Genomic DNA, 57671 nt, shown 5'->3' on the forward strand with positions numbered 1-57671 from the left:
TTTTCCCGAATATAAAATTTATAAATCCGGTTGGTACGCTTCATGAAATTCAGAAAAGAATAGGGACTTGTTGGATCGGCCATCGTCACCAAATCGGCCATAAAAGGGACTTGCAAAGTGGCCTCATCTAGCATTAAACCCAAATGCCAGTTAAATTCTTCCCGTTTATCCAAGAAGATCGCATTACAATCTTCAATAGGTTGGCTCAACGCCGCAAGGCCTAAGTTAAATGGCCCAATGCCTATACCAATAAAATCATATACCTTACTATTTTCCATTTTCTATTTTTTCATTTTTTATAATTGTTCTATTTATCATAGAGCTGTACATCAGTAGGTATTTGCTCCCTTTCATGAGCAATTAACCTATTCTGCGGAAACTTTTCCCAGTACCATTCACGGTAGCAAAAATTTAAGTGCGCCTTTTTATGGGGCATCACTATTACTCCTTGTAATCTAAAACCAACATGAATCTTATTCATGAGTGCTGCCATAGATTCCACTGCTCCCTCTCCTACCAACCTGCCCACCTTTGATTGCGCAAACAGCCAGTCGACAATACTTTGTGTGGTAATAGAAGGATACTTCTTTTGCTTATCTGTGGGTGCGATAAAAAGATGTGTACCATAGTCGGTAGGTAATACCTCAAAATAATCACCCACAATGTCCCGGGTAGCCCAATACACTTCGAAGTTGAACGTAGGTGTACCATTTATTTCGCCAATGTAGGCATGTGCCCATTTTTCCGGTAACAAGGTGCGATAAAAATGCTCCAGCTCCCGCAAAGGCCAATCCATCTTCCAAATAGTTTTCGCATGCTCGCTATTAAACCATTGATGAACCATTTCAAGATCACGATCAATATCAAAAGGTCTGATAGCTACGGTAACCTGCTCGTTGTCAAACACTTTAAAATAGACCGGACCAGGCCAGCGAGGGTTAAGCAAAACATCTTCACGAAATACCTCATGTAATACATTGGGTACAGATCTGTAGTATGTTATTGTATCACCTAATAACTTCCCCTTTATGTTGAACCGCCTACAATGGATAATTCCTTTCGCTAATAGGTTGTTTTCCACTTCGGCTACATTTTTATAATGTGAATGAATAAGGGCTATTAGTGTTTTTTCTGCCATTAGTCCGGCTTTTCCAATCTGCGCCACCAGTGGTAATAAATGATTTACCAGTGTCTCCTCCATCCATTCGTCAATATACTTTTCTGGTAGATGTTCAGCCTGCCCAGCATCCTTCCTTTCTGATAGTGTACTAGTAGTAAAAGGCTTATAGAAGACATCGATGGCCAGCAGCCTGTCAAGGTCATTACAGCCAAGAAGTTCCAGGTATTTACGAAACCATTCAAGGGTTGCCCATCCATCGTTCATGCCTTTGGCAGCAGCAAAAGATTTAATACAATATACTACCAATGAGGTTGCATGAACGTCATCCACACTGTTCACGATGTGGCGGAAACTGCCAATATTAGCCGATGCTTTAATGGCGAATAGCCTTTTTGGTACGGCAAAGGCAGGCATTAATTCATCCGATGTAGCCAACAACCGTTTATCAATTGATTCGTTCTCATCTATGAGCGACTGTTTTGCCAATTGTAAAAAGCGGTCGAACGTTAATGTTTTTATTTCTTGTTTTTGCAAGCATCGTTCAAATGCCGGAAAATGAAACCTATGCTCCCCCGCATCGGAAAAATAATCAAGTGGAATAAAAATCTCCACGTCATAGTTCGAGAAATCAAATCTTAAATGGCAAGTGCAGGAAGTTTTCGCCAATTGATCGGCCAGTGGCTGATCATATTTTGGGACCCCCATATACCTACTCCAACTGTAAAATTCGCGACAGTAGGTATTGATCAAGGCCGTAAACGAACGGTTGTTATTGAAGGTATCCAGCTCCATATGTTTTAATAGCATTAAGCATAAACCGGATATCGTTCATCGTAGTAAGCGGGTTAAAAATGGTAAACTTTAAGTAGAACTTTCCGTTTACCTTAGTGCTTGCTACCAATACCTCACCCGCATGGAATAGCTGTTTTTTAATATATTGATTCAAGTCACAAAGTGTGTCATGAGAGAAATGCGTTGGCGCATAGCGGAATACAAGAATACTAATATCCGAATCGCCCAACAGCTCAAAGTCGGGATCACTGTCAATGAGGCCGGCCGTTTGTTTACTCGTTTCAATAATAGCGTCCATATAGCCACCCAGCTTATGACGCCCCATCAATCTTAACGTAAACCATAACTTCAAAGCATCGAAGCGCCGTGTACTCTGCGTGATAGATTTATTGATCTGTGCAGGATATTCCTCATAATCCTGCTCTTCAGGATTAAGGTAATCGGCGTGATGTTTTATTATCTCCAGTAGGCTTTTATGCCGAACGATAAAAGCACTGCTACTGATGGGTTGAAAAAAGGATTTATGGTAGTCGATTGTAACAGAGTGTGCTCTTTCCAATCCGTTGAGCAGATGTTTATGTTTATCAGTCAACAGCAGGCCGCAACCATAAGCGGCATCTATATGCAACCACAAGCCAAACCGCTCTGCAATCTCTGCGATGTTCTCAATAGGGTCAATATTACCGAAATCAGTAGTACCAGCTGTAGCAACAATCGCTATAGGTATGTTACCCAGTTCTAACTCTGCCTGAATAGCATCTTTAAGTGCATCCACACTCATCCTAAATCGCTCATCAGTAGCTACTTTAATCACTCCTTGCTCGCCCAGCCCCAACAAAGAAGCATTTTTTTGATTACTAAAATGTGCCTTGTCAGACACGAATACCCTAAATCTGTGGGCTACTAGTGGGTTTCCATCGTATTTGATGTTATGTCCATACTTATGGAGCGCAAAATGATCCCGCGCCAATAGAAGTCCCATTAAATTACTTTGCGAACCTCCCCCTGTGAATACACCATCAGCCTCTTCGCTGAAACCAATCTGTTTAGCCGTCCAATTGATTAACTGTCTTTCCATTAATGTGCCACCAGCACTTTGATCGTAGGTATCCTGAGAGGAGTTAATAGCGCTTACCAATACTTCAGCGGCCAGCGCAGGAATCACGATCGGACAATTTAAATGGGCTATATACTGAGGTAAATGGAAAGCCGTGGCATGCTGTACATACAACTCATCTACCTCCTTAAATAATGCTTCATATTCCTTTAGCGGGTTATCAAAGTCTATTTTTTTAAATTGTTCTGCTAACTTGTTCGGTGTGATACCACTGAACGGCTTCTTTTGGCTATTTAAAAACTTCAGGACCATTTGCTTTGCCTGATCCATTGCAGCATCATAGGTGTGGATACTTCCCTGATTAAAAATGTCGGGGTATAAATGAGCAGGATTGCTCCCTTGCAGTGCGTCTCCCACTTCAGCGGTTTGAAACGATATATTTTCCATTTATTTTATGATTTGTTAGATGTGTTTTAGGCCAATAACCTTTTCGGCGATGGCCGTCCTTCTCTTTGTTACAGGTTTTTGGGAAAGATCATAATAGCCCATAAAAAAGAGCCCAAACGATTGTTCACGATCCGTTAACCCTAATGTTTTCACATAATCAACGGCTGCTCCACCCGATGCCCAGTAAGACCCGATATTTAATGCCGTACAAGTCAATGCCATATTTTGCACCGCACAGGAAATGGCGGCAATTTCTTCCCACTCTGGAAGCAGCTGACTATTTTTTTGAAATACAACAGCCACTATACAGGCTGCATTAAGGGGATAATTCTTTAAATACTCGAATTTGACTGTTCTTTTTACTTCGGGCAGGTCATAATAGCGATCTTTGTGATAATTAAACATATAATTACCATAATCTACCTGCTGTTCATCAGATAAAATTATAAATCGCCAAGGTTCCGTCATTTTATGAGTTGGTGCCCAAGTAGCGTTTGTTAGTATTTCTTCTAACTCATGTGCAGGAATCTCTTTCTTGTAATAACGATCGGCATAAATACTTCTTCTATTACGAATAACGGCTGTTATCGGGGAATAAAAATGCGGACAGTCCTCTTTTTCTTTTATTAAATTTTCATTAAAAAACTCCATTTTGTACGTATTTTTAAATAATAGTCAAAAAAAATAAAAAAATCCTTGTTATTTATATTCATTACAAATAGATTTGTGACGAGAAATTATTTAGACTTATTAAAAATAGTACAAAAGCAAAGATAGAAGCAAGAAGCAGTAAAACAAGAAAAAAATTAAAAATTTTTAAAATTAACGAAATTTAATAATTGATTAATTCAGTATGGAATCGGTAAACTCATCGTAAAAATTATCGCTATAATTAAATCCAACTAACTACAACTATACAGGTACGTAATAAGCTAATTCATGTTAAAAAATCAAAACTTATGGAGCGCACGTTAGAGCCATTTTCGTTATTGCCAAATACAGAGCAAAATCATCAAGTTGTAGTAAACACCGCCCCAAAGGCACCACCAATTTTTGAAGTTAAGCCAGAAGAAAGAGCCTCACTCATGTCAACAGCCAAGCAATTGATGGATGAGTTTGGACACTATGAAAACCCAGATTATATATCGACCTTACATCTGTATGCATATCAGTTATTACCCTCACGGATCGCAAAAAAACTGAGTCAGTTCGGAACGGATTTCTCCGCAGCACAGTATGGTGCAATTATTTTTAAAGGGCTAGTGACTGTTAACCAGGAAGCTTTGGGTCCTACACCTCCCTCTTGGAAGGAGGCAGACAATAACAAACTCATCATATATGGTTTTATTTGTTCTTTATTGCATGGCGCCGTGCCTTCTAAACCAGTACAATATTATGTACAACGAAAGGGTGGCGGGCTAATGCATGCGATTATTCCAGATGATACGATGTGTTTTTCGCAAACTGGTTCAGGCTCTCGCACGGATTTATTTGTCCATACAGAAGATGCCTTTCTATTTAATCCGGCAGATTTTCTAAGCTTTTTATACCTACGAAACGAAGAACAAGTAAATTCAACACTCTATTCTATTCGATCACATGCAGCAATAACGCCCGATATGGAGCAGTTATTCCAGCCTATATTTAAGTGCCCCAAAGATGCCAATTTCGATCAGGAAGAAGCAATAGGCGAGCACTTGAGCACTCCTGTTTTATATGGCGATCGAAAAACTCCTTTTATACGCTTTGACGCAGCGGAACAACTATACAATGAAGCGGCGCATCAGAGCCCGGAAGCGCTTGCTATCCTGACCAAGTTCTGGACAGCGGCCAAACAATTTGTCTATGAAAAATACATACCGCAATCTGGCGACCTAGTCTTTGTTAATAATCATTTGTGCGCCCATGGTCGTACTGCATTTCAAGCAGGTTTCAAAATGGTGGACGGCAAATTAATAAAATGTGAAAGAAGACAGATGCTACGAATGATGAGCAAAACAAGCTTAATTCATATCCGTGAGGTTACACATCCTGATGATCCATATTTTATTATGGAAGACCACTACGGAAAAGTAGCACCATTTACAAACCTTTCCCCCAATCATAAATAACCATAACCATGCAAGTAAGTACAAGTCTTTATAATCCAACTATTGCGATCGATCATTTATCCAGCTCCGTATGGCAAAAGGTAAATCGGCTGCAGCTGCAAAAAATGCTTTCTGAATTCTCTCATGAATTGCTTCTCTCACCTATACTTCGTCATCAAACAGATCCTTGGGGGCACTATGAGGTAATTAGCAGCGACAAACGAATCATTTATAGCTTTTTAGCAAGGGTACTAAGTCTAGATCATTGGGATATTGAACTGAAATCGATTACAAAAACCGTGGAAGATAGGGTTGTTTCACTGGATGCAACAGCTTTTATCATTGAATTTAGTGATCAATTAGGCCTTGAGCAGGAAAATATCGCAACTTACCTAGAAGAAGTGATCAGTTGCTTATATGGAAGTGCCTATATGCATAGCCATAACCAGCAAGCAGTTGACGAACTGATCCATGCCGACTATCAAGACATTGAACATGCTATGATGGCCGGACATCCCTGTTTCGTAGCAAATAGTGCCCGTATTGGTTACGATGCCATTGACTATCAAAACTATGCACCAGAGGCCGCAGAACCATTATCTCTTATATGGCTTGCTGGCCATCACAGCCATACAGAATTCACGAGCATATCGCCACTCTCCTACCGCCAAGTATTGGAACAGGAGCTGGATGCCGAGACCTATTTCTCGTTTGACAAAATGCTCCACGATAAAAGTTTAGATCCGACGGATTACATTTATTTCCCCGTACACCCTTGGCAATGGTTTAATAAATTGACGCATATCTTTGCACCCGACATTGCCAACAACAAGTTAATCTGTTTAGGTTATACCGCTGACAAATATTTACCACAGCAATCCGTGCGCACCCTGTTTAATATTAGCAAACCGACTCGTTTTTATGTGAAATCGGCCTTATCCATACTAAACATGGGCTTCATGCGTGGTCTATCGCCCTATTTTATGCGCACCACCCCTGCCATCAATAAATGGGTGCATGATATCGTGGTTAATGACACGTACTTACAACAGAAAAAATTTACTATTTTAAGAGAAGTTGCCACTGTAGGTTATACACATCAATATTTCGAAGATGCTTTTACAGTAGATACCCCCTACAAAAAGATGCTGTCATCTCTATGGCGGGAAAGTCCTTTTCAGTTTATAGCACCAGGACAGCAATTGATGACCATGGCTGCGCTTTTACACATAGATACCCATGGAAATGCATTCTTACCGGCACTCGTCAAAGCCTCTGGATTAACCATTAACACTTGGCTAAGACATTACTTAGACTGCTATCTAAGTCCTTTGCTGCATTGTTATTACTATCATGATATGCGCTTTATGCCTCATGGCGAGAACCTCATTCTTGTATTGGAAAATCATATTCCTGTAAAGGCCATTATGAAGGATATTGGCGAAGAAGTCGCAGTAATTTCTCCTCACAAAATATTACCTGACCAGGTGGAGCGGATTCGTATACCTGTACCTGAGGAGCTGAAAATTCTTTCAATTTTCACACAGGCCTTCGACTGTTTTTTCCGTTTTATCAACCATATTTTAGTGGTACATGCTAACTATCCCGAAGAACAATTTTGGGAAGCCGTGGCAGACTGTATATTGACCTATCAACGTGAGCATCCTGAATTGGAAGAGAAATATCAGCAATATGACCTCTTCATGTCGGAGATACCGAAAACTTGCTTAAATCGTTTGCAGCTAAAAAATAATAAGAAAATGATCGACGGCAGCAATCCCTTTAAACATCAGCAGTTCGCAGGCATGTTACGCAATCCGCTAGCAGCCTATAAAGCTACACTCATCTAATTATTTATCTGTTCAACGCCAAAAACATGAAAATATCTTATCCAATCAGTCCACAGGATGCCGCATCACATCTGTCGCCAACACTATGGGAAAAGGTTAATCGACAGCATCTTCGTAAAATTTTAGCAGAATTTGCACACGAGCGCATTATAAATCCGACCTTACAGACGGAAACAAATGGTTGGGGCCAATATCAGCTGACGGTGCCCTCCAACAGGCAGCTGACTTACCTTTTCAACGCAAAAATACTTGCGCTAAATCATTGGTACATAGCAGCTGAGTCCATCCAGAAAGTTGATCAACATGGTCCTCTCCCCCTAGATAGCCTGCGCTTTATTGTGGAATTTAACCAGGAAATGGGTATATCGCAGGAAATGCTGCCCGTATACATGGAAGAAGTATGCAGTACCCTAAGCGGCAGTGCTTATACCAATCACTACGGCAAAGCCTCCTCTCCTGATCTTGTTAATGCAACCTACCAGCAAATTGAGGGGACAATGACAGGTCATCCCCGTTTTATAGCCAATAATGGACGAGTAGGCTTCGACACAGCCGATTATAAACAATTCGCACCGGAAGCAGCAACCCCTTTTGCTTTATTATGGCTTGCAGGCAGCAAGCAGCATGCAGTTTACACAGGCATTTCTAATCTGAGCTATCAACAGGTAATGAGCCAAGAACTGGGGAAAGACCTTATAGAACAGTTCAATAAGATCCTGACAGACCGCGATTTGTCGCCTCATAACTATTTTTACTTCCCAGTACATCCCTGGCAATGGTTCAATAAACTCGCCAATATTTTTGCACCCGATATTGCCACAGGCAAGCTCGTATGTTTGGGTTATAGTAGTGACCAATATTTGCCACAACAATCAATCCGTACCTTTTACAATATAAGCAAACCGGAAAAATTTTATGCAAAAACCGCACTTTCTATTTTGAACATGGGGTATATACGTGGCTTATCCCCTTATTTTATGCGGACCAATCCCGGTATTAATGAATGGATATACGACCTTATAGCTACTGATGAATATTTACAAAAGACAGGCTTTTGCATACTACGCGAAGTGGCCAGTGTAAGTTATGCGCATCACTATTTTGAAACTGCCCTCACAGTAGATAGTCCATATAAAAAGATGCTCGCTTGCTTATGGAGAGAGAGTCCTGCCTCCAAGATAAAAGAAGGACAAACGCTTATGACCATGGCCGCCTTACTGCATGTTGATAATAACGGTGAGGCTTACCTCCCTCAACTCATTAACGCATCCGGTTTAACTGCCCACGAATGGTTGAAGCGCTATTTACACTGTTACTTGAGTCCCTTACTACATTGTTTCTATACCTGGGATATGGTATTTATGCCGCACGGTGAAAACCTTATACTTGTACTGGAAAACCATATTCCTGTACGTGCGATCATGAAAGATATAGGCGAAGAAGTCTCTCTTTTGAATACCGAATTGCCAATACCGGAAGTAGCCCAAAGGCTTAAGGTGCAGGTAACAGAAGAAAACAAGACACTGCCTCTATTCACGCAGTTGTTCGACTCAATTTTTCGCTTTGTTGCAGCCATTTTAATAGAACATGCTGATTTTCAGGAAGATGATTTTTGGCAAGCGGTAGCACAATGTATTTTGGACTATCAGACCGCCCATCCGGCATATGCGACAGCTTATGAAAAGTATGATTTATTTGCCGATTCCTTTCACTCAGATGCCCTAAATCGTATGCAACTTCACAATAACAAACAATTGCGTAACCGCAACGATCCCTACAATGGACGCACCAATGTAGGAATTCTTATAAACCCAATTTCAAAATTCAAAAATCGATAAAATAAGCTGTTCAACAATTAATCAACCGTACTAATGTTTACAAATTTAAAAGCCACCCTCAAATTCTATTTGCTAATTATTGTATTATTTTCCATTACTATTAACGTTTATGGGCAATCAGATCCAGGCGGAACCATTAATGGGGTCGTACAAACAAACGATGGTAAACCGGCCGAATTTAGCACTGTTAATCTCAATGGAAAGGAAAGTATAAAAGTAGATAAAGAAGGCCGTTATTCCTTTAAAAACCTGGCAAGTGGTCAGTACACCTTAACCGTAAGTTTTGTTGGATTACAACCGCAGACAAAAACGGTAACCCTCGCTGCAGGTGAAACTTTCACCGTAGATTTCACATTATCTGCTGATGCACAAGCACTCAGCGAAGTGCTCATTGTTGGTGAAAAATATACCATTACTTCTAAAAAGGAAAGTGAAGATGTTGCCCGCTTACCACTTAAAAATCTAGAGAATCCGCAGGTCTACAGCGTGGTAGACAAAGAGCTTATAAAAGAGCAAATGGCCCTTACGCTGGAAGAATCTTTCAGGAATGTTCCCGGAGCAGCACCCGCAAAAACAGGTGCAGGTATGCCCTCCTTTTTTTCACGTGGTTTTCAGACAAGCGAAAACTTTCGCAACGGCATGGCCACCTATCTCCGAACTGGCATCGACTTAGCTTCTGTTGAGCGCGTAGAAACCATTAAAGGCCCTACATCTACCTTGTTCGGTGCACAGATGACTTCTTTTGGAGGTATCGTAAACTACATCACCAAAAAACCATATGATACCTTTGGCGGTGAAGTAAGTTACACCATGGGAAGCTGGGATCTGAACCGTATAACAGCCGATATTAATGCGCCAATAAAAGCGGAAGACGGGCTTCTTTTTAGGGTAAATGTAGCACGCCAAAACGAAAATACTTTTCAAGATCAAGGCAATAATGCTACTATGCTTGTAGCACCGAGTATATCTTACCAGGTAAATGATCGCCTCAAGTTGTTGTTAGATGCAGACTTCCTATCTGTTAAGGGCATTACCCCTGCAGGCTGGTTTGTTTCCCCCACCCTACAAAGCAAAAGTTTCGATGAACTTAATTTAGATTACAAAGAATCCTTGAACGACAATTCGCTGGTAAGTAAGCAAACGTCCAGCAATGTTTTATTTCAAGCTGAATACAAGCTTTCCGACAAATGGCTATCACAAACGAAATATGCCTGGGGAGGAGGAGCCTATGATGACTTATATATCTTTGATTTCATTTGGCAGGAGGAATCGTCCGTAAACCGAATATTACGTGCCTTTACTGACGAAAAAACAGCAAGAAAAAATTTTCAACAGAACTTTATCGGAGATTTTACTATTGGATCTCTTAGAAACAGGTTGGTTGTTGGCCTGGATTACTTAACAAATTATCGAAAAACACGTTACGATGGCCTAGGGTATGGAGGGGCAGTTTTTGCACCGGCCAATTTAAATGATTTGCCCAGTACACCTGTAATACGTATGGAAGAGGTGCAAACCATTCTCGCCGAGCGCAATACCGGACAGAACATTACCAAGGAAAGCAGCTATAGTGCCTACGCTTCCGATGTATTGAATCTAACAGACCAGCTAACCGTAATGGCCAGCTTACGTGTAGATCGTTTTATCAGCGATGGAACAACCAATACCTTATCCCGTGTGAAAACAGGTGATTATACGCAAACTGCTTTCTCTCCTAAATTTGGCCTTGTTTATCAAATAGTGAAAGAGAAGGTATCGCTGTTCGCAAATTATTTAAATGGATTCAAAAATCTAGGCAACCGCATTCAGCCGAATGGGGATATCTCCGTCTTCAAACCACAACAGGCCGGCCAATGGGAAGGCGGTTTAAAAGTTGACCTATCCGACAAATTTAATGCTACCGTTAGCTATTACAACATTGATGTGACTAATAGCACGCGTACGGAAGTACGTGATAGCATGAATTTTACCGTGCAAGATGGAACACAAAACAGTAAAGGCATAGAAGTAGAAATCATAGGGAAGCCATTTGCTGGATTTAACTATGTAGCAAGTTATGGTTATAATGATAATAAGTTCACAAAAGCAAATGACAATGTGGTAGGTAAAAGAGCTTTAGGAACGCCAGAACATGTATTGAACGTTTGGGTAAGTTATGCATTAATCCATGGAAAAGCACGCGGATTGGGTGTTGGCGTAGGCAATTCATACGTTTCTGATGCATACCTAGATAACACCAATACGTTTACATTATCTTCCTATAATCTGCTGGATGCTACGCTATTTTATAATCAGCCAAAGTATAGCATCCGATTAAAAGCGAATAATATCTTGGATGAGCAGTACTGGGTAAGTGATGGGTATTATGCACGACCACAGAAGCCTGCCAATTTTATGGCAAGTATAGCTTATAAATTCTAGTAAATGAGCTTTCATTATATCTTCAGGCTAAAATAGGCCTGAAGATATATTATATAAGAACTTTCCTATGTTGTCGACAGAAATATCTGAAAGCAAGTATGTACGCACCTTATTGTTAGGAGTGGTCATGACGTTTGCTATATTAGATCATACCCGTATGTTCTTTCATTATTGGAACACGAATCCCACAGATCTGGAACACACAACAGCCTTCTTATTTTTCACTCGTTTTATTTCACATTACTTCGCCCCCGCCCTATTTTTTTTAGTCGGCATCCAACTATACCTAAGTGGGCTTTCATACACAAAAAAGCAATATGCTTTCCGTTTGCTGCGACAAGGGATTGTATTGTTATTCATTGAACTTTTTATTAATAATTTCCTATATACCTTTGACCCTTATTATCGAACGATAGGTCTTTTTATCTTAGGTTTACTGGGTATCAGCTTTATCTGCCTAGCAGGTCTACACTATCTAAAAAGAGATATCCTGTTAGTTGTTAGTCTATCCATCATTGGTTTACACAACCTACTAGATACCGTTCTTTTAGAAGATCATTCACTCTTATCCTTTGTATGGTATATACTGCACCAGCAAAAATTTATACCTGTGGATAATCAGGTGTACATTATTAACTATACCCTTCTTCCATGGCTCGCTGTGCTATTATTGGGCTATTTTTTCGGCCACTATTATGGGCCGAAAAGTGCGCGTATACACCGTAAAAAGATTTTAATCTATGCAGGCTGGTTCAGCCTTTGCTTGTTTTTTGTTGTAAGAAGCATAAACATATATGCCGACCCTAAACCATGGACGATACAGGAAAATGATTTATTTACTGTATTATCCTTTTTTGATCTCACCAAGTATCCGGCCTCCCTTGCTTATTTAGGTGTAACAATGGGACCAATTTTCTTATTTTTAGCCTATGCAGAAGACCTACAGAACAAATACACTTCTTTCTTTTATACCTTCGGAAAAAAACCACTGTTTATCTATTTGGTCAGTACGTTTCTAATTCATGCAGTTGCCATGTTGGTTCTTTGGCTCAACGGAACTTCTCCTCTAAGCATGGTTATCACGCCTACTTCCTATAATAGTAACAGTGAATTGCATAGCTACGGCTATTCACTTCCTATCGTTTATGGAATTTGGTTGGCTTTTATTTTGTTATTTTGGATGATATTGAACATTTATTTAACCATCTGCCGGAGGAGTAGGTTAAAAATCTTTAAATAAAACAGTATATTTAAGATATCGATATTGCATATGCGTTGCGCAAGACATTGAGTAAAGGTATTGCGATCAGGAAAACAAGTTATTGGAGCAAAAAGGAAGTAGAGATGATTTTAAAAGAAAGTAATACTCCCGTATTGAATGGATTAGTACTTGCAGGTGGTAAAAGTAAACGCATGGGCACGAATAAGGACCTTATAAAATGGCATGGCAAAGCGCAACGTTACCATGTTGCTGATATGCTGAAAAAATTTTGCAAAGAAGTTTTTATTTCCTGCCGTCAGGAACAGGTCAAAGAATTTAATCCAGCTTACAAATCCTTACCCGATACCTTTCTAAACATGGGTCCCTTTGGCGGTATCCTTTCTGCTTTACAAGCAGAAAAAGACAAGGCTTGGCTTGTTATTGCATGCGATTTACCGCTATTAAATGAAGAAACAATCCAATTTTTAGTTGATAACAGGGATCCACAAAAATCAGCTACTACCTATGAAAGCCCCTTTGACGGATTGCCGGAGCCATTGATGACTATATGGGAGCCACGCTGTTATTCTACTCTATTGGATTTTCTTGAGAAGGGAATTACCAGTCCAAGAAAAGTCTTATTAAGTAGTGATGAGACCCTTATTTTAAAATCTTCTAATCCAGAAGCATTAATAAATGTAAATACACCGGAAGACCTAGCGCAAGTAAAAAAAATATTAAGTGCCGGAATTTATGGTTCTTCTTCTATTTCGAATAATCACAGTTGATCCATTCGTTCATATATTTTAGGGTCGTGTTTCTTGATTTTAATTTTAACATATTTTGAAGCAGGCATGTTACTTTCCCGAACAACATTATTTACCGAAACTAAAACGTTCGTTTCGGGAAAATAGGTAATGGTATTCTTCTCTGGTATTGGATAAGAAACTATAATGAATAAGGGAGCAATGCGCTCGATACCATCGTCATAGTTAAATAGATCCACCCTGTCACCAGCTTTAAAGCCGGCTTTATCAATATCTATTTGATTCATAAAAACTACTCTGCGCCCATTCTTTATACCACGATATCGATCGTCAAGGCCATAAATAGTCGTATTAAATTGATCATGTGTACGGGTCGTAGCCATCATATATTCGTCAGGGGCAAGTCCATCATCCGGTATAGTTGTTAATGTAAATGGTGCGCGGTCGCCAAATCCCTTGGTGATAAATTGCCCATCCCGAGCAGCATTGGGCAGGTAAAATCCTTCCTTTTGCCTCACCCTGGCATTGTAGTTTTCAAAACCAGGGATACATTTTTCGATATCATCTCTCACAGCATCATAGCTATCATGGTAACGCTGCCAGTTAATAACCGATCTGGTACCTAAAGTTGCCATTGCCATACGGCATACAATTTGTGTTTCGTTCATGAGTTTATCAGATACTGGTTTTAGCATACCCTTCGATGATTGTACTACTCCCATTGAATTTTCCGTGCTGATAAACTGTTGTTCTCCGTTAACCATATCGATGTCACTTCGTGATAAAGTTGGGAGGATGAGTGCTTCTTGCCCGTGCACAAGGTGTCCGCGATTAAGCTTAGTAGATACACATACCGTTAGATTAAGTTTTCTTAGTGCCCTAGCGGTATAAGTTGTATCAGGTGTTGCAGATAAAAAATTACCTCCCATACAAAAAAGAACTTTAACTTTATCTTCCTGCATGGCCTTGATTGCTCGAACAACATTGTATCCGTGTTTACGAGGGGGCTTGAAGCCAAAGACCTCCTGTATACGATCAAGCTGCACATCGCTAGGCCGTTCATTAATCATCATTGTTCTGTTTCCCTGAACATTGCTATGTCCTCGAACAGGACAAACACCCGCACCGGGCTTGCCTATACTTCCTTTAAGCAACAGTAAATTAACGATCTCTCTGATCATATCCACTCCGTTAGGTTGCTGAGTAAGTCCCATCCCCCAGCAAACGATGATTCGCTTTTTAAATGCCAGCATTTGAGCTGCATTATAAATGGCAGACAGTGGTACACCGGAAGCTTCCGCAAGATCTTCCAGTTTATAATCTTCAAATTGTTTGATAAAGGCATTGTATCCAACTGTCTTTTCTTTAATGAATGCATGATTGAATACTTCGTTTGGTGATTTTTTCTCAAAGTCGAGTAGCAGGAGCTCAATAGCTTTTAGAAGTGCCATATCACCGTTTATCTTTACGGGCAGATAAAGATCTGCAAGCTTAACACCACTGCCAATAACACCACTTATTTGCTGTGGGTTGTGAAAGCCCATCAGTCCTGCCTCGGGCAAAGGATTAATAGCAATAATCTTGGCTCCATTTTTTTTCCCTTTTTCCAGCGCGCTCATCATCCGGGGAGCATTGGTTCCAGGGTTCTGCCCAATGATTACAATCACATCTGTATCGTAAAAATCATTCAATTTGACTGTCCCCTTTCCAATTCCAATTGTTGGCAACAAAGCAGTGCCTGAGGTTTCGTGGCACATATTGGAACAGTCTGGCATATTGTTGGTACCAAATTCCTTTGCAAAGAGTTGGTATAAAAAGGATGCTTCGTTACTCGTCCTACCTGAGGTATAAAAAGCGGCTTCATCAGGTATTTCCAAGGCGTTCAAACATGCTGCTATTTTTTTAAACGCATCACTCCAGCTGATTGGTTGATAGTGGGTACCATTTTTAGGCATATACATAGGTTCGGTTAACCTTCCTATTCGTCCAATTTTAAAATCGTCTAATTGAGCAAGGTCGTAAACTGAATTGTTTTTAAAGAACTCAGCTGTAACTTTTTTGGTAGTTGCCTCTTCTGCAAGAGCCTTCGCCCCATTTTCACAATATTCACCCAAAGGTGATCGCTCATCATCTGGATCTGGCCAAGCACAGCTTGGACAATCAAATCCCCCGGCCTGGTTCATCTTAAACAGTGCTCTCGTTCCTCGGACAGGCACCTTCTCTTCCAAGAGATCACTAAATGCTGCCATAACCGCGGGCACCCCTGCCGCCCATTTTTCTACCTTAGTTACCTTTAGGTCTAGCAATTCGTAGGGATTTTCTGCAGCCGGTTCTATTTTACCTTTTTTCATGGTCCCGGTATTTATTAGCCCATTCGTGGATTGGGAAAATTATCACTTTGATCCTCTTCAATATTATCAAGGCAAGTAAAGTCTTTTTCTACAAGTAAACTTACGGGACCGGTTCGATCTTCAAAACCTACCCTGTCGGTATCGTTAAGCTCCTTAATCATTACCGCCGGCATTCTGAGTTCGATACGGTCAATTATATAATCCGCTGAGAGTGTATCACCTTGTGTTGTGACGATTGCATATACTAATGTTTTACCCGCAAACTCCGAGCGTTCTTCCAAAAAACCCGCAGCCCCCAGTCGCGTCACGTCTGATTTCGTCAATCTATATCGCAAGGAGTTGCCTTTGATTCTAAGTTTCATATGCTGTTTGTATTAAAGTTCGATCACTTAAATTGTAAATATTAAATCTATTTTCTTTGAGAAAACCCAAAAGCGTAATATCAAATTCCATAGCAAGTTCTACTGCAAGGCTTGACGGTGCGCCTATAGCTGCTACAATGGAAACACCCGCCATTGCGGCTTTTTGAATTAATTCAAAACTTGCCCTTCCGCTGAGGAGTAAAATATGCTGATCCAACGGCAATAAATTACTAATCAATGCATTGCCTATTAATTTATCTAATGCATTGTGTCGCCCAACATCTTCTCTTAGATCAATTAAATCACCATAAATAGTAAATAGACCAGATGCATGGATACCTCCCGTAGCTTCAAAATCACTTTGAAACTCTTTTAACTTCGCTACTAATTGATATAAAACATCTATGCCTACATTTAAGGTAGCTTTATCCAGGTCGCAGAAAGGACTAACCGTTCTTATAGATTGGATAGAGCCTTTTCCACAAACACCGCAACTGGATGTTGTATAAAAATTTCTGTCAGCCTGCACCAGATAAGGTGTGAAATTCTCCCTGAGTTCTACCTGGATAATGTTCTTTTTATTGGATGAACATTCCATGTCAGTGTGATAAACGTCGACCACATCTTTATAGGAGGATATGATCCCTTCGGCAAATAAAAAGCCAACGGCAAGCTCTAAATCATTGCCCGGTGTACGCATCGTCACCGAAATATTCTTTTGCATGCGCTGTTTTTCTGGGCCATAGCCAATTCTTATTTCAAGTGGCTCTTCTACCGAAAGCATATCCGATAACTGTGAGCTTGTAAAGCCCTTCACTTTTTTTACAGGCATGTGCTTAACGGAAATCAACTCCAAACGCTCCATCCTTACAAAATTATATTGAAAATTTCATAAGTAAACTTAATAAAAAAATTCGATCAAAGAAGATCTTTACTTTTGGCTTCCTGAAAGAATGATCAATTCTTTTGCCTATCAGTAATTTCTGATAAATTTTTCAGATTTATTTTAGCTACTGATTCACTTTTCAGTTCACATGCCAGCCTACTAACATTTACGCATTCGGTCACACATTAATTTATATCTTTTCTATAAGAAGACGCTGAATTATTTCTTCAATGAGCTCATAACAGTTAGCCAACAAAACTTTCATGGGCATACGTTGTTATTCCCTCATGTCAGAATGGTTAGAAGCCGGTTTTTGGGGACTTTTATCAGGCTCGGCGCTTATAGTTGGTGCTCTGATGGGTTATTTTTTCAGCATTCCGCAAAAAACTATTGCTCTCATCATGGGCTTCGGCGCGGGAGTGCTTATTTCCGCCTTGGCTTTCGATTTAATGGATGAGGCATTTAGCCAAGGTGGCTTTTTGGCTTCTGCATCCGGTTTCCTTGCGGGAGGAGGGATTTATTCTATCGCCAATTACTTTTTAGATAAAAAAGGTGCAAAGCATCGTAAACGTTCGCTAAATCAGCAACCCTCAGAAAGCGACCAAAAAGGCAGTGGGTTAGCCATAGCGCTAGGAGCTTTGCTGGATGGTATTCCAGAAGCTATTGCTATTGGTGTTAGTATGATAGAAGGCGGAGCAGTAAGCATTGCAACTGTTTTAGCAATATTCATTTCAAATATACCGGAAGGACTATCCAGCTCTTCTGGTATGAAAAATGCCGGGAGATCGCGTGTCTTTGTGTTTTCCATTTGGATCGGTATTGCGCTTATAACTGGTATTGCCTCCCTAGTTGGTTATACCGTTTTTAGCCACCTAAGCCCAGAAGTTATTGCAGTTACCCTAGGGATAGCAGCTGGCGCAATATTAGCTATGCTGGCTGATACCATGATGCCCGAAGCATTTGAAAAAGGCCATAATTTAGCAGGTATCATTACAGTACTTGGTTTTCTTACTTCTTTTCTACTGTCTAAGTTAGGTTAGATCGATACTGGCCTACTGTACAATTTATCAGGTCCAGGTTAATATTTACTGAAAATTCCTTCCCTTATGGAAAACACCACTAGCATGATCTTCACCATCTGTAAGACCTTTTAACAGGTCAGACATGTCAAAACAGCGTTGGGCGATTACATGGATAACCTCACCTTCGATTTGCACTTTACCAGCTACCATGAACAATTTTGACCGAAGGATCTCTTTCCTATATTTTTCAAAAACCTTAGCCCAAATCACTAGATTGGCAAAGCCTGTTTCATCTTCGATGGTGACGAAAAGTATGCCTTTGGCTGTACCGGGACGTTGACGCACCGTAATCAGGCCGCAAACCTTTACGGGCATGTCATTTTTAAGCAAACTTAATTTTGCTGTTGGCACCACATGTAGCAAATCTAGCTTTCCACGCAGGAAGGAAACGGGATGCGCTTTGATAGACAGTGATGTGCTTGCATAATCATGGATAACGTGTTCCCCTGGAAGTATCAATGGCAACTGGATCTGCCCCTCTTTGGTGGTCTCCGAGGGTTGTCCCTCGAATAGGGCAACAGGCCTATCCGCCAAAGCGGATATTTCCCAGAGTGCCTGTCTACGGTCGACGCAAAGCGAACGGAAAGCGTCCGCACCAGCGAGTCGCTCTATTGCTGAAAGTGACACGCCTGCATCGATCAAGGCGGTAATGGACCTATAGCCGTTGCGCCTTCCCGCTGTTAACATTTTGATATCACCTTCATCCAGCCCTTTGATCTGCCGGAAACCGAGCCTGAGTGCATGCGGTTTGTTCATCTCACCCTCCAGCGTGTTGTCCCACTCCGAATGGTTGATGTCTATCGGTAACACTGTCACGCCATGCTTTCGTGCATCAATAATGATTTGTGCAGGTTGATAGAAGCCCATGGGTTGACTATTCAGCAATGCCACAGCAAAAATATCGGGATAAAAGCACTTCAACCAACAGGAGATATAGACGAGGAGAGCGAAGGAGACGGCGTGACTTTCCGGAAAACCGTAACTACCGAAACCTTCCAACTGTTTGAATACACGGTTGGCAAAATCCTCAGAGTAGCCTTTGATTACCATACCATCCACCATTTTCTTCCGGAACGCCGAAACCTGTCCCTTCGCCTTAAATGTGGCCATGCTCCGACGGAGTTCATCGGCTTCCGCAGGTGTGAAACCAGCAGCAACGATGGCGATCTCCATCGCCTGTTCCTGAAACAAAGGTACACCGAGCGTTTTTTCCAGAATACCCTTAATTTCTTCCGAAGGGTACTCTACGGGATCCTCCTTATTACGTCTACGGAGATAAGGGTGCACCATATCCCCTTGTATCGGCCCCGGCCGTACAATAGCCACTTCGATGACAAGATCGTAGAATGTTTGGGGCCGTAAACGTGGTAGCATAGACATCTGCGCGCGGCTTTCGATCTGAAATACACCCAAAGTGTCGGCATGGCTTACCATCTCGTATACCCTCTGGTTATCTTGCGGTACATTCACCAAGGTGAGGTCCCGATCATAGTGCTGCTTGGCCAGGGTAAAGGCTTTACGGATACAAGTCAGCATACCCAACCCCAATACGTCGACTTTTAAAAAACCTAACGCTTCCAAATCATCCTTGTTCCATTCGAGATTTGTGCGGTCTTCCATCCGGGCATTGATGATGGGACAAAGCTCATACAGTTTACCATGTGTGATGACAAAACCGCCTGTGTGCTGCCCTAGCTGACGTGGAAAACCCCTATACTGGAAGGTTAGTTCGAGTACTTTTCTCAAATGCGGGTCCTCAGGATTAAAGCCATGTTCTACCAGCTGTCGATCGTCAAAGGTATCATCCCAGTGGCTACCAATAATACCGGATAGTCGACCCACAGCATCCAACGAAAGTCCCATCGCCTTCGCAACGTCGCGTATAGCTCCTTTTGAGCGTACCTGTGTTACCGTAGCCACAATAGCCGCGCGGTCGCGACCATATTTTTCATAGATGTATTGGATTACTTCCTCTCGTCGCTCATGCTCGAAATCAACATCAATGTCAGGCGGTTCATCGCGCGCATCCGACATGAAGCGAGCGAACAATAATCGGAATTTTGCAGGGTTTACAGCCGTAATGCCAAGGCAATAGCACACGGTGGAATTGGCTGCAGATCCGCGTCCCTGACAAAGGATGCCGCGGTCACGCGCAAACCGCACATAGTCGTGTACGGTCAGAAAATAGGACGCATAATTTTTCTGTTTGATAAAATCCAGTTCCATATTAATGGTGTCATGCACGGCTTGTGAGATATCCTCACCGAACCGCTCTCGTGCACCTTCCCACGTCAACCGCACGAGTTCCTCCTCCGGGCTGCGTCCATCAGTAGTAAGTTCCTCAGGGTATACATATTCCAGTTGATCGAGCGAAAAGCGACAGGCATCAGCAATTTCCTCTGTGCGCAGAATAGCGTTGGGGTATTGACGGAACAATCGCTCCATTTCTTCCATTGGTTTCAAATAGCGCTCCGCATTGGAATGTAGACGGAAACCTGCGGTTTGTATCGTACATTTCTCTCGTATACAGGTGAGGATATCCTGCAATTCCCGCCGTTGGGGTACATGGTAATGCACATCACCCAGCACAACCAGTGGCATATCCAACCGTTCGCATAATTGGTTCAGTCGGAAAAGCATCTTGGCATCATCGCCCCGGTAAAGGCGGGTAGCACCGAGATAGAGTTCCCCACCAAGCATATCGCGGTATTCCCTCATCTGCCGCACATATTCCGCTTCCAGCTCAAAGGAAGCCGTCAGTTTGTCCGGTGGCACAGCAATAAACTTCAAGCCCTCACTATGTTCGTACACATCCGTCTTGTAGAGATGGCATTGTCCTTTTTCGGTACGCTGATTACCCTTGGTAAGCAAGGTCGATAGCCGCCCATAGGCTTCCCGATCTGTTGGATAAGCCAATAAACTTGGGCCGTCCAGCAAATCTAGTCGACATGCAGGAATAAAGCGTAAATTGTGTTTTTTTGCAGCAATATGTGCACGTACGATACCCGCAAAGCTGTTCCTATCGGTAATGGCAAGCGCTTCATAGCCTAAAGCGGCTGCTTGCTCCACAAGCTCCTCTGGGTGTGAGGCTCCACGCAGGAAGCTGAAGTTCGTTGTTACCTGTAATTCTGTATATCCCATAAGCTAAGCAAAAAAACCATGCAAAAACCATTTATGGGCGTGGTCGTCTCCGTAATACCCTGAACGGTACAGCCAGTAGCGACGACCTTTGTCGTCCTCCACATAATAATAATCACGGTGTTCTCCTTCATCCATCCACCACTCGCGTTCGATACGCTCAGGGCCATCGGCCTTTTTGACCGGATGCACTTCGCCTTTATAGCGGAATAACATTGGCGGGTAATCCGGTATTGGTGCGGCCACCGTAATCAGCTCGGGCGTAGCTAGCAAGCGTGTAGGGCGTGGTCTATCTATCTGCCAATCGATAGCAAGCTTCTCGGTTATCGAGGAAGCAACTGCTATCGACCGTTCTGGCCAATAGTGCTGATCAGGCAGGTAGCGGTAAATCTCGCAGGAACTATCTTTGCTTTTCAGCCTGTCTAGCAGTTCGGCCAATTCCATAGCTTCCAGACCTGTTTTGTTGCTCCACATCACTTCCTGTATAGAATCAGCATCTTCTACTTTGGTAGCTTCCAACACAAACAATTCAATGCCCAAAGCGGGCTCAATCTGTGAGATCCTGAGCGCTAACAGTTTGAAGATATGTGGTACGTTAGCCGTTGCCCTGCTAGTACCAATACTGATCTGTTCTGTTTTGCCGTCGATACGATGGCATCTCAGGGTCGCTTCACGCAATCCTTTTCCTTCGTTTGACAGCCTTCTGCACAGGGCTTCCAATAATTTCTGAAGAGCAAATTCAATCCCTTTGTCTGTGCATATTGGCTCCAAACAGGGTAACCTTTCCTCGTATGGCGCTATAGGTTTCAGCGTTGAAATGAATTCTTCCTCATAACCAATAGCCTGTCCCAACCGTAGCAACAGCGTATCGCCAAAGCGCCTCCGAAGTGCTGAACGAGGCATAGTGGCAAAGCTTCCAATGGTTTTCAGTCCAAGTTTGTGCAACCGTTCCACGGAATCCTCGGTAAGCCGTAAGGCAGCAGATGGCAGGGATAGTAATGCATCAAGTTGGCTACCGCTTTCAATAATGGGCGTCACCTTGCTGTAGCGTGCTACTGCCCAGGCCGTACCGATGGTATCGGCGATGGCCATGTGGATATCATACCCTCGCCCTTTCAACCGCTTGACAATATGTTTCAGGTACTCCCTCTCCCCACCCCAAAGGTGGGTGCATCCGCTTATATCCATGATCAGCCCGTCGGGTTCATCCACCGCCACAACCGGAGTAAAACATATGCACCAGAGACCAATCGCTTTAAGTAATTTTTCGGCAAGCCTTTGGCGTTCATCCATCACCTCCAGCGAAGGCAAAAATGCTTTGGCATCAGCCACCACCATGCCACGGGTAACTCCCTGCGCTTCCGCTGAGGGGTTAGCGGCACGAATGACCATTCGCCCATGAATAGGAGCCGCAAATACAAAAGGAATGTTGCGCAATGCTGGCCGCTGAGCAGACATCCAGTCTGTCGTCAAATATGGAAACCATATGGAAGCAAAGCGTCTTTTCATACCTATCCTAGTTTACGCTCCTTCGATTGTCGAGTTTTGGATTGTTTGCGCTGTACCTGTAGCACGAAACCTTCAGCCGACCATTCGATCTGCCATTTGCCGGGGTTACCATTACGTACTTTTAGCAATTCAACTTCCCAACGCGGAAACCCAACACCCGGCACTCCTTCATCCAAGATACTTTCTATCGGCCTTATCCGCCAGCGGGCAACACAAGCTGTTGAATCGAGCGTCCGCGGGTTATGGCGCAGCACAAAGCCCGTTACCCGGCTCTTTTCAACCGCTAGTTGCAAACGACGCGACTGCACAAAGTTCAACCCCTGTAGTTCGGCAATAACCGCCGTGATCCCGCTGCATTTCAGCGCCTCCTCCATCGCCCATAAAACATCTTTCTCTCGGTCCATATGGACAAAAAGAATATGGTCGGGTTGCTTCACACCAAAAGCCTTGATCGACGGTGGAAACAACACCTGTGCTGTGCTGATCCACAGACAGACACCTCCACGCTGCATGAGAGCAGCTAATAAACCCCCAATGAAACCGCTCGATGCGGCGGCATCCTCGCGAGACATACTGACAAATTCATGGATACTGCCCACTGGAAACACACCGTTTGGAAACGCTTTTTCTATGGCTCCAAGACCAACCTTTTCCTGCAGATTTTCCGTCAACCTAAATCCCTGCCAAAGTAGGATATCCTTTTGCAATCTGCTGATTAACTCCTGTTTGCCGTCTATCGCTGCCATACTTTACACATTATGGACAACAAATATATTACTAATAATATTAGTAAACAATACAGATTACTATTTTATTCAGTCATACATATCTCTACTATTTGCCCGCAAACGCTCATTCAACTTGTATGCTGATAAAAGACAACACAATGGAACAATCGAGGTAAAGGCTCAAACAGCCTAACTAAATGAGGAGACTCCCCTATTTTCTTGATGTAATTAAATTTAATGTAACCTCGTAAGGTGTTTTTCTCTCCCACCAGGCCATTATCCATCCAATAAAGCTGAGGTTAAAAATATCATTGTTCTCTTTTACATGTAACATCTTCAAAATAGCGTTTTGGAAGGTTTTTTCGAAGACAATATCAGGTTTAAAGAGGTATTTTTCAATTAAGAGGACAAAGTTAACGACTCGTTCCTCGTTGGTAGTAAGCAAGTACGTCTTATAGCGGCGCTTAAAGCTTTTCAATCGCGATGTAGCCAGCTCGATATTTTCAAATTGTGCATGGATCAAAATCTCCATTAGGTTTTTTCGTATGGTCCACAACATGCCTAGTTTCTTCTCATACCAAGCATCACTATGTGTAAACCTTGCTAACTGTCGGAGACAAGCATTATCATTATGCTGTGCCAGAAACATGGTTAGGCAGATCTGTAAATCATCAACATCCTCTTGTTTTGACTTCTTGCTTACCAATGTCAATGCATGACGTAACAAATCGATGGCCTCTTTAGGTTCACCAAGAAAATGACTGTTCAGCGCCAATAATAATTGGTGACGCAAGTAAAATACATCACTAAATCGTTTGTGTTCTTGCATAAGGTCCATCATTTGTTCGAGGTACCTTTTACTCGCTGAAAAAAATTTGTTCCGAAGGTTGAAATTAGCTAAGTAATAAAGAATATGCAGGTGATAAAAGAGTTGGTAATTGCTTGTTTCCGCTTGATCCTGAATAAACTGATGACTCTTTCTTATATAAGATTCTATAAGACTGTAATTTTGATGAATGGCTGCATATTCATTGGCAATGAAAAGAATCTGATAAAGCGATTTATAGTTCATCAGATCACGTATAGCGATATTATACTTCTTTATGGTTTTGGAAATAAGCTCCGTAAGATTGACCACTTTGCCTTTCAAATGGATATCTTGAAGCTCCTGCCGTAAGAATGCATAAGCGATGTTAAGCTTTGCTTCTCGTTCGATATTTTTTTGATTGGCCAAAAATCTTTCGGTCAGTTCTTCGAGGTTTTCTGATGTATTGAGGTAAGTAAACTGTAGCCTTAAAAGCAAAATTTCATTCAACAAACTAAATTGCTCTAATCCTAGAGCAATCTTTTCTGCCTTGGCCAAACATTTAAAAGCCGTTTTAGCCGAGTTGTTTTCTAATAAAAAACGACTTACCACCAGCAATCTTAAAGCCTCATATGCCTCACTGTTGCTATTTTCAAATGTTTTTTGCGACAAGAACAACAATAGGTTATCGTGTAATCTTTTCCGTAAGGCATGATAGGCATCCTTATTTTTTGCTGAACGATATATTTTTTCAATACGTTTTATATCGTCAGTTTCTAGTAAATTAAATAACCGTATATTTTTAACGTCATTACGTTTATTTTTCTTATGCAGAAAGTTTAAAAATTCTTTCTTTTCAGCTACTCCGAGTTGGCTTATGAGTTCCGAAAGTGTATCCATATTGTAATTCCATATACAGGAACTAAGGTAATTAAATTAATATTATATCGTCAGTTTCTATAAGAATATAGTTTTGTAAAGTAGATTTTCAGAAAGAAATTTGCTTCAGTATTTATCAAAAAATTTAAAAACCGCATATGGGTTCATGAGTACAATGAATCCCTACTAAAAACGAATAAAAATGGAACCGCTAGAAAAAACAAACGAAGAAAACTTGTCGAAAACAAAATACGACGGAAATGGAAGAAGTCCTTTCAAACCAACTGGTGCATTTATCGGTGCCTCATGGACTGCCCTACTAACAGGTATAGTGGGTTATTGTATAGGTTTATGGAACGCCGGCATGGAGCTAAATGAAAAGGGGTATTATTTTACCATACTACTCTTTGGGCTGTTCGCTGTTATCTCTGTACAGAAGAGCGTACGAGATAAAGCTGAAGGCCTGGCTGTAACGGAGATGTATTACGGTTTAAGCTGGTTTGCAACAATAGCTGCTATTGTATTATTGATAGTTGGCCTATGGAACGCTACTCTCACACTGAGTGAAAAAGGATTTTATGGAATGTCCTTTGCTCTTAGCGTATTTTCAGCCATTGCTGTACAAAAGAATACCCGAGATGCTAAAATGTTCGAAGATAAAAACATATAAATAGCGGTTACCTCGCAGTACCTGTCTGGCAGGGCTGCGGGGTTTTAATAGACCAAACGACTGTAAAAATGTTATATTTACATAGATCATATTCTTTTATTACTCGACCAAATTAAATCTAGATGGAAAAGATACAAAGAGAAGATATTCATCTCATAAGTAAACATAGCAATCTCTCTAAAAATGGTATTGCGAATGCGTTACGGGAGAAAATATATCCTGATAATGAATCTTGGCAAAAATTCCTTAGGTTGCTTTTTCTTACATTCGGCATAGGATTTACCGTATCTGGGATTGTTTTCTTTTTTGCCTATAACTGGGCAGACTTGCATAAATTCATCAAACTAGGACTAATAGAGAGCCTGATCATAATAACTACAGTCGTTGTCCTACTCCCTAGCATAACCAATACTACCAGAAGCATTATTTTAACGGGAAGTTCGGTATTAGTGGGCGTTTTATTTGCCGTTTTTGGGCAAATCTATCAGACAGGGGCCAATGCTTACGATTTCTTTTTGGTTTGGACACTGTTTGTTACCCTTTGGGTACTTGTTTCAAACTTCGCACCGCTATGGTTACTTTATCTTCTATTGATCAATACGACATTGATTCTGTACGATCAACAGGTGGCCAGCGACTGGTCTACCGTATTACTGTTCACACTACTCTTTCTGTTGAACAGCGGCATATTGATCATCGCTATGTTAATCTCAAAATATCAGAGCAGTATACGCATTCCAATCTATTTCCTAAATATCATGGCATTAGGGGCTGCAACTTTTGCCACAATCGGAATTATATGCGGCATTTTCAAACCTAGCATGCCCGAATTCCCTGTTTTGGCACTTAGTTGCGGACTAGCATTCATAGGAGGTATTTGGCATGGTATAAAAATCAAAAGTGGATTTTACCTTTCCGTAATTCCTTTTAGCTTAATCATCATCGTATCAGCCTTATTAATTAAAATTTCGGAAGATGAATGGATGTTTTTGCTTATTAGCGTATTCATCATTATCAGCGTGACACTTGTCATCCGAAATCTTATCAACATGCATCAGAAATAATCAACATGAGAAGTAAAGAAAATATTACTGATATATTGGACTATTTACGATCTATTGAGAAAGAGACGGTAAAGTTCGATGAAGAGCATATCATTGCCGCTTATCAGAAACAGGGTAATGATCAAACCTTACCCATAAAAATTGTATCCATTTTTGGTGGAATACTGGCAAGTCTTGCCTTCTCCGGCTTTCTCGTAATCACAGGGATATATCGGTCCACTTATGGCCTATTAGGTTTTGGAACAGCCTGCATGGTTATGGCTATCTGGATCAGCAAAAGGTACGATAAGGTCATACTAGATACAGTAAGTGTCTCTTCATTTATCATTGGCTTAATTTTACTGTGGTTCGGCCTGGATCAGTTGGGTATTCATGAAAATATACGCTACTTAACTTATATAATGCTCTCACTTTGCTCCTTAGCTATCGTTCGGGGCTATATACTAACTTTTGTCGCCATATTCACCCTGAACGGAAGTATATTAGCACTTATCTTATCTTCCCGTTGCTATGATCTGATACATGTCTATGTATCCTTGCTTGCGATGTTGGTCTGCTACTTTTTTCTTCAAGAAGCAAACATCGTTAACATGAGAAAAGCACTTTCAGCATTATATAACCCAATCAGAACTGGACTGGTATTTTCTTTCTTATCCGGATTGGTATGTCTGGGAAAAAAAGGACTGGTTTCAGCGTCACCTGACTATATATGGATTACATCGATTGTTTGCATTGCAGCAGTCTTATTTTTGACGTCTATTCTTCTTCCTGTTTTGAAGATAACGAAATCAATGCATAAGGTTTTCATATATACTTTCACCATCTTGACTTTGCTACCAACCGCCCTCTCTCCTGCCATATCGGGCACAATTCTACTTATGCTACTTAGTTTCTTGGTAAACTATAGAACAGGATTTGTTACTAGTATTATTGCACTTGTTTATTTTATTTCGCAATATTATTACGATCTCAATTTTACGCTTTTGACCAAATCGATATTGTTATTTTCATCCGGAATCTTCTTTATTATGGTTTACTTACTTACCCGCAAAAGCATCAACAAATGAAAAAGTACGCTGTGCCTATTATTATACTAAACCTAATCCTCTTGTTGTGCTACTTTAACTATTCGATAGCGAAGAAAGAGGAGCTATTAAAAGAAGGGCAACTCATTTTGCTGGAACTTGCTCCTGTAGACCCACGTTCGCTAATGCAAGGCGACTATATGGCATTAAGTTATAAGATATCGGGCAATATCCATGCGGATAGCATAGCAAGACGTGGCTATTGCATTATAAAAACTGATTCGGACAATATAGCGGAGCGATTGCGATTTCAAACGGAACTTACACCGTTAAAAACTAATGAATATCCTATCGCCTATACATCGCCCAATAAATGGCGTATCAACATTGGTGCGGAATCATTCTTCTTTCAGGAAGGAGAAGCAAAAAAATATGAGAACGCTAAATATGGAGGTCTAAAAATCGACAAACACGGAAACAGTTTATTGATTGGGCTTTACGACAAAAACTTACGGAAGATAGAGTAAAGCATAGCAGCATCCTAATAGATCGCATTTATACTACCGATTTTGGTTTAGCTATATGGGGTAACAATAAGCCTTGCCCAACGATTGTAAGAAGCACTACTACCGTTGTGATATAGATAATCGCATTTTTCATAGGGAATGCAGTACCGTCATCCAACACATTCGGGAGACCTATGGCTATAGCAAGCGATATGATTCCGCGCATTCCAGACCAGCTGATAATCATGCTTTCCTGAATACTTAACAGAATAGATTCAGGAATGGCTCTTCTCTTCGGTTGTAACTGCTGTTTATTAAAAGCCCTCTTCAATCGCTTTCTGTTCATAAAAACGCTCAGCATTCGTAACAACAATGCAGCAATTGTAAGCATGAACCCATAACCCGCATAGGTCAATAATTCGGGTGTACTGAGCTCCTTTACAACGATGGGAAGTTCCAGTCCGATCAAAATGAATATCAGTCCATTGAGCAAAAAGGTAATCATATCCCATATTGTTTCGGATTGCGTTCTTATTTTTTCCGGAAATTTTATCTTACTCAAACGTGATATACCAAATCCCAACGTAACAACGGCAATCACACCTGAGGTATGGACTGTTTCTGCAATCAGATAGGTTACAAATGGAGCCAAGAGAACAAGACTCAGCACTGCGGTACCATTATTCCGAATGAACTTAAGTATAAAAGCCAATGCTCTAGCGAGCATAATACCTATCAAGAAACCGCCAACCAGCAATACAATAAAGGTTAAAGAGGCATTCCATAAAACGAAAGCTGTTCCGGTTAATGCGGCTAAGGCAAATCTATAAGCAACAAGTGCTGATGCATCATTTAATAAACTTTCTCCCTCCAATACAGTAGAGGTCAATGGCGATAGTTTCATACTTTTGGTGATGCTTAACGCCGCTACTGCATCAGTAGGTGCAAGGATGGCACCAAGAATAAATGAAAGCGGCCATGTCATTCCAGGTATAAGATAATGTGCTATTACCGCTATCCCCGCAGTGGTCATAAAAACTAAACTGAAGGCCAGTGATGAAATGATAAAGAGGTTGGCTTTGAAGTCCTTTTGTGGAATTTTAAAAGATGCCTCATAAAGCAAGGGTGGCAAAAATAGCAGAAATATAATTTCAGAATCTATCTGGATGGTTGGCATAGACGGCAGAAAACCGATAGCTATTCCCGCAATTATGAGCACAATGGGAGCAGATACTTTAATTTTTTCTGCCAATGTGCTCACGATTACCATTACACCAAGCAACACTAAAATGATTGCGTAATTTTCCATATGTCGATTGCTACTATTTTTAACTTACTCATAAGTGCAATTATCATAAACTGCATTTGCAAATATAAAATAATACAAAGCATCGGATAGCAACAGTTGCAAGAGACTTACAGAAGAACAAGAAAATCTATTGCTTTATTAAAGAAAATCACTTTACTAATTTAAATGTCGGTATTCATTTGGTGTCACTCCCGTCTTTTGTTTAAACAGTCGTGTAAAATGCTGTTGGTATTTGAACCCTAAATCATTTGCTATTTCGTTAATTGTTTTTGTATTATCAAAGATCTTTGATTTAGCCTCATCTATCAGTTTACCCTGTATATAATCCAAAGCGGTACTACCCGTTTCCTTCTTAATAAGATCGCCAAAGTAATTAGGTGATAAATATAATTGCTCAGCACAATAGGTCACACTTGGCAGCCCTAAGGTGTGGGCCTTATCGGATTTGAAGTAATCATTAAGCAGGTTTTCAAAACGTACTAAAATATCTTTATTTATATTATTCCTGGTAATGAACTGTCGATCATAATAGCGCATACAATAGTTTAGGAACAATTCAATATTAGAAACAATCAACGTTTTACTGTGCTTATCAATGTTTTGATTTATTTCAATAGCAATTTTCGATAAACAGCCTATAATTGTTTTTCTTTCCTTTGTTGAAAGATGAAGTGCTTCGTTCACCTCATAGGAGAAGAAGGTATAGTCCTTGATATTTTTTCCTAATTGTGTTCCTTTAATCAGATCAGGATGGAAAATCAACGCATAACCAGTCGGTTTTGTTGCAACGCCTCCACTATCTATACCGTAGACTTGTCCGGGAGAAACAAAGACTAAAGTACCATCCTCATAGTCGTAGGGTTGGCAACCATATATCATATTACCACATTTAATATCCTTCAGAAAGACAGCATAAAGGCCTAAATATAACCTCATGTTGATTATAGTAGATATCTCATTAAATTTGACAACACTTACCAGCGGGTGAAGTGTCTCTACACCGATATAGCGATTATATTGTTTAACTGTATCAATTCTTTCCACTTGCTGCATAGCTTAAATCATTAGAGAGCAAATTTAACGAATCCTATTAGGTGTTTTTATCCACCATTGCAAATTCTGTAAAACTGGTAAATAAAACAGTATTCTGTATAAAACACATACAAGCTAAGCTTCCGTAATTTGTATTTGTCCGTTCATACGTAACGGTCTAAACAACTATTTAGCATTTAACTTGTTTAGATTACAATAAAATTTAGAATTTATGGAAGTAACCAATATCAAAGCTTATGGCACAGAAGCTGCTGAAGCACCCTTAAATCAATTAAGCATCAATCGTAGGAAAGCTACACCACATGATGTTGAAATTGATATTTTATATTGCGGTGTTTGTCATTCTGATCTGCATACAGCCCGTAATGAATGGCACGGCACCATTTACCCTTGTGTGCCGGGCCATGAGATTGTCGGCAAGATCAAAAGTGTTGGTCACCACGTCACCAAATTCAAAGTAGGTGATCTGGTAGGCGTAGGCTGCATCGTTGATTCCTGCCGTGAGTGTGATTATTGTAAAGAAGGTTTGGAACAATATTGTGAGCCGGGTATGATCGGCACTTACAATTCGCCAGACAAATATCTCAACACACCAACCTACGGCGGCTATTCAGAAAGTGTTGTGGTAGATGAAAACTATGTATTACGCATCCCCGAAAACCTGGATCTGGCGGCGACGTCACCGCTGTTGTGCGCTGGTATCACCACCTATTCACCACTTCGCCACTGGAATGTAGGTCCTGGCAAAAAAGTAGGTATCGTCGGCATTGGTGGCTTGGGACACATGGGAATCAAGTTAGCGAAAGCGATGGGTGCACATGTCGTCGCTTTCACCACATCCGAATCCAAATTCGAAGAAGCTAAACGCCTGGGTGCAGATGAAGTCGTATTATCTAAAGACGCTGAGCAAATGGCCGCCTACCGAGGCAAACTGCATTTTATTTTAGATGCCGTTTCTGCTGAGCACGATGTTAATGCCTACCTGAACCTACTTCGCGTAGATGGCTCACTGGCACTTGTGGGCGCACCTGAACAACCGCTTCCCATTGCCGCGTTCAGCGTAATTATAGGACGTAAGAGCTTTGCCGGTTCTGCGATCGGCGGAATTGCCGAAACGCAGGAAATGCTGGACTTCTGTGGGAAACATAATATCACTGCCGACATTGAAATGATTAACATAAAGCAAATCAATGAGGCTTATGAACGTTTGTTGAAAGGTGATGTGAAATACCGCTTTGTCATTGATATGGCATCGCTAAAAGGTTAATACCCGCTGTTGGCGTAAGAAGCGAGGCTTGTGGTAAGTCACAAGCCTCAAAACCGTAATAATGAGCATATATGGAAGCAATCTGACTTTTGCTCTGTTAATTGCTTTCGAAGAGCTTTCATTTTGCTGCGATTTATAAATTATGCACCACTAAAACCTAACCAATAAGCCTCCTCCCCAACGATATCTGGAGTCGTAGCCGCCAGAAAGGGATAATTTCTTTGCGAGCATATATTCAAGATCAAGATGATATTCCTTATCAGTATTGATCCGCCAATTGAAGAACATCTTGGGAAGAAGCCATTGTTCTCCTTCCAGTTCAGCCCGTACTCTTCCCTTCATGTTAACGCTCACATCTGCTTCAATAAAGAATGGTAGTGTATACCGAAAACCGAGCACAGGTAATTCATAATCCTGTTCGAAGGTTTGCCTGTTATTGAAAACATTGTAATACTGCTGTTGTAATCCCCTCAAGCCTACATAAGGTCTCAACCAGTCATTTAAATATCGCTCGTAGGAAACTTCTGCCTCATACTGCCCATCGTAGTTGGCATTTGCTTCCAAGCGGAAGGCATTACGTGTATTGAAGTAATTGGCTTGAAGTTCACTCATATGGCTCTTACCGGCAAGACTCCCGTAAAAGAACCATTGCCGGTCCTCATTCAACAGGTGCTTAATAGGAGCATCCACAAGAGCTGTATCACGTTCACTTCCTTCGTAGTGCACAATACGCGACATACCACTCATCATATGGTACAGAATATGGCAATGGAAAAACCAATCTTTCTGTTCGTCTGCAGCGAATTCAATGTTAACAGTAGTCATGGGAGGCACGTCTAAAGTGTGCTTGAAGGGAGAATATTCACCGTTTTCATTGAGCACCCTAAAGAAATGCCCATGAAGATGCATGGGATGGTTCATCATAGTCGTATTCTCTAAGGTGAACTGAACAATATCTCCCTTTTTTATATTGATTACATCTGCTTCGGAAAGTACCTTTTTATTGATAGACCAAACGTACCGGTACATATTACCCGTCAATGTTAGATGATATTTTTTCTTCGGTCGTTGTGGATCGAAGCTTGTTTTTTTAAGCGCGCTTAACATATCATAATTGAACACTACTTCGTCGGTTGAACCTTGCTTCATTTGCTGATTCGGCATTCCACTATGTTTGGAGTCCGCCATCTTGTTTCCGTCAGCCATAACTTGTTGCATGTCCATTTCTTCCATATTCATTTCATGGTTACTATGATCTGGCTTTTTAGATTTTTTATCCTCTTTCATTTTATCATCATTCATCTTCCGGTGACTCATATGATCCTCATCTGATTTATTTGGCTTGTCTTTTGGAACCATTTTAGACATTTTGTTCTTTTCGTCCATCTCGCCCATGTCCATTCCTTCCTTCTCCACGTCCGCTTCCTTCATTGTTCCATGATCCATTCCTTCCATTTTCATTCTACCCGGAAAGTTGACCGTCATATCCATCATCATTTTATCCATGTTCCACACATCCGGTTTCTTGATATCTTTCGCCTTTATCTTTTCACCTGTTCCGATGAAAACGGAAGCGGAGCCAGAAACATCCTGTGACGTTGCACGCAGTTCATGAGCGCCATGATGAGGAACAGTGATCAGAAAATCATAGGTTTCGGCAGTTCCTATCAGTATTTTATTAATAGCTATAGGCGTTACATCCAGTCCATCAGATGCTATCAATTGCATTTTCCCTCCGGCGTAATTCAGGTAAAAATAGGTAGAGGCCGAACCGTTGATCACCCTGACCCTCAACCGTTCGCCGGGTTTATATTGTGATAAATCGAGTAACCGTTTTCCATTGACTAGAAATGCGTCATAAAATACATCCGATAAATCCATTGCTGGCATCCGTTTCCATGCGCTTTTCACCCTTTGGAAGTAAGAACCATGTGCAATTAGTTTATCAAGGCTCTGTGCATACCCTTTTTTTATGGTATACCATTCGCTCGCAGGGTCATTCCGTTTAAGCGTTCTGTGGACTTCAGACGGTTTTTCATTTGTCCAATCTGATAGCAGGAGAACGACTTCGTGATCGACCGAATGCGTTTCTTCCTTCGGATGTATCAAGATCGGCCCATATAGGCCATTTTGCTCCTGCAACATCGTATGTGAGTGATACCAATAGGTACCGCTCTGCCTGAGCGGAAAAACGAACCTTCTTACTCCGCCAGGTTTTATTGGTGGTGTTGTTAGATAAGGAACACCATCTTCTATGTTCGGCAGCAAAAGTCCATGCCAGTGGGTGGATGTTTCATGATGCAACAGATTATGGACATAGATTACCGCTGTATCTCCTTCGGTAAATTCGAGCACAGGTGCTGGAATCTGACCATTGATAGCGATCGCATGGGTCTCTTTATTTTTTGCATAATTTACCACCGTATCTTTTACATAGAGATGGTACTCAACCGTTTTTCCTTTGGCATTCCCTATGGCCATGTCTATGGCGGAAGAGAAACTCTTTTCTTTGGGCTGAGCGCCATGGTGTTCATGTTGTGCCCTGATTGGGTTTACGCTTATTACCTGGAGGACGATAAAAAAAATTATTTGTTGAAAATTAATCCTTTTCATTGACGCGATTTTATTTTTAGTTGCGAACTTTCAGCAGACTGGCATTGATAGCCACGACCACGGTACTTACAGTCATCAGAATGGCTCCAGCAGCAGGGCTTAGCAAAACTCCCTGACTGTATAAAATGCCAGCCGCCAAGGGCAATGCAACGACGTTGTAGCCTGTTGCCCACATCAGATTTTGGATCATTTTGCGATAGGTTGCCTTTCCAAAGAGGATGAGGTTCACTACGTCTTTCGGATTGCTGTTAACCAATACAATACCTGCGGTTTCCGCAGCAATGTCCGATCCTGATCCTACTGCAATTCCTACGTCGGCCTGTGCAAGCGCCGGAGCATCATTAACCCCATCGCCCGTCATGGCAACATATTCACCCTTTGTTTGCAATTCCTTTATTTTTTCTAATTTCTGATGGGGTAAAACTTCTGCAAAGAAACTATCCATGCCCAGCTTTTTTGCAACCGATGCTGCGACCTTTTTATTGTCTCCCGTTAATAGAATGGACTTAATATCATGCTTGTGCAGGGTTTGGATAGCTTCAACTGATTCGGGTCTGAGCGTATCGGCTAATGCAATATAACCTAGCGGCGATCCGTCGACCACTACAAACACCACAGTAGATGCATCGTCTGCCTCCAGTGTATCGGGTAGTGTAAGGTTATTCTCTTTTAAATATCCGGGACTAACTACCTTTACCTGTTTTCCTTCCACATCGGCTTCAATCCCTTTTCCTGTAATAGCATTAAAGTTCCGTGCTTGAGGGATCTTAATTTCAAGTTCTTTTACTTTTTGAATGATTCCCGTTGCGATGGGATGCTCGGAATTCTGCTCTAAAGCAGCTGCCAGCCTTAAAATTTCTTGTTCATCTGTTGCTGTATCATAAGCAACAATTTTTGAAACCTCAAACTTGCCGACCGTTAATGTCCCCGTTTTGTCGAACACCAACGTAGTGATTTTCCGTGCATTTTCAAAGGCTGTTCTATTCTTAATCAGTAAACCATTCTTCGCTGATTGGGCCGTTGATTTGGCAATCACTAACGGAACGGCTAAACCCAGCGCATGGGGACAGCAGATAACAATAACGGTAACCATTCGCTCAATGGAAAATGCCAAATCTCTGTTCCCTGCAAAATACCAGTAAGAAAAAGTTATCACACCGGCTAAGATGGCAATCAGGGTGAGCCACCTTGCAGCAGTATTTGCTAGGAGCTGTGTTTTTGATTTAGAATTTTGGGCATCCTGAACCAGTTTAATTACCTGGGAAAGGTAAGACTCCGCCGACCCATGTGCAACTGTTATTTTGATAGCACCATTTCCATTAATCGCACCCGCAATCACCTCATCTCCTTCCCGCTTTTCAACAGGTTTAGATTCTCCAGTCAGCATGCTTTCATTCAGGTAACTTTCTCCATCTAGTATGATTCCGTCCGCTGCAACCTTTTCTCCCGGTTTTATCAATATGATATCTCCCTTCTTTAAATCGACTGTTTTGACAGCGTCCACCCGATCGCCATTTATTATATGGGCTTCATCGGGCATAAGCTGTACCAATAACTCCAGCTCTTTTGATGCCCCGGCGATCGATTTCATTTCAATCCAGTGTCCTAGCAGCATAATCAGGATCAAGGTGGCCAGTTCCCAAAAGAAGTCCATCCCCTCCAAACCAAATATGGTGGCCACACTGTATCCATATGCTACCGTTATCGCAAAACCAATCAATGTCATCATTCCCGGATCTTTTTGGCGCATTTCTTCAACCCATCCTTTCAGGAATGGCCAACCGCCATAAAAGAAGACAATCGACGAAAGTAGGGCTAAAACATACCTGTCGCCTTCAAATGATATCCTGATTCCGAGCCATTCCTGAATCATGTGTGATAGAAGCAAGATTGGAAAGGTCAACACGAGCACAACATAGAAACGTTTGCGAAAATCCGCGATCATCATGGCATGGTGATCGTGTCCTGCGTGCCCCATTGCGGGTTTATGTCCGTTATGTGATCCACTTTTGTGATTTGCGGTATTCATTTTCTGTTGGTCATCATGATTGTTATGATGTTCATGTGTTTTTCCTTCGTGATGAGCATGTTCCATAATTGAGCGTTTATTGGGTTTATATTCTACAATTTAATATCCATCTTGTTTCTCAGTGCTTTAGACCAGTTGGTTAAAAGACTGATTTCTTCATTACTCAACCTGGCATTGTGGTGAATCAGTGTATATGACCTTAGTGGCATTGCTTCATTCTCCAGTTGATTTTCCAGTGAGCGCAATTTGTTATATTGCTTCTTGATAGCGTAGGAGCCAAATTCATCAAAATTGAGTTCATCCTTCCCCCTTAAGATATGACCTTCCATAAATTTTGCAAAAGGCTGTATATTGCTGTACCATGGATATTCAGTACGATTACTATGGCAATCAAAACAGGCCTTCTGCAATATGGACTGTACCTTTTCAGGCACATCGTATTGCTTAGTTATAGCTTTGGCACCCCTTGCTGAATCATTACGTTCCGCTTTGGGGATAAACTGAACGGCTATTACAAATAATAAGAGAACGATCAATGTGGTAGTCAACGTCTTTTTTTGTTTTGCCATAGCAGATTTTATGTATTTAACTATTTCAGCCGTTGGATAATTTTTCGCTGATCGGCTTGTAAGGTTTATATTAAATTTTATAAGATCGTTCTGCTGAGCCCCAGTTTTAACTAATTAATAATTTCCTTTACTACTCCGCAGGTTAACATTTTGCTTCCGAAGTAAGGGTTCTTTATTTCCCTTGCTTCACTGAGCCACATGGCGCCCTCATTGTTTTTAGCCATTGGACAGTGTGCATTGTATATAGGTCGGCCTGCACCGAAACCCTTTACCAAAGCAGTGACATCTTCACTCATCATTATAAAATGCTCCCGTTGATGGTCTATATTACCCTCATTCTCACCAATATGTTCCGCATGTTCTTTTAAATCTTCTTCATTTTGGTTGTAAAGGGTCGCCTGTTCAGCAGTTAAAGCAGACTTGCCAAATTGGGCTATCACCGCAGCCATTGCTTTACCACCGTTGGCAGCTTCCTTACCATCATCATTTGAAAGTGCTGTTTTAATGTGTATATAGTGATTTACGATCTGCTTTATGGATGAAGCCACTTTTGGATCTACATGGATAAAACTGGCCTTAATTTCTGTTAAACTGGAATCGTCACCGATCGCATGAGGAATAGAACTTTCCATATTTTCCATGTTGTGATCTTGTTTGGCGGTTCTATCCGATTTCGAATTGCATGCTGCAAAGGCAAACGCTACTACAACCATGGCCCCGAAAATTATTTTTTTCATTTTCTTCCGTTTTTAATGTTTGTGTTGATGAGAATCTTGTTCCTGGTGTTCCTCGTTTTCAGTATTTGCAGCTATTTTTCGGTCATACTGACAACATTCGGGCAATTTATTATAGGTAACATCTTTTGCAGAAAAGTTCTGCGTGTCATGTCCAATCTGAGCAATCCTTTTTTGAATATCCTTATCGTTAACTTTCCCCGAATCGAAGGCGACGGTCATCATCTTTGAGTCCACATCCCAGGTCGCTTTACTTACACCTTCAATGTTTGCTGCTTTTTCGATACGCTTTTTACACATTTCGCAGTTTCCATAAACTTTAAATGAAGTTGTTTTTTCCTGACCGTACACAGCGGTACCAATGATAGCCATTATAGCTACTAACATAAATCTGATAGATTTCATGATAAAATAAATTAAATGTTAAAGTGAATATGATGATTGTGGCATTGGAAATGCCTTATTGTCCGAACCTGATCAGGTCGGAGTATAGACAAGAAGGTATTAAATGCGGAAAACGCGGTTTTTTAGATACAGTGGATTTGAATCCCCATGTGGAGGAGAATTATTTAAAGGGCTCTCATCTGTTATTGTTGAGAGAACCTGATAATCCAATACAGGATATAAAATTGTTGGCAGGATTATACTTATCTTCTGGAATTCGAGAAAGGCGATTTCGGAGCCCTTATGTAGTTTATCCAATTTAACCTGCTTATGCTCGTCTTTGCAACAATCTTTTTTCTTCCCGGCTTCTTTCTTCATGCCGCACTTACCACATACTTCTTCTTTTCCATGCCAGAGGTTAGTTTCTACAAACCGTTCCATACAATAGTGCAAATGCATGGTAAATCCGGTAGAAACACCGAGATAAAAGAAGGTCAATATGATAAGTAATAACTTCTTCACTGCTATGCAAAAGAAATAAAGATTCACTATAAAAAATTATACAATTCCGTTTTTGTTTTATATAATTTTATTCCAGTAAACCTTACCAGTGTTTTGTCATAATAAAAAAGCTTTGCCATTTCCCTTCTCTAAATAAGTCCTAGTACAGAAGTTTCTAAGAATTCAGAAGCTACCTTAAGTTCAAAGGGTCAATCTATTTCATTACGCATTGGTATAGATAAGGAACTTATAATGGCATAGACCCACAAATACAAGGCATTAGTAAAACATTTCATAACATTTATTTATCAATTAAATAATATTTAATTTTATTAAAAAAATGATATTATTGCTTTAAAATAATTTATTTATATTTTTTTATTGATAGGGTTGATGTAAGCATTTCAGGTTAAGACAAGGGTAACAGCAATACATCATAACACAAACCAGGTTTCCAACAATAAATATTACCTAAATAACAACAAAATGAAAAAACCAATTTTTAGTCGGAATGGCCTGAAAAGAACAGCTTTGGTCTTTGCTGTAGCATTATGCTTCACCGCCTGTAAACAGGCAGAAATGAACCCTCCTAATGATTCAGCTAAAGCTTCCGCCCTGCAAGCGTCTAACGTAGCATTACTGGCCAGTGGAAATCCTTTTAAAGTTTTGTCTTTTAATGTCAGGCATCATAATGATGCCGACCCACAAAGCCTCGAGCAACGCAAAGGCAGTATTCGCCAGATCATTGTAGACAATGACCCAGATGTATTTGGGTTACAAGAATTTTCTGACAATTTCTTTGAAACTTGGTTTAGGGAACAGATGTCCGCGCTGGGCTACGGCGAATATTACGACATAGGCATTACGGGCTCACCTAAGACGATTTTCTATAAAAACACCCGTTTTACGCTTCAAAGAAGTGGTACGGTAAGATTGGGAGCTGCGGGCACAACCAACACAGCCACTTGGGTGGTGCTACAAGATAAAATCACCTCCAATAGATACTTTATCAGCAATAGTCACTGGCAGTTTGATTCGCAACCAAAAAGAATCGAAAATTCAAATGCGCTGGTAGAAATGGTAAAACAGCAGAATACCGACAAGTTACCAGTGATTGTATTTGGCGACTTTAATGCAAAACCAGGAACAACCGAGATGTCAAGTCTCAAAAACGAACTGGATGTGGTAGATGCCCTGGGAGATAACACAGGCGATTATACTTTTCACGGTTGGGATGCTACCGGGAATTCAAAAATAGATTGGATTATGAGCGACAGAAGCATGGCCTTTACGTCTTCCAGCGTCATCACCACGAGCTATAACGGTTACTGGCCTTCGGACCATTGGCCAATCATGGCAACTTACGTCCCCAGTATATTTAGCGGTCCGCATAATGATGGCAATGGTAAAAGTGGTAGCGCCGGTACAAGCTTTTATTTCGCCGATATAAATGGAGACGGGAAAAAAGATAAAATATACTGGAACCCCACTTATGACAGTGGTAGGCCACAGGTATTCCTGTCTAATGGGGATGGCACCTTTGCCTCTTCTGCTATCGTGCATGCTGCAGGAGCGTCTACGCTAACCACCACCCGTTATCATTTTGCGGACGTGAACGGCGATGGTAAAGCCGATGAGATTTTATGGAACCCAACATTAAACGCCGGTCATACCCGTGTCTACCTGGCTACAACGGGTGGCAATTTCAGTTCGACGGTAGTGGATAATCCTGAAGGAACCAGTGCAGGGACAACTACCGTATACCATTTTGCCGATGTGAACGGCGACGGCAAGGCTGATAAAATTTATTGGAACTCAACCTTTGATGCTGGAAAGACAAGAGTATATCTAGCAACTTCAGGCGGTAACTTCAGTGGCACCGTGGTTAACGGTGCGGAGGGAGCTAGTACCACCCCCGGCACCACCTTCTATTATGCTGATGTGAACGGTGACGGTAAGGTGGATAAAATATTGTGGCATCCAACGTTAAACACCGGAAAAACAATGGTCTACCTCTCCGATGGTGACGGCACCTTTACCGCATCAACCGCATTCAGCAATTCGGGGGCAACCAGTGTCTCGGCATCGACCACCTTTTATTTTGCCGATATCAATGGCGACGGCAGGGCCGATAAAATCTATTGGCGGCCAGATCTTTACCTAGGCAAAATCAAGGCCTATTATTCAACCACAAGCAATACCTTTGATGGTCCAATATATTCGCTAAGAGGTACATCGCAAAGCGCCAACACTAATTTTTATTATGCAGACATCACAGGAGATGGAAAAGCAGACCAGGTCCGCTGGAATTACGCCGAAAACAATGGCGAACTGAGGAATTACTTTGCCAATTAATAAGGTTGTCTCCTTCTGAATCTAATTTTAAAAAGCCTGTATACAATCTACGGGCTTTTTACTTACTCGATAATTCTTCTATTTATAAGCTTCTACGCTACAAACAAATATAGGTACTGATAACACAAATAGCGATCTATTTTAGCGTACAAACGGATACACCGTTCTTCCCTTTGTAGTCTATCCAGCAAATGATCTTCGAATTACCTTTACACAAACTTTTCTAGTCTATTTTTCGGTATTTTTAATCAAAATAGGCCACCCTACCTTGAGCCTGCCTAAGCACTACCTTAGCCCTTCTTTAGTACTAGGAAAAAAATGCGTACTTATTGGTCTATTTTTCGGTTTTTCAATAAGTTTTCAACTGATCTTTTTTCAGCAAACCTATCCCATTTTACAGACAAAGTATAACGGCTAACGATAATAACGCCATTGAAGAAAGCCACCGTTTGCATACAAAGTAAGCAAATAACACGGGATATCCAGCATGGTAAACATGAAAGAACATCAAATTGTTTAAACGTAAAGATTACATTAAAGTCCACTTTTTTATTGCATAAATGAGATTGTCATCTTAATTTTGTCGCGTGAAAAGGCTTTTTCTCTATATAATGCTCATACTGTTGGTCAGTGAAACTACTTCGCTCTACCAATTGATAAAGATTCCCAAGCTTTATGGGCATTTTATGGAACATAAAGCCCTTAACCCCGAAGTTGGGTTTGTTGATTACCTTTCAATGCATTATTGGGGAGAAGATCTGAATGACGATGATGATGAAAAGGACATGCAGCTGCCATTCAAAAAATATGATATCCATACCCCCAGCTTTCTTTTTGTTCCTGCAAATAAAATATTTGCATCCAAAAATCATTCTTGGCCCATAAGATCCAATTTCGGTCCCGATAAAGCGCAAGTTTATTTCAATCCCGCCCTGGGATCACTTTTTCGTCCTCCAAGAGCTTAAATACTTTTTTTTGATTTGGGGTCTTCATGATCCTAATTAGCTAGGTGCCATGTCAGCACTGGTAGCTTCAATTTTTATGTATTTATTTCTTAGATTATTATGCTTAATAAGATCATTCAGTTTTCCGTTAGGAACAAACTGGCGATCGGGATATTCATGCTGCTATGGGTTGTCTATGGCACCTATGAAGTGACCCAATTGCCGATAGATGCCGTCCCCGATATCACCAATAACCAGGTGCAAGTTATAACAACCGCTCCTTCGCTTGGAGCAGAAGATGTAGAACGTTTAATAACATTCCCCATAGAGCAGGCCATCAGCAATGTTCCGGGAATTCAGGAAAGCAGGAGCATGTCGCGTTTTGGTCTGTCACTAATAACCATTGTCTTTGAAGATGGCACCGATGTATACTGGGCCCGGCAACAGGTTACTGAAAGGCTTTCGCAGGTGGAAATTAACGAAAATGCTAATACACCTACACTCGCACCTGTCACTACCGGCCTGGGAGAGATCTATCAATATGTATTAAAACCGAAGAAAGGATTCGAAGACAAATACTCGCTTGCAGATCTTCGTACTACGCAAGATTGGATGGTACGCAGGCAGCTCCTGGGAACACCCGGTGTGGCCGACGTCGCTACATTCGGTGGCGAACTAAAGCAGTATGAAGTCGCCGTAAATCCCTCCCGCTTGAAAGCGTTGAACTTGACGATCAGTGATATTTTCACTGCGCTCAGCAGAAACAACCAGAATACCGGAGGCGCCTATATCGAAAAAGGACCTTCTGTACTGTATATCAGAAGTGTTGGCCTTGCCGGTTCCATTCCCGACATTAATCAGATTGTGATAAAAAATAACCTTGACGGTTCTCCTGTGCTGATCAGCCATGTGGCCGAAGTACGTTTAGGTGCTGCCATACGCTACGGTGCACTCACTATGGCCGGAAAAGGTGAACTTGCAGGTGGTATCGTGATGATGCTAAAAGGGGGCAATTCCTCAGATGTAATAAAGAACGTAAAACAACGCATCAATGAAATCCAGAAAACCTTGCCTGAAGGATTGGAAATCGAACCGTTCTTGGACCGTACGAAAATGGTGAACAATGCCATCGGCACCGTAGAGCATAACCTGCTTGAAGGGGCTCTGATCGTTGTGTTGGTACTGGTACTATTTCTGGGTAATTTCAGAGCAGGCTTGATTGTAGCCTCGGTTATTCCACTGTCCATGCTCTTTGCTATTACCATGATGAACACCTTTGGTGTTAGCGGTAACTTAATGAGTTTGGGTGCGCTCGACTTCGGGCTTATTGTGGACGGGGCAGTGATTATCGTGGAAGCGATTCTGCATCATATGCATTTTTCAAAAAAATATGTTACTGTTGATCGTATTTCCCAAAAAGAAATGGACATGGAAGTGGCCGGTTCTGCTTCGCGGATGATGAACGCTGCCGTATTCGGACAAATCATTATCCTCATCGTTTACCTGCCAATACTCTCGCTAACGGGTATTGAGGGCAAGATGTTTAAACCAATGGCTCAGACAGTGGCATTCGCCATACTTGGTGCTTTTATTCTTTCTCTGACCTATGTGCCGATGATCAGTGCTATGTTTATCAATAAAAAAATCTCACATAAGCCTAATATTTCTGATCGTATTATGACCAGGATTGAAAATGCTTATCATAAAGCCCTAGAAAAGGCACTGCGTATCCGAAAATCTTTAGTACTGATCGCTTTTCTATTGTTCGGGGTAGCTATTTTTATGTTTACGCGCATGGGAGGTGAATTTATCCCTCAATTGGAAGAAGGCGACTTTGCTGTCGAAACCCGTTTACTGGTGGGTACCAACTTAACCACTACTATAAATGCTATAGACCGTATTTCCGGAACGCTGCAATCCAATTATCCTGAAGTGGAAAAGATCGTTTCCCGGATAGGAAGTGCGGAAATACCTACAGACCCCATGCCGATAGAAGGTGGCGATATGATTATTGTTCTCAAAGATAAATCGGAATGGACCAGCGCAAAAACATTTCCGGAACTTGCGGGCAAGATGGCGACAACTGCCCAGGAGGTTATGCCAGGGGTAACAACCGGATTTCAGTATCCCGTCCAGATGCGCTTCAACGAACTGATGACAGGGGCAAAACAGGATGTTGTTTGTAAGATTTTCGGAGAGGATCTAGATAAATTAGCAGCTTATGCCGAGCAACTGGGGGACATTGCTAAAACTGTTGAGGGTACTGCTGATTGGTATGTCGAAAAGGTAACAGGGATGCCGCAAATTGTGATTGATTTCAACCGGAGTGAAATTGCCAAATACGGCCTGAACATCGATGATGTGAACCGTACCATCAACGCTGCCTTTGCAGGAGCTGCAGCCGGCAAGATTTATGAAGGAGAGAAAAGTTTTGACCTAGTAGTAAGAGTGGGCAATGAGGGTAGAAAAAACATAAATGATGTCCAGAATCTTCCTATATCCACTCCCGGTGGTGTTCAGATTCCTTTGTATCAAGTAGCTGATATTCGGGAAATAGAAGGTCCCAACCAAATACAGCGAGAAAACACCCGTCGGAGGATCATTGTGGGATTTAATGTTAGAGGAAGGGATGTGCAATCTATTGTCGAAGAACTGCAGCAAAAAGTAAATGCAAAAATAAAGTTTGAGCCGGGTTATACGATTACCTATGGCGGTACCTTTGAAAACCTGCAGCAGGCAAAAGGACGGTTGAGTATTGCTGTTCCGGTAGCCCTACTGCTTATTTTTGTAATGCTGTATTTTGCTTTTTCATCGGTCCGCGAAGGAGCGCTGATCTATACGGCCATCCCGCTTTCGGCCATAGGTGGTGTGTTCGCACTAGCCTTAAGAGGTATGCCCTTCAGCATCTCTGCGGGGGTGGGCTTCATTGCCCTCTTCGGTGTTGCTGTACTGAACGGCATCGTACTTATTTCAGAATTCAACCGGATCAAAAAGGAAGGGTTAATAAATGATCCCTTGCAATTGGTGATGACGGGTACTAGGAACCGCCTCCGCCCCGTACTTATGACAGCCGCAGTGGCCTCCCTGGGTTTCTTACCAATGGCACTCAGTAACGGTGCTGGAGCAGAAGTGCAACGACCACTGGCCACGGTGGTAATTGGGGGCTTAATAACGGCTACCCTGCTTACCTTGTTTGTATTACCCGCACTTTACCTTTTATTTGATGGCAAAAAGAAAATAAAAATCAATAAAAATACAGCCATAACAGTGCTTATGTTGTTTACTGCTACTGTAGGTTTTGCGCAAACACCTGAAAAGCCCATTAACCTGAACAGCGCAATCACGATCGCTTTAAAGAACAATCAACAGGTACAGGGTACCCGGCTGAATGAACAGGCCAATGAACAGTTGCAGCATAGCGGCTTTGACCTAGCGAAGACACAGTTCAGCGCAGACTATGGAAAGGTAAACAGTGCAAGCAACGATACCCGATTCGGCGTAAGCCAGACCTTCAGCTTTCCTACCGTCTATACCAACCAGAGCAAAGCGTTGAAAGCAAACTTCCTGGCTTCACAGGCGCAGACGCGGCTGACCGAACAGGACCTTCGATTCGGTGTACGCCAAATGTTCTATGAATATGTGTCGCTAACCGAACGGAAAAAATTATTACTGTATGCCGATAGTATTTACAGACTGTTTGAAAGTAAATCCAACAAGCGATTTGAAACTGGGGCGGCCAACATTCTGGAAAAAACGGCAGCGGAATCGCATCGGCAGCAGATCACCAATCAGCTTAACCTGCTTAATAAGGATATGGATATCGCACTAAAACAGTTTAACGTCCTGCTGCAAGATACCTTCCAGTATATACCACAAACAACAGCGCCAAAAATCGCAGGGCCTGCATCCTTTGTGGATACAGCAAACTCGCGAGGAACACTACCAGCAATTGAGCTTGCCCACCAGCAGCAAGAAGCTGCCCATTACCAATGGAGAACGGAAAAGTCCAAGATGTTACCAGAATTTATGATCGGATATAACAATCAAAGTTTGATCGGCTCGCAGCAGGTAAACGGCCGGGAGGTGTATTATGAAGGTAAAAATCGGTTCAGCTATCTAAGTGCTGGGATCAGCGTGCCACTGTTCTTCCGCGCCCAATCTTCGCGGGCCGCGGCAGCCAAGTTGGAGTGGCAGAGCCGTTCGAAGCAGGCTGATTACCTACAGACGCAGATCCAAACCGAACGCATGAACGCCGTTAGTCAGGTGTCAAAATTTGGGGAAAGTCTCGCATATTACGAATCTCAGGGACTCAAAAATGCGGAAGTGATCATCCGTACCGCAGACCAACAATTCCAAGAAGGAGAAATCGATTACCTGCAATGGGTTATTCTGGTAGATCAGGCGATAACGATAAGGAATGAGCATATCAATGTAATGAGCAGTTACAATCAGGCGGTCATCCAATTACAAAAATTAAACAATCAATAAAATACTTAAATGAAACTATTCATATTCAGCTGCATCGGGTTTGTATTCCTAGCATCATGCGGCGGCAAAGAAACGGCAAAAACAACTGATACTGAAAAAACTGATCCTGTACAGACACCGCAGATGGTGTCGTTCAGTCCTCAGCAGCTAAAAAACGTCGGTATAGAAACCGGCAGCGCACAACTTGAATCCATAAGCGGCACATTGACCCTTCAGGGGAGCATCGATGTACCGCCCCAAAATACGGTAAGCTTAAGTTTCCCTTTAGGAGGCTACCTTAAATCGACGGACATGTTGCCCGGCATGAGGGTAAAAAAAGGACAAGTATTAGCGGTATTGGAAGACATGCAGTTCGTACAGCTGCAGCAAGATTATTTAACTGCAAAAGCAAAATTTACATTAGCCCAAACAGAGTTTGATCGCCAGCGCGAACTGAATGCAAGCAAGGCCAGCAGCGATAAGGTATTTCAGCAGGCAAAGGCAGAAATGGAGACCCAACAAATACTGATGAATGCACTGGCCCAAAAGTTGCAGCTAATTGGTATAAATCCGGCACATCTTGATGCTGCAAACATATCGAAGGCGGTGCGTGTTGTTTCCCCTATTAATGGGTTTATATCAAAGGTAAACGTAAATGTGGGAAAATATACCGCTCCAACAGATATGTTATTTGAATTAGTTGATCCAACAGACATCCATCTAGCACTTAATGTATTCGAAAAGGATCTTGGTAAGATTTCTATTGGGCAAAAGGTTATAGCTTATAGCAATAATGAACCTGATAAACGGTTTGAAGGGGAAATCATTTTAATCAATAGAACAATCGATCAGGATCGGATGGCTCAGATCCATTGTCACTTTAAAAAATATGACGCTTCCCTGGTTCCCGGTATGTTTATGAACGGTGAGATATCCGTGAATAATGTGCAGGCATTGACTGTACCGGAAGATGCGGTTGTACGCTGGGAGAACAAGTATTATGTTTTTTCGGATAACGGAAACGGAAAGTTTGAAATGACAGAAGTAAAGCCTGGTGTACTCAGCCATGGAAAGCAGCAGATTGAAGGAAAAGGGATCGATACGGCAACAAAACTAGTTATCAAAAATGCCTATACCTTACTGATGAAGATAAAAAATACCGAGGAAGAGGGATAGAACACCTAATCCAATTAGAAGTTAGACCGCTATTAGCCGGTATAACGGTAGCTGTTTAAATAGTAGAATTAATTAAGCCTAAAATTAAGCAAAGTCAAAATGCTTAATTTTAGGCGGATTTTTGGCAAACACCTTTTTTGCAATGTCAAGATCATAGGATGATTGCTGACGAATCCAAAACTTGGCTGACCCAAATTTCTATTAATCTATAATACACCGTTCATTTCAGCTTGCCATAAAATAAGTTTTTATTTCTTAAAGGTTGATAGCAATTGGTCCAATTGCTGAAAATCTATGGTCATCCCTTCTTTAAAGCCCATCTCAATCTCCTTTTCGAGGTCGGCAAACGTATCGTAGGTCAGTAACATATCCACTAGGACTTTATCACCTTCCGGTATAAAGTTGTTCTCCCACAAATTTTGGGGAAGCGCAGGATTTATCGTGCCGTTTTTATCACTGAATCCACCTTTTGAGGCAAATGATTTTTCTTTTACAATAGAAATGAAATTGGTTCTGCTATAGTGCTTTTCGCCTTCAGGGCTTACCATTGCGTAGAGCCAAAAGCCACCTTCCCGAAAATCCATTGTCTTGGTTTCGGCTCTCCAGGGTTGCGGTCCCCACCATTGGTCAAGTAATTCGGGGGTTGTCCACGCTTGCCAAACCAATTCAAGACTGGTATCAAATTCACGCTTTATGTTAATGGTTTTGTTTTCCTTGTTGACAGTGAAGTCAAATAATAAATTGCTATTCATTTTAGTTGTTTTTTAGGGTTAGTAATAATTCGTCCAAGTTATTAAGATATGAGGAGAAGCCAGCCAAACCAATTCAAGGCTGGCATCAAATTCACGCTTTATGTGAATGGTCTTGTTTTCCTTGTTTACGGAAAAATCAAATAAAAGAGTACTGTTCATGACTTCCATTCTTTAATTGTTCAAGTTTTTTTCGTTTTGAAAGTTTATCATCCAATTAATTCCGTATTTGTCTGAAAATTCTCCGAAGTAAGCACCGAAAAACATATCTGCCATTGGCATTGTGACATTGCCTCCGGCCGAAAGTTCAGTAAACAATCTGTCGGCTTCTTCTCTTGTTTCGGGTTCTATGCAGATGTGCATATTGTTCCCTCTCGCAAGCGTAAAGCCCATTTCTTTGGGTGCGTCTGTTCCCATTAAAATGTAATTCCCGGTTATCGGCAACTCAACGTGCAATACCATTTTCTTTATTTCATCTGCAACAGGCGGGTGACCTGCTTCAGCTGGAATGTCGCCAAAACGTTCAATGCCCTTTCCTACAAATTCTGTTGCGAAAACTGATTTGTAAAACAAAAAGGCTTCCTCTGTTTTTCCGTCAAAATTCAAGTAGGTGCAAACTCTCGCTTTATTGCTTGTCTTGTTTTGTTTACGTAGTTTGAATTTTGCTTCAATGTATTGGTCAAGATTTTGCATAGCCATTGTAAAGCCTTCTTTGAAGCCAACTTCAATTACTTTTTCAAGTGCTTCCAAACTTTCGTATTGAATAGTAATGTTTACACTTGTTATTTCTGCGTTCTCGCTAAATACATTTGTCCAAAATGAATTAGGAAATTTTTCGCTTACGTTTCCGTGTTCATCACAAAAATTATCGGTATATGAATAGCTTTTTTGATGTTCTATTTTTTTATAGTCGGCCTTACACCAATGTATTTCGTCTTTCGGACTAACCATACAATACAACCACGTTCCTCCCTCCCGAAAATCCATAGACTTTGTTTTGGTTTTATATGGCTTCGGTGCCCACCATTGGTCAAGAATTTCGGGGTTTATCCACGCTTCCCAGACCAACTCAAGGGCTGCGGCAAATTCACGCTTTATGTTTACAGTGTTATTTTCTTTGTTTACCGTAAAATCAAATTTTAAGTTGCTATTCATTTTTTCTTGTTTTTAATTGTTGCCAATAGCTTATCAAGGTTATCAAAGCGGTCCTCCCAGATTTTTCTAAACTGTTCCAGCCATTTGTCTATTTCTTTCATTTTATCAATCTCAAGCTGGTAATAGATTTCCCTGCCTCTTTGTTCCTGTTTTATGAGTTCGCATTCAGTCAGGATGCGCAGATGTTTGGAAACCGACTGTCGAGTTGTGTCGAAATGCTCAGCAATGGCATTGGGTGTCATGGCCTGTATTGCAATTAACGTAATGATTGCCCTTCTTGTCGGGTCGGCTATGGCCTGGAAAATATCCCTTCTCATTCTTTTGTTCTTTAATTTATGAAACCGATCGGTTGCAAATATATGTGCAACTTTTCGGTTTCGCAAATTTTATTTGACTTTTTTAGTTTGTATAATGTTCAGATGCAGTGCGGTGACGCGTCTAATCGCCTCTACTGGTACTATGGTTCAATGGCCTCAAAATGCCGGAAGCATCGTATTGATTCTTCCTACACAAGAAAGAGTCGTCATAGCTGTGATGGCCAATAGTAAATACTTAAGCTTATATTTTAGCTTTTGTATTACCTTTATTAGTGCTAAACGTTGGAAGAAAAACAGATCTGACATATAAAATCTATTTTTATGATTGATAGCACAGGCATCTTACCACAAAAGACAGACACCATCATTTCAATGATGATTTTTCAAGAATAGCAAAAGAAATGCTAAACTTAATCAAGAATAAATAAGTCTCTTTGGGAAAAGCCTATAATGAAAAGATAATTCAAAAACTCTTCAAAATTGATTCTTTATCATTTGTATAATGAATTGTCAATAAAAAGGAAAATTCTGATAATTATTTCACTATTGCCTCATCTTTCCAGCTTTGAACAAGTCGTATGCTCCCTGATAATAGGTAATGGCAGCCTCCTCTCCTTTTTTATCAACTGGAATTGCTTGCTGCACCCCGTTGTCTTTTAGAAGTCTATAAGAACGGATATTCCGGATCGGACTCAAGCTCGTCAATGTATCGCCTTCTAAGAAACCCAAAATCTGGTAAGTACTGATAAAGCTTCTGGGTTTATAGTTGGTATCGAATACATTTTTACCAAAAAATTTACTCCGATAATTCCAGTGCAATAACCCAAACAGCGTTGGATAAAGGTCTATCTGTGAGCAAAGAGCTGAAACCGGCTGTGGGACAGTACCTGGCAGATTATAAATTAAAGCAGGGATGTGATATTTATTTACAGTTATTTCTTCCTTACCTGCACTGCTTGCACAATGATCTGCAATAAATATAAAAATAGTATTCCTAAACCACGCTTTCTGACGTGCCTTGGCCATAAACTGGCCAATGGCATAGTCGGTATATTTGACAGCCCCTTCTCTTCCCGAACCCGATGGTATATCAATTTTATTTTCCGGATAGGTATAGGGCCTATGGTTAGAGGTGCTCATGATAAAATGGTAAAAATGTCGCCCCCATTTATACTCCTGATCTGCCTGTCTAATGACTGCATCGAAAAGATCTTCGTCACATATACCCCAAGCGTTCTGAAAATGCACGTTATTTTCTGGAATAATGGTCCGTTCGGTAACGACTTCACCATCGGGAATAATACTCCTTCCATGGTCTACTATATCAAAACCGTTGTGGCTGAAATAGCTATTCATGTTATCGAAATAGCCATCCCCGCCATAAAAGAAAGTACAATAATACCCCTTTCGCCTAAATACGGTCCCAACATTGAACAGTCCTTCATTATCTTTTCTCCTCACGATACTATTACCTGGTGTGGGTGGAACTGATAACGTCAATGCTTCCATTCCACGTACTGTCCTAGTACCAGTTGCGTACATATCTGTGAACAGCATGCTGCTGTCGGCCAGACGGTCCATCATCGGTGTCAGGTTCTTCTTACTACCGAAATGCTCCATGAATGCTGCGCTCATACTTTCGATGGTCACCATAATTACATTCGGTTTGTACGCAGTTTCCTCGTTCAAAATCTGCCTCTCAATACCGGAGTCATTATCAATAAAAATGCTGTTTGATTCTTTAATATCTGTTCTCAGTGTAGCGAGCACTTCACGAGAATCATGACAGCTATAAAAGTCCACATATGAAAGCTCATTATTTCTGAAAGCATCCACAAAGGAATAAATTCCGGCTTTCGATAATTCCTGCTGATAGCGGTTCGTTCCTTTTTCCGCCCAGCGATTCGAAATAAAAAAGATATATACTGCAGTGACAAGTAGAAGACACAAGCTATGGAACAAACGTACTATGAAAGGAGTATCAGCCCGGAAGCTAATCGCAAAAATTGCAAGCCTAGAGAAGAGAAAAACCAAGAGAACGGTAATAGCTAGCACCCCCCCTATCAGCCAAGGTAACGAATAGGATTCATTGATATTATGCAAAACCTCATAGGTGTAGATAAGATAGTCCACCGCAATGAAGTTAAACCGACTTTCGAATTCGTTCCAAAAGGTAAATTCAGCAAAAAAAGAAAAGATACTGATACATACACAGCATGCAAAAACACTAATGGTAATGATTCTATTGGCGAAGCTGCTGTTCCATGTCTTTGAAATTGACAGTAAGTAGATAGTATAAGGCAGAACAAAAAATAAAGCTACCCCGAGATCGAAGACTATACCTTTGCCATAAATAGCAAATATATCGGCAAAAGATAGATCTGCTTCCGGAAATGACTGTATCAATAAAGCAGTCCTTACCAGAAAAGAAAGAAAAAGGAAAAGGATAATGAAACCGTACAGTATACTGTACCTACTACAGAAATGTTTCATAAATAATAAATCAATTGTAATCAGCCGAGTGAGATGACCTTTTCTTTCCCCATTTAAAGCGGTGGGTCCAATAGGCAACTTTCATGGTCAAAATTCCAATCCCCGCTCCAAACAGCACATCACTTATATAATGTCTATTATTGGCCATACGCATGCCACCTACGCAGGTGGCGGCACTGTATGCTACATAAGGCATCCATTTATAAGTAGATCCGTACTCTTCGGCTAAAAAAGTGGCAGCAGCAAAGGCCTGTGCAGTATGCCCTGAAGGAAATGAGTTATAGGTACTCCCATCAGGTCGTAAATTATGGAATGATGATTTGGCCGTAAAGACAATAGCAGACATCATCAGCTCACCTTTGAAAAGTATGGCTGAGCGATTGACAAAATCATGTTTTGCCTTATAACCATAGGCATCCATGGTGTACACAGCAGCTATTGGTGCATATTGCAGGTAATTGTCAATGCCCGTATGGAAGTTGGCAAAATGTTCATTGCGTTCTTCCACGATTTCCATTTTCAATGATTCAGGTCCGTTCGAATTGGCCAAAAAACCGCTCAGCATAAGACTTATGGGTGCATATAGCTGCCCACCACGAAAGTTTAAAGGCTGTTGTTCGTAAAAGGATTTCCCTACCGGAAGCATTTCTATGCGATGTTCCTCCACCGCGTATTGTCTCCATTGTGCCGACGTTTCAGATACACCAAATACCGACACACATAATATCAATTTTATAAGATTCCACTGTTTCAGAAACATGGCCGCTCCGCTGTTTGTGTCTGCAAAGCTCCATACCAATTCTGTAGAAATTCTGGTTTAGGTGAAGTGCACGTAAAAATAATGCTTTCTGTTTTCAAAAGCATAACGTACCGACCAGCCCAAGCTGGTGCAGATTTCCTGAACGATAGCCAGTCCTAGCCCTGTTCCACCTCCGCTTGTAGAAGCAAAGCGTTTAAAGAGTTGCGTTGTATCCAGCTCTTCTTTGCCCGAGTTGGCAATGATAATTCCTGTAGCATCCAAGTGGATCAATAATTCGCCACCGTTCCAATTGTGCCGATAAGCATTGAAAAGTAGGTTCTGCAATAAAACCTCTACCAGTACTTTGTTCCCTGTAATCGATATCCCGTCCGTTATATTGGTCTCAAGGATTATACTTTTGTCGTTTATATGCTCCCGGAGTAAGTCAATAATATCCTTTAACAACATGCTAAGATCAATCATTTCCTGCTGCTCAAACTGCTTATTGTCAATCTTTGCCAGCATCAACAGGTTTTTGTTGACGCGGGAGGTACGTGCCACAGCAGCACTCAGCTCCCGTATCAGTTGGTATTGATGCGGGGAGAGGTTCTTTTCCTGAAGAAAAAGATCGAGCTTCGATTGCATAATGGCCAGTGGTGTCTGTAATTCATGGCTGGCATTTTCTGTAAATTTCTTTTGCTGACTGTAGGCCGATATGGAACTCGTTATCAATTTATCGAGGTTCGCATTCAGCTCTGCAAATTCCGCAATATCAGTAGGCTCAAAATCAACGGTTTGGTGCCGATTCAGATCAAATCCTTTGATTTTGGCAAGACTATCATAAAAAGGCCGCCAGAGTTTACGCGAGAGCCTACGGTTCAACAATACCAGGCCAACCAGCAGTAAACTGGAAAAAAGCACCGTCAGGATAGTTACCATAGCTATGATCAAATAGCTGTCTTCACGTCCAGCCTTCTCCGTCAGGATGATGTTATGTTCGTTCAGTTCATATTGTAAGAGCGTGCTGAATATAAAGTAATATACCGGTATGCTGCAGCAAAGTACAATAGCAGCATACACCAGAAGCTTTTTTAGCGATCTGTTCAATAGTCTGTTCATACCTCCCATTTATAACCTGCTCCATAAATCGTTTTCAGGTAGTTATCTGCGCCAAATTCACTTAACTTCTTTTTAAGATTCTTTATATGCCCATAGATAAAATCATAACTATCAAGCATATCTGCAAAATCGCCCGAAAGGTGTTCAGCTATCGCATTTTTGGAAACCACTTTATTCTTATTGCTAATAAAATATACCAGCAGATCAAACTCCCTACGTGTCAGTACCACCTCATGTCCGTTTACGGCAACCGTTCTGGAAGGTACGTCGATTGTTATCTCTCCCTGATGGATAATGTTCTGACTTCCTAATTGACGCCGGCGGATAACTGCATATATCCTGGCCGCAAGCTCCGAAAGATGAAATGGTTTAGACAAATAATCATCAGCGCCGATGGTAAGTCCTTTCAGACGATCCTCCAATGAATCCTTGGCGGAGACAATAATTACACCGTCCTCCTTACCTCTACGTTTTAGCTCCTCTAGGATCTTTAATCCATTACCATCCGGTAGCATCAGGTCCAGAACAATGCAATCGTAACTGTATTGGCTCATTTTATCCATTCCTTCGTTATATGATGCAGCTAGCTCACAAAGATATTGTTCACCCGATAGGTATTCAGTTATGGAATTTACCAATTCCCGTTCGTCTTCGATAATGAGAATCTTCATATTAGCGATGGGTGAATCTAATTTCCATATATTCAAAGATAGTGATCTGATTTGAGTCTTTCATTCCGCAAATAGTTGCGCTTTGATTAAAATTTGTAGCTATACCCCACACGAACAACCTGGGTTTCATAATAATCTCGACTTAAATAGTTAAAACCCGCTCCTTTCACTTCCCTTTTTATCCGCAATGTATTAGCTATATCCGTCGCATTCAGGAATATTTCACCTTTACCTTGTTGTATCGGTTTTTTAAGTCCTCCATCAATAGAAAACCGGGCATATATCTTCCCTTGAGGCACAATATCTGGTGCCAAGTAGATCGCCGTAAACTGCAGATCGAATTGACGTGGCAGATGAAACATTGTATTTAGTTTCACATTACCCGAGAGCATATCCTGACGATCAGCGGTAAATACGTTTTCAACAGGATATTTATTAACCACGGTGAAGGCATTGATAACGTTTCTATAACCGTTGAGGTTCAGATTGAAGGTTGCCCATTTAGCGGCGTCCTGACTGAACACCAGCTCAACACCTGTATTGTAGCTTCTTCCCGCATTCTGGAAGATATTATAGATCAGGTTGCTTCCCGGTACGGTGCTGGCAATCCTGGTAATGGTTGCATCCATGCTTTTATGATAGACCGCGGAATAAACCGATCCGCTGTTCCAGCTTCTGTTGTATCCCAGTTCGTAGGAGTCGGTAAACTGGGGGCGCAGGCCGGGGTTACCCACTTTAATGATCTCGGCGTCATCATATTTAGGAAAAATACGGATATCTACCTCGTTTGGTCGATCAACACGGCGGTTGTAAAAAACAGACAACTTATTCCGTTGGTTAAACTTATAGCCCAAACGCAGATTAGGAAAAGGCCGCATGTAATCATATCCGTCGCTCCTATAGGTAGGATGGTAAGGGTTCACATTATATTGCACTCGTACGTATTCCATACGCAGCCCTGCTTCTATTTCGAAATATCTATTTTCAAAAATATAATTTCCGTAAAGTGCAGGTATCGTTTCACGGTAATCTGCCCATCCACCGGCAGTGCTATCAAGCGGTGAGTTCAATCCTGGCAAAAAAGTCATGTCGGTTGGGATATCCCTCCTCCTGAATTTCAGTCCTACCTCAATCCGCCCGGATCGAAGGGGTTGCACATAATCGAGCGTAAAATCGGTAACATGTTCATCTGAAATTAGTTTAAAGGCATCCTGACCGGTAAAGGAGGGCATGGTGTTAGTAAAGAAATATTTCTCATCTTCCCGGTGAAACGTATAGTTCAGTCCCACATTCAACAGTCTACCTGGTTGTTTGAACCGATGCTGCCAAGTTGTAAAAACCGTTACCGTAGTTTTCAACTCATCTTCTAAAAATTGCCAAAGGCGAAGCTGTTCTGATAGATCCCCGTTAAAGAAAGGTTCATCGCCACGGTCGATGATCTTTTCACTGCTGAAAAGCCCTGAAACGGTCAGCGTATTATTTCTATTTATATACCAATCAAGCCCCCCCTTTCCGGTGACCACATTGGTATTCCGGTTGCGCTTAGTCTGCTGCCTTACCATATCCCCATTATCATAAACCCTATCTACAAACTCATTTTTGTTCAAGGTGTGGGTGTACAAGTTATCCCCTTGTAGAAATACATTGATGTTCTTTTTACGGTAATTCAGCGATAAGGAGGGATTTATTTTGGGCGTATTGGTATATTGCGGTCGGATGCCCGGAAGATTCTCCTTTTTGATCCAAAGTGCTCCCAATCCAGTTGATAGTCCAACCTTTCCGTTAAGTCCTTCCTGCTTTTCTTTCTTGTAGATGATGTTCACGATCCCTGCATTACCGTTGGCATCAAACTTTGCAGAGGGATTATTGATCACCTCTATCCGCTCAACGGCAGACGCTGGAATATTATCTAGCCCCGACTGGCCGCCGAAGCCTGTCAGGGCTGTTTGCTTACCGTCAATCAATACCACAACCTTATCGCTTCCGCGCAGTTGCACTTTCCCATCATCTCCCATCGTGATACCGGGAAGGTTACGCATCGCCTCCAACAAAGAACCACCTGCCTGCGTAATGTTATCAGTTACCTTAAATACTTTACGGTCCATCTGCATCGAAATAGCATCCTGCCTATCGGTAACCGTCACTTCCTCCAACTGTCTTGTATCGGGGATTAAGGTCACAGTTCCCAGATCAAGAAATTCGCTTAATTGACCTACAGCTTCATTTTGAGTTTTTGACTCGTAACCAATTAAACTGATTTCCAATATATAATTCCCGCTGGCTACGTCTGATAAAGTAAAAGTACCGTCTTCCTTGGTAATCGTGCCCGTAACAAATCTGCTTTCTTCTTCAGTTTTTAGTGTTATGTTGGCAAATGCCAGACCTGTTTGGGTAACAGCATCTATAACATTGCCAGAAAGGGTAACTTTTTTTTCTTGA

General features: G+C 41.4%; 44 protein-coding genes and 1 pseudogene (2 of these 45 only partly in view). 16 read left to right on the forward strand and 29 right to left on the reverse strand.

Translation table 11 applies throughout. The features are described 5' to 3' along the window. The 4 genes in view from BMY50_RS10380 to BMY50_RS10395 are tightly spaced (at most 29 nt apart) and all read right to left on the reverse strand, a layout consistent with a single transcriptional unit that may run on beyond the window. A protein-coding gene (locus tag BMY50_RS10380; RefSeq protein WP_093323223.1) for a lysine N(6)-hydroxylase/L-ornithine N(5)-oxygenase family protein crosses the window boundary here: on the reverse strand, positions 1–278 show its beginning. The gene continues 1066 nt to the left of window position 1, outside the view; 278 of the gene's 1344 nt are visible here — the first part of the coding sequence; it begins with the start codon at positions 276–278; its stop codon lies off the left edge, out of view. A 29-nt stretch (positions 279–307) separates the two neighbouring features. Further along, positions 308–1912: a GNAT family N-acetyltransferase gene (locus BMY50_RS10385; RefSeq protein ID WP_162276576.1), complete on the reverse strand. Its 1605-nt coding sequence runs from the start codon at positions 1910–1912 to the stop codon at positions 308–310. Continuing rightward, on the reverse strand, positions 1890–3416 hold the full coding sequence (locus BMY50_RS10390; RefSeq protein ID WP_093323230.1) for a pyridoxal phosphate-dependent decarboxylase family protein: 1527 nt from the start codon (positions 3414–3416) through the stop codon (positions 1890–1892). The genes BMY50_RS10385 and BMY50_RS10390 overlap by 23 nt, the downstream gene beginning before the upstream one ends. A 15-nt stretch (positions 3417–3431) precedes the next feature. Then, positions 3432–4067, reverse strand: coding sequence for a nitroreductase family protein (locus BMY50_RS10395; RefSeq protein WP_093323233.1), 636 nt, complete (start codon positions 4065–4067; stop codon positions 3432–3434). Between the two features lie 308 nt (positions 4068–4375). Here BMY50_RS10395 and BMY50_RS10400 point away from each other — a divergent pair, with 308 nt between their 5' ends. The 6 genes from BMY50_RS10400 to BMY50_RS10425 all read left to right on the forward strand — a co-directional run bounded on the left by BMY50_RS10400 (position 4376) and on the right by BMY50_RS10425 (position 13604). Continuing rightward, a complete protein-coding gene (locus BMY50_RS10400; RefSeq protein WP_093323237.1) occupies positions 4376–5527 on the forward strand; it encodes a TauD/TfdA family dioxygenase in 1152 nt (383 codons plus the stop codon). A gap of 8 nt (positions 5528–5535) precedes the next feature. Continuing rightward, entirely contained in the window at positions 5536–7356 is a 1821-nt protein-coding gene (locus BMY50_RS10405) for an IucA/IucC family protein (protein WP_093323240.1), read from the forward strand. A 26-nt stretch (positions 7357–7382) separates the two neighbouring features. Further along, positions 7383–9194, forward strand: coding sequence for an IucA/IucC family protein (locus tag BMY50_RS10410; RefSeq protein ID WP_202907785.1), 1812 nt, complete (start codon positions 7383–7385; stop codon positions 9192–9194). A 33-nt stretch (positions 9195–9227) separates the two neighbouring features. After that, on the forward strand, positions 9228–11615 hold the full coding sequence (locus BMY50_RS10415) for a TonB-dependent receptor (RefSeq protein WP_093323243.1): 2388 nt from the start codon (positions 9228–9230) through the stop codon (positions 11613–11615). A 67-nt stretch (positions 11616–11682) separates the two neighbouring features. Then, positions 11683–12855 carry a DUF1624 domain-containing protein gene (locus tag BMY50_RS10420; RefSeq protein ID WP_093323247.1) on the forward strand — a complete coding sequence of 391 codons (1173 nt, stop codon included), beginning with the start codon at positions 11683–11685 and terminating at the stop codon, positions 12853–12855. Between the two features lie 104 nt (positions 12856–12959). Continuing rightward, positions 12960–13604 carry an NTP transferase domain-containing protein gene (locus tag BMY50_RS10425; protein ID WP_093323818.1) on the forward strand — a complete coding sequence of 215 codons (645 nt, stop codon included), beginning with the start codon at positions 12960–12962 and terminating at the stop codon, positions 13602–13604. Here the strand turns inward: BMY50_RS10425 and BMY50_RS10430 are convergent. From BMY50_RS10430 to fdhD, 3 genes are read right to left on the reverse strand one after another with little or no spacing between them, the layout of a single operon-like run. Beyond that, a complete protein-coding gene (locus BMY50_RS10430) occupies positions 13595–15934 on the reverse strand; it encodes an FdhF/YdeP family oxidoreductase (RefSeq protein WP_093323250.1) in 2340 nt (779 codons plus the stop codon). The two genes, BMY50_RS10425 and BMY50_RS10430, sit on opposite strands and share 10 nt — an antisense overlap. Before the next feature lie 14 nt (positions 15935–15948). After that, on the reverse strand, positions 15949–16296 hold the full coding sequence (locus BMY50_RS10435; protein WP_093323253.1) for a DUF7009 family protein: 348 nt from the start codon (positions 16294–16296) through the stop codon (positions 15949–15951). Continuing rightward, positions 16286–17161, reverse strand: coding sequence for a formate dehydrogenase accessory sulfurtransferase FdhD (fdhD, locus tag BMY50_RS10440; protein WP_093323256.1), 876 nt, complete (start codon positions 17159–17161; stop codon positions 16286–16288). Before fdhD ends, BMY50_RS10435 begins: the two co-directional genes overlap by 11 nt. A gap of 284 nt (positions 17162–17445) precedes the next feature. On the opposite strand from fdhD, the gene BMY50_RS10445 reads away from it, so the two are divergent. Next, the gene (locus BMY50_RS10445; RefSeq protein ID WP_202907786.1) at positions 17446–18222 is read left to right on the forward strand and encodes a ZIP family metal transporter; all 777 of its coding nucleotides are present in this window, start codon (positions 17446–17448) and stop codon (positions 18220–18222) included. A 45-nt stretch (positions 18223–18267) separates the two neighbouring features. Here the strand turns inward: BMY50_RS10445 and BMY50_RS10450 are convergent, their stop codons facing one another. The 5 genes and pseudogenes from BMY50_RS10450 to BMY50_RS10465 all read right to left on the reverse strand — a co-directional run bounded on the left by BMY50_RS10450 (position 18268) and on the right by BMY50_RS10465 (position 25344). Further along, the gene (locus BMY50_RS10450) at positions 18268–21405 is read right to left on the reverse strand and encodes an error-prone DNA polymerase (protein WP_093323262.1); all 3138 of its coding nucleotides are present in this window, start codon (positions 21403–21405) and stop codon (positions 18268–18270) included. Between the two features lie 3 nt (positions 21406–21408). Then, positions 21409–22356, reverse strand: coding sequence for a DNA polymerase Y subunit UmuC family protein (locus BMY50_RS28440; RefSeq protein WP_238383729.1), 948 nt, complete (start codon positions 22354–22356; stop codon positions 21409–21411). Between the two features lie 159 nt (positions 22357–22515). Continuing rightward, positions 22516–22911 (reverse strand): annotated as a pseudogene (locus tag BMY50_RS28445) (Y-family DNA polymerase); the annotation flags it as partial. Positions 22912–22913: 2 nt separating this feature from the next. Next, complete coding sequence (locus tag BMY50_RS10460; RefSeq protein WP_093323268.1) at positions 22914–23657, reverse strand: ImuA family protein; 744 nt, start codon at positions 23655–23657, stop codon at positions 22914–22916. Positions 23658–23850: 193 nt separating this feature from the next. Beyond that, complete coding sequence (locus BMY50_RS10465) at positions 23851–25344, reverse strand: hypothetical protein (protein ID WP_093323271.1); 1494 nt, start codon at positions 25342–25344, stop codon at positions 23851–23853. A gap of 181 nt (positions 25345–25525) precedes the next feature. Here BMY50_RS10465 and yiaA point away from each other — a divergent pair, with 181 nt between their 5' ends. The 4 genes from yiaA to BMY50_RS10485 all read left to right on the forward strand — a co-directional run bounded on the left by yiaA (position 25526) and on the right by BMY50_RS10485 (position 28609). Then, on the forward strand, positions 25526–25993 hold the full coding sequence (gene yiaA, locus BMY50_RS10470; RefSeq protein ID WP_093323274.1) for an inner membrane protein YiaA: 468 nt from the start codon (positions 25526–25528) through the stop codon (positions 25991–25993). 122 nt (positions 25994–26115) lie between these two features. Next, positions 26116–27057 carry a DUF2157 domain-containing protein gene (locus BMY50_RS10475; RefSeq protein WP_093323277.1) on the forward strand — a complete coding sequence of 314 codons (942 nt, stop codon included), beginning with the start codon at positions 26116–26118 and terminating at the stop codon, positions 27055–27057. Between the two features lie 5 nt (positions 27058–27062). Beyond that, positions 27063–28124, forward strand: coding sequence for a DUF4401 domain-containing protein (locus BMY50_RS10480; RefSeq protein WP_093323280.1), 1062 nt, complete (start codon positions 27063–27065; stop codon positions 28122–28124). After that, positions 28121–28609, forward strand: coding sequence for a GDYXXLXY domain-containing protein (locus tag BMY50_RS10485; RefSeq protein WP_093323282.1), 489 nt, complete (start codon positions 28121–28123; stop codon positions 28607–28609). The genes BMY50_RS10480 and BMY50_RS10485 overlap by 4 nt, the downstream gene beginning before the upstream one ends. A gap of 28 nt (positions 28610–28637) precedes the next feature. Here BMY50_RS10485 and BMY50_RS10490 read toward each other — a convergent pair whose 3' ends face one another. Together BMY50_RS10490 and BMY50_RS10495 are read right to left on the reverse strand one after the other, a co-directional pair. Further along, positions 28638–29897, reverse strand: a complete 1260-nt coding sequence (locus BMY50_RS10490) for a Na+/H+ antiporter (RefSeq protein ID WP_093323285.1) — start codon at positions 29895–29897, stop codon at positions 28638–28640. A gap of 156 nt (positions 29898–30053) precedes the next feature. Further along, the gene (locus BMY50_RS10495; protein ID WP_093323288.1) at positions 30054–30950 is read right to left on the reverse strand and encodes a helix-turn-helix domain-containing protein; all 897 of its coding nucleotides are present in this window, start codon (positions 30948–30950) and stop codon (positions 30054–30056) included. A gap of 211 nt (positions 30951–31161) precedes the next feature. On the opposite strand from BMY50_RS10495, the gene BMY50_RS10500 reads away from it, so the two are divergent. Then, on the forward strand, positions 31162–32217 hold the full coding sequence (locus tag BMY50_RS10500; RefSeq protein WP_093323291.1) for an NAD(P)-dependent alcohol dehydrogenase: 1056 nt from the start codon (positions 31162–31164) through the stop codon (positions 32215–32217). A 150-nt stretch (positions 32218–32367) separates the two neighbouring features. Here BMY50_RS10500 and BMY50_RS10505 read toward each other — a convergent pair whose 3' ends face one another. The 6 genes from BMY50_RS10505 to BMY50_RS10530 form a co-directional block, all read right to left on the reverse strand. Beyond that, positions 32368–34830, reverse strand: a complete 2463-nt coding sequence (locus BMY50_RS10505) for a multicopper oxidase domain-containing protein (protein WP_093323294.1) — start codon at positions 34828–34830, stop codon at positions 32368–32370. A 16-nt stretch (positions 34831–34846) separates the two neighbouring features. Then, positions 34847–36925: a copper-translocating P-type ATPase gene (locus tag BMY50_RS10510; RefSeq protein WP_093323299.1), complete on the reverse strand. Its 2079-nt coding sequence runs from the start codon at positions 36923–36925 to the stop codon at positions 34847–34849. 26 nt (positions 36926–36951) lie between these two features. Continuing rightward, positions 36952–37428, reverse strand: coding sequence for a heme-binding domain-containing protein (locus BMY50_RS10515; RefSeq protein WP_093323302.1), 477 nt, complete (start codon positions 37426–37428; stop codon positions 36952–36954). A 110-nt stretch (positions 37429–37538) separates the two neighbouring features. Beyond that, a complete protein-coding gene (locus tag BMY50_RS10520) occupies positions 37539–38165 on the reverse strand; it encodes a DUF3347 domain-containing protein (RefSeq protein ID WP_093323305.1) in 627 nt (208 codons plus the stop codon). A gap of 12 nt (positions 38166–38177) precedes the next feature. Next, on the reverse strand, positions 38178–38567 hold the full coding sequence (locus BMY50_RS10525) for a heavy-metal-associated domain-containing protein (protein ID WP_093323308.1): 390 nt from the start codon (positions 38565–38567) through the stop codon (positions 38178–38180). A gap of 99 nt (positions 38568–38666) precedes the next feature. After that, positions 38667–39068 carry an HYC_CC_PP family protein gene (locus BMY50_RS10530; protein WP_139202245.1) on the reverse strand — a complete coding sequence of 134 codons (402 nt, stop codon included), beginning with the start codon at positions 39066–39068 and terminating at the stop codon, positions 38667–38669. A gap of 465 nt (positions 39069–39533) precedes the next feature. Here BMY50_RS10530 and BMY50_RS10535 point away from each other — a divergent pair, with 465 nt between their 5' ends. From BMY50_RS10535 to BMY50_RS10550, 4 genes are all read left to right on the forward strand, one after another. Continuing rightward, entirely contained in the window at positions 39534–41402 is a 1869-nt protein-coding gene (locus BMY50_RS10535; RefSeq protein WP_093323314.1) for an FG-GAP-like repeat-containing protein, read from the forward strand. A gap of 686 nt (positions 41403–42088) precedes the next feature. Next, the gene (locus BMY50_RS10540) at positions 42089–42367 is read left to right on the forward strand and encodes a hypothetical protein (protein ID WP_202907787.1); all 279 of its coding nucleotides are present in this window, start codon (positions 42089–42091) and stop codon (positions 42365–42367) included. A 99-nt stretch (positions 42368–42466) separates the two neighbouring features. After that, positions 42467–46834, forward strand: a complete 4368-nt coding sequence (locus BMY50_RS10545) for a CusA/CzcA family heavy metal efflux RND transporter (protein ID WP_093323320.1) — start codon at positions 42467–42469, stop codon at positions 46832–46834. Positions 46835–46843: 9 nt separating this feature from the next. Continuing rightward, entirely contained in the window at positions 46844–47989 is a 1146-nt protein-coding gene (locus BMY50_RS10550) for an efflux RND transporter periplasmic adaptor subunit (protein WP_093323322.1), read from the forward strand. Between the two features lie 248 nt (positions 47990–48237). Here BMY50_RS10550 and BMY50_RS10555 read toward each other — a convergent pair whose 3' ends face one another. The 9 genes from BMY50_RS10555 to BMY50_RS10595 form a co-directional block, all read right to left on the reverse strand. Next, positions 48238–48741 carry an SRPBCC family protein gene (locus BMY50_RS10555; protein ID WP_093323324.1) on the reverse strand — a complete coding sequence of 168 codons (504 nt, stop codon included), beginning with the start codon at positions 48739–48741 and terminating at the stop codon, positions 48238–48240. A gap of 18 nt (positions 48742–48759) precedes the next feature. After that, entirely contained in the window at positions 48760–48900 is a 141-nt protein-coding gene (locus BMY50_RS10560) for a hypothetical protein (protein ID WP_202907788.1), read from the reverse strand. A gap of 12 nt (positions 48901–48912) precedes the next feature. Beyond that, the gene (locus BMY50_RS10565) at positions 48913–49893 is read right to left on the reverse strand and encodes an SRPBCC domain-containing protein (protein WP_093323327.1); all 981 of its coding nucleotides are present in this window, start codon (positions 49891–49893) and stop codon (positions 48913–48915) included. Beyond that, positions 49890–50210: an ArsR/SmtB family transcription factor gene (locus BMY50_RS10570; protein ID WP_093323329.1), complete on the reverse strand. Its 321-nt coding sequence runs from the start codon at positions 50208–50210 to the stop codon at positions 49890–49892. Before BMY50_RS10570 ends, BMY50_RS10565 begins: the two co-directional genes overlap by 4 nt. Before the next feature lie 543 nt (positions 50211–50753). Continuing rightward, positions 50754–52703: an LTA synthase family protein gene (locus BMY50_RS10575; RefSeq protein ID WP_093323331.1), complete on the reverse strand. Its 1950-nt coding sequence runs from the start codon at positions 52701–52703 to the stop codon at positions 50754–50756. A 10-nt stretch (positions 52704–52713) separates the two neighbouring features. Then, on the reverse strand, positions 52714–53463 hold the full coding sequence (locus tag BMY50_RS10580) for a phosphatase PAP2 family protein (protein ID WP_093323333.1): 750 nt from the start codon (positions 53461–53463) through the stop codon (positions 52714–52716). A 57-nt stretch (positions 53464–53520) separates the two neighbouring features. Then, the gene (locus BMY50_RS10585) at positions 53521–54561 is read right to left on the reverse strand and encodes a sensor histidine kinase (RefSeq protein ID WP_093323821.1); all 1041 of its coding nucleotides are present in this window, start codon (positions 54559–54561) and stop codon (positions 53521–53523) included. Next, positions 54558–55232, reverse strand: coding sequence for a response regulator transcription factor (locus BMY50_RS10590; protein ID WP_093323335.1), 675 nt, complete (start codon positions 55230–55232; stop codon positions 54558–54560). The genes BMY50_RS10585 and BMY50_RS10590 overlap by 4 nt, the downstream gene beginning before the upstream one ends. Positions 55233–55318: 86 nt before the next feature. Next, positions 55319–57671: the 3' portion of a TonB-dependent receptor domain-containing protein gene (locus BMY50_RS10595; RefSeq protein ID WP_093323338.1), read on the reverse strand. The gene runs 56 nt beyond the window's last position; the window shows 2353 of its 2409 coding nt (coding positions 57–2409); the start codon falls outside the window, past its right edge — the gene reads right to left on this strand; its stop codon occupies positions 55319–55321.

The organism is Olivibacter domesticus (assembly GCF_900109575.1).
GTDB classification, from domain to species: Bacteria; Bacteroidota; Bacteroidia; order Sphingobacteriales; family Sphingobacteriaceae; genus Olivibacter; species Olivibacter domesticus.

Excerpts from the sequence above, each read along its gene's own strand:
- BMY50_RS10385 (WP_162276576.1), bottom strand. The coding sequence starts at position 1,912 with ATGGAGCTGGATACCTTCAATAACAACCGTTCGTTTACGGCCTTGATC.
- BMY50_RS10390 (WP_093323230.1), bottom strand. The coding sequence starts at position 3,416 with ATGGAAAATATATCGTTTCAAACCGCTGAAGTGGGAGACGCACTGCAA.
- BMY50_RS10395 (WP_093323233.1), bottom strand. The coding sequence starts at position 4,067 with ATGGAGTTTTTTAATGAAAATTTAATAAAAGAAAAAGAGGACTGTCCG.
- BMY50_RS10400 (WP_093323237.1), top strand. The coding sequence starts at position 4,376 with ATGGAGCGCACGTTAGAGCCATTTTCGTTATTGCCAAATACAGAGCAA.
- BMY50_RS10405 (WP_093323240.1), top strand. The coding sequence starts at position 5,536 with ATGCAAGTAAGTACAAGTCTTTATAATCCAACTATTGCGATCGATCAT.
- BMY50_RS10410 (WP_202907785.1), top strand. The coding sequence starts at position 7,383 with ATGAAAATATCTTATCCAATCAGTCCACAGGATGCCGCATCACATCTG.
- BMY50_RS10415 (WP_093323243.1), top strand. The coding sequence starts at position 9,228 with ATGTTTACAAATTTAAAAGCCACCCTCAAATTCTATTTGCTAATTATT.
- BMY50_RS10420 (WP_093323247.1), top strand. The coding sequence starts at position 11,683 with ATGTTGTCGACAGAAATATCTGAAAGCAAGTATGTACGCACCTTATTG.
- BMY50_RS10425 (WP_093323818.1), top strand. The coding sequence starts at position 12,960 with ATGATTTTAAAAGAAAGTAATACTCCCGTATTGAATGGATTAGTACTT.
- BMY50_RS10430 (WP_093323250.1), bottom strand. The coding sequence starts at position 15,934 with ATGAAAAAAGGTAAAATAGAACCGGCTGCAGAAAATCCCTACGAATTG.
- BMY50_RS10435 (WP_093323253.1), bottom strand. The coding sequence starts at position 16,296 with ATGAAACTTAGAATCAAAGGCAACTCCTTGCGATATAGATTGACGAAA.
- fdhD (WP_093323256.1), bottom strand. The coding sequence starts at position 17,161 with ATGGAGCGTTTGGAGTTGATTTCCGTTAAGCACATGCCTGTAAAAAAA.
- BMY50_RS10445 (WP_202907786.1), top strand. The coding sequence starts at position 17,446 with ATGGGCATACGTTGTTATTCCCTCATGTCAGAATGGTTAGAAGCCGGT.
- BMY50_RS10450 (WP_093323262.1), bottom strand. The coding sequence starts at position 21,405 with ATGGGATATACAGAATTACAGGTAACAACGAACTTCAGCTTCCTGCGT.
- BMY50_RS10460 (WP_093323268.1), bottom strand. The coding sequence starts at position 23,657 with ATGGCAGCGATAGACGGCAAACAGGAGTTAATCAGCAGATTGCAAAAG.
- BMY50_RS10465 (WP_093323271.1), bottom strand. The coding sequence starts at position 25,344 with ATGGATACACTTTCGGAACTCATAAGCCAACTCGGAGTAGCTGAAAAG.
- yiaA (WP_093323274.1), top strand. The coding sequence starts at position 25,526 with ATGGAACCGCTAGAAAAAACAAACGAAGAAAACTTGTCGAAAACAAAA.
- BMY50_RS10475 (WP_093323277.1), top strand. The coding sequence starts at position 26,116 with ATGGAAAAGATACAAAGAGAAGATATTCATCTCATAAGTAAACATAGC.
- BMY50_RS10480 (WP_093323280.1), top strand. The coding sequence starts at position 27,063 with ATGAGAAGTAAAGAAAATATTACTGATATATTGGACTATTTACGATCT.
- BMY50_RS10485 (WP_093323282.1), top strand. The coding sequence starts at position 28,121 with ATGAAAAAGTACGCTGTGCCTATTATTATACTAAACCTAATCCTCTTG.
- BMY50_RS10490 (WP_093323285.1), bottom strand. The coding sequence starts at position 29,897 with ATGGAAAATTACGCAATCATTTTAGTGTTGCTTGGTGTAATGGTAATC.
- BMY50_RS10495 (WP_093323288.1), bottom strand. The coding sequence starts at position 30,950 with ATGCAGCAAGTGGAAAGAATTGATACAGTTAAACAATATAATCGCTAT.
- BMY50_RS10500 (WP_093323291.1), top strand. The coding sequence starts at position 31,162 with ATGGAAGTAACCAATATCAAAGCTTATGGCACAGAAGCTGCTGAAGCA.
- BMY50_RS10505 (WP_093323294.1), bottom strand. The coding sequence starts at position 34,830 with ATGAAAAGGATTAATTTTCAACAAATAATTTTTTTTATCGTCCTCCAG.
- BMY50_RS10510 (WP_093323299.1), bottom strand. The coding sequence starts at position 36,925 with ATGGAACATGCTCATCACGAAGGAAAAACACATGAACATCATAACAAT.
- BMY50_RS10515 (WP_093323302.1), bottom strand. The coding sequence starts at position 37,428 with ATGGCAAAACAAAAAAAGACGTTGACTACCACATTGATCGTTCTCTTA.
- BMY50_RS10520 (WP_093323305.1), bottom strand. The coding sequence starts at position 38,165 with ATGAAAAAAATAATTTTCGGGGCCATGGTTGTAGTAGCGTTTGCCTTT.
- BMY50_RS10525 (WP_093323308.1), bottom strand. The coding sequence starts at position 38,567 with ATGAAATCTATCAGATTTATGTTAGTAGCTATAATGGCTATCATTGGT.
- BMY50_RS10535 (WP_093323314.1), top strand. The coding sequence starts at position 39,534 with ATGAAAAAACCAATTTTTAGTCGGAATGGCCTGAAAAGAACAGCTTTG.
- BMY50_RS10540 (WP_202907787.1), top strand. The coding sequence starts at position 42,089 with ATGGAACATAAAGCCCTTAACCCCGAAGTTGGGTTTGTTGATTACCTT.
- BMY50_RS10545 (WP_093323320.1), top strand. The coding sequence starts at position 42,467 with ATGCTTAATAAGATCATTCAGTTTTCCGTTAGGAACAAACTGGCGATC.
- BMY50_RS10550 (WP_093323322.1), top strand. The coding sequence starts at position 46,844 with ATGAAACTATTCATATTCAGCTGCATCGGGTTTGTATTCCTAGCATCA.
- BMY50_RS10555 (WP_093323324.1), bottom strand. The coding sequence starts at position 48,741 with ATGAATAGCAATTTATTATTTGACTTCACTGTCAACAAGGAAAACAAA.
- BMY50_RS10560 (WP_202907788.1), bottom strand. The coding sequence starts at position 48,900 with ATGAACAGTACTCTTTTATTTGATTTTTCCGTAAACAAGGAAAACAAG.
- BMY50_RS10565 (WP_093323327.1), bottom strand. The coding sequence starts at position 49,893 with ATGAATAGCAACTTAAAATTTGATTTTACGGTAAACAAAGAAAATAAC.
- BMY50_RS10570 (WP_093323329.1), bottom strand. The coding sequence starts at position 50,210 with ATGAGAAGGGATATTTTCCAGGCCATAGCCGACCCGACAAGAAGGGCA.
- BMY50_RS10575 (WP_093323331.1), bottom strand. The coding sequence starts at position 52,703 with ATGAAACATTTCTGTAGTAGGTACAGTATACTGTACGGTTTCATTATC.
- BMY50_RS10580 (WP_093323333.1), bottom strand. The coding sequence starts at position 53,463 with ATGTTTCTGAAACAGTGGAATCTTATAAAATTGATATTATGTGTGTCG.
- BMY50_RS10585 (WP_093323821.1), bottom strand. The coding sequence starts at position 54,561 with ATGAACAGACTATTGAACAGATCGCTAAAAAAGCTTCTGGTGTATGCT.
- BMY50_RS10590 (WP_093323335.1), bottom strand. The coding sequence starts at position 55,232 with ATGAAGATTCTCATTATCGAAGACGAACGGGAATTGGTAAATTCCATA.